The organism is Alloalcanivorax sp., from assembly GCF_964221125.1.
GTDB lineage: Bacteria > Pseudomonadota > Gammaproteobacteria > Pseudomonadales > Alcanivoracaceae > Alloalcanivorax > Alloalcanivorax venustensis.
Map to the genome: position 1 here is coordinate 1 of NZ_CAXPXK010000053.1, position 46,790 is coordinate 46,790.

The following is a 46,790-nucleotide window of genomic DNA, read 5'->3' on the forward strand; positions in this document are numbered from 1 at the left end:
CAGGCGTGCGAACCGCCCCCTTGTAGGAGCTTGCCTGCAAGCGAAAGGCCGGAAAAGCCGGCCGGCGGGATACCAGAGAGCTTGGAAAGCGGGCTGCTACCAAGGTCTCTGGGATCCTGCCGGGCGCTCCGCGCCCTTTCGCGGGCGTGGCCCGCTCCCACAAGAAGCCAAGCCGCCATGGGGGCAGCATGCCGATAAGGCCCGGGCAGCGTTTGATTCAGGGATTGCTTGGCTGGGCGCTGCTCAGCATAGCGCCGCTGGCGGCGCGCGTCTGGCTGCCGGAACTGGCGGCGCCGGCGTTGCTGGCCTGGGCCGGCCTGGGTCTGGCCGGCGCGCTGTGGGCGCTGGACGATCTGCGCCGGTTGCGCGCGCGGCCGACGCCGGCGGCGGAGCGGCGGCTGCCGGCGGCGCTGGCGGTGGGCATCGCGCACACCGTCACCCTGCTGCTCGACAGTCGTGGCGCCGTCGCCGGTGAGCCGTGGCTGGTGGCCGATCACCACCCGCCGGACGATCCGCTCACCGGCCTGCCGCGCACCCTGGTGCCCGCCGTCGATCACGACCGCACCGAAGTGACCTACCGCTACCGGCCCTCCCGGCGCGGCACCGTGCGGTTCGGCGATATCGAGCTGTGGCTGCCGTCGCCGCGCGGCCTCTGGCAGCAGCGTCGGCGCATCGCCGCCGAGCGGCGGGTGCCGGTCTATCCGGATTTTTCGCCGATCGCCCGCGCCGCCCTGGCGGTGGACAAAAGCCGTGGCCGCTTCGGGGCCCGGGTGCAGCCGCGCCGGGGCGAGGGCCTGGAATTCCACGAGCTGCGCGACTACCAGGCCGGCGACAGCCCGCGCCGCATCGACTGGAAGGCCAGCGCCCGCCGCCAGCGGCTGATCACCCGCCACTATCAGGACGAGCAGAACCAGAGCGTCTGGGTGCTGCTCGACGGCGGCCGTCGCATGGCGCTGCCGATCGGCGACCTGACCGCCTTCGACCATGGCCTTAACGCCGCCCTGCTGCTGGCCTGGTCGGCGCTGCGCCAGGGCGACCGGGCCGGCGCCATGCTGTTCTCGGCGGAAACGCCGCGCTGGCTGGATCCGGTGCACGGGCCCAACGGCATCCAGAGTCTGCTGAAAGGCTTCTACGACGTGCACCCCGCCGACCGCGCCAGCGACTTCAGCCAGGCGGCGCGGCACTTCCACGGCCGCTGGCGGCGGCGCGCCCTGGTGGTGATCATCAGCCGGGTGCAGGCGGAGGACAGCGACGACCTGCTCGCCGCCGTGCGTATGCTCAGCCGCCGCCACCTGGTGATGGTCGCCGACATGGAGCTGCCCGAGCAGGCCGCCCTGCGCCACGCCCGCGTGACCGGCGTGGACGACGCCCTGCGCGTCACCGCCGACGCCCACGAACAACACCTGCGCCGCGCCCTGCACGCGCGCCTTCGCCACGCCGGCGCGCAGCTGGTGGCGGCCACCCCGGACACCCTCGCCGAGCGCCTCGGCCAGGCCTACCAACAACTCAAGCAGGCCGGCCGCTTGTAGGAGCGGGCCTTTGTGGGAGCGGGCCCTGCCCGCGAAAGGCCGGCTATGCCGGCCGGCAGGATCCCAGAGAGGTTGTTTGTATAGCCTTTAGAGAGGCCTCTGGCATCCTGCCGGCAAGCAAAGCTTGCCTTTCGCTTGCAAGCAAGCTCCCACAAGGCTGGCTCCCACAAACTCGCGTCGTTTTCACCGCCGCTGTGTTAGCGTCTCGATATTGAGTTTCTTCCAAGGATCAGGAGAACCCGATGAGTGATGATCCCCAGCAAAGCCCCGCCCCAGAACAAAAACCCAAGGTGCTGATCAACCCGCCGGTGTTCTTCACTTCGGTGGCGATCATCGCCGCCATGGTGCTGTTCTCGGTGATCGTGCCGGACACGGCGGAAAACGTGTTCAACACCGTCAAAGCGCGGGTGATCAGCGACGCCGGCTGGTTCTACGTGCTCACCGTGGCGATCATCATCACCCTGGTGACCTTTCTGGCGGTGAGCCGCTTCGGGGACATCAAGTTGGGCAAGGATCACTCGGAGCCGGACTACAGCTACGGGTCCTGGTTCGCGATGCTGTTCTCCGCGGGCATGGGCATCGGCCTGATGTTCTTCGGCGTCGCCGAGCCGGTGACCCACTTCACCGCGCCGCCGATGGCGGACCCGGGCACCATCGCCGCCGCCAAGGAGGCGATGCGCGCCACCTTCTTCCACTGGGGGCTGCACGCCTGGAGCATCTACGCCATTGTCGGCCTGATTCTCGCCTACTTCAGTTTCCGGCACGGCCTGCCGCTGACGCTGCGCTCGGCGCTCTACCCGCTGATCGGCAAGAAAATCTACGGCCCGCTGGGCCACGCGGTGGACATCTTCGCGGTGGTGGGCACGGTGTTCGGCGTGGCCACCTCGTTGGGCTTCGGCGTCGAGCAGGTCAACGCCGGCCTGAACTATCTGTTCGGGCTGCCCAAGAACGAATGGGTGCAGGTGGGGCTGATCGTCGCCATCACCGGCCTGGCCACCATCTCCGTGGTCACCGGCCTGGACGCCGGCATCCGCCGCCTGTCCGAACTGAACCTGGGGCTCGCCTTTCTGCTGCTGGCGTTCGTGCTGTTTCTCGGGCCCACGGTGTTCCTGCTGAAAGCCTATGTGCAGAACCTGGGCGATTACCTTTCCGAGCTGGTCAGCATGACCTTCAACCTCTACACCTATCAGCCCAAGGTGGAAGACGGCCCGCAGGACTGGATGGGGGGCTGGACCCTGTTCTATTGGGGCTGGTGGATTTCCTGGTCGCCGTTCGTGGGCATGTTCATCGCCCGTGTTTCCCGCGGCCGCACCATCCGTGAATTCGCCCTGGGCGTGATGCTGGTGCCCGCCGGCTTCACCCTGTTCTGGATGACCGTGTTCGGCGATTCCGCGATCCGCATGATTCTGGACGGCTCCTACGCGCAGCTGGCGGAATACGTGAAGGACGACAACGCGGTGGCGTTGTTCCGCTTCCTGGAGCAGTTCCCCTGGTCGGGCTTTATTTCCGGCGTCGCCACCCTGATGGTGGTGGTGTTCTTCGTCACCTCCTCGGACTCCGGTTCCATGGTGGTGGACATGCTGGCCTCCGGCGGCCACGACGACACCCCGGTGTGGCAGCGGATTTTCTGGGCCGGCTCCGAGGGTCTGGTGGCGATCGCGCTGATGCTGGCCGGCGGCCTGCAGGCGCTGCAGTCCGCCACCATCGCCTCGGCGCTGCCGTTCTCGGCGGTGCTGCTGATCGCCTGCTTCGGGCTGGTCCGATCCTTGAGGGTGGAAGGCATCCGGCGCACCAGCTTCCAGTCCAATCTGGGCACCGCGCCGGCGGCCATCCACGTGGGCCACACCGCGCCCACCGGCGGCTGGAAGTCGCGCCTGCGGGGCATGGTCAGCTTCCCGGGCCGCGCCCGGGTCGAGGCGTTCCTGCGCGACGTCGCCACGCCGGCCCTTAACGCCGTGGCCGACGAACTGCGTGGCCACGGCCTGGAAGTGGAAGTGAAAGAAGCCGACGACCGCGCCACCCTGATCGTCGGTCACGCGGAGGAAACCGACTTTCTCTACGGTGTACGCATACGCGGCTACGCGCGCCCGTCGATCACCATGCGCCAGCTGGAGCACTCGAAACGTCACGCCGACAGCGACCAGTACTTCCGCGCCGACGTGTTCCTCAGCGAAGGCGGCCAGGACTACGACCTGATGGGCTTCACCCGCGAGCAGGTGATCAGCGACGTGCTCGACCAGTACGAGAAGCACATGCATTTCCTGCACATGCTTCGCTGATAGAGTTAGGTGCGGTAGAAGCGCGTCAGGGCGTCGAGCCAGAGGCGGGCGCGGGGCGGTGGGCCGTCGCGGTGCAGGCGCTCGGCGAGGGCCTGGACGTCGGCGGCGAAGCGGGCTTCGTCGCCCGGGTCGCCGTCCAGGTTGTCCAGGGAGACGCGGAACGGATGATTGCAGGCGGCGCAGAACAGCGCTTCCAGCGCCTGGGGCCGCACTTCCACGCGCAGGAATTCCGCCTGGGCGGCGGCGTCGCGGCCGTCCGGCGCGTACCAGTAGCCGTAGTCGTCCAGGCGCCGGCGGCGGGGGCCGGCCACGCACCAGTGCGCCACTTCATGGAGGGCGCTGCGGAAATAATCGCGGGTGTAGCGGATACGGGCCGGTTCACCCGCCACCGATGTGCCTGCCAAATACACCGGCTCCTCGAAGCCGCCTTCCAGCACGGTGTGGTGGCGCTCGAAAAAAGTGTCCCGAAACAGCGTTTCCAGGTCGGTGGCGCGGTGCACCACGCCACGGGATTGCGGTATGGTAGCCGCCCCGTGATCAGGCTGTAGTCCGCCATGTCCGCTCATCGTCTCGAATACCTTGCTCAGTTGCGTCTTGCCTTGCCGATTCTCGGCGGCCAGCTGGCGCAGACCGCCAACGGCTTCGTCGACACCATGATGGCGGGCCGGGTGGGCGCCGAGGATCTCGCCGCGGTGGCGGTGGGCGCCAGCATCTGGGTGCCGCTGTTCCTGTTCATGACCGGCGTGCTGATGAGTGCCACGCCGATTCTCTCCCGCCACCTCGGCGGCGAAGCTTACCATCGCGTCAACCCGGTGGCCCAGCAGGGGCTGTGGCTGGCGCTGGGGCTGGGCCTGTTCAGCGCGGTGATACTGCGCTCGATGGGGCCGCTGCTGGGCCTGATGGACGTGGACCCGGCGATTCGCCCGCTGGTGTCCGGTTATCTGGACGCGCTCAGTTGGGGCATGCCCGGCGCCGCCGTGCTGCTGGCATTGCGCAGCTACACCGAGGCGATGAACCACACCCGGCCGGTGCTGTGGATCAGCGTTATCGGCCTGGCCATCAACATCCCCGCCAACTATGTGCTGATCTACGGCAAGCTGGGTTTTCCCGCCATGGGCGGGGTCGGCTGCGGCTGGGCCACCAGCCTGGTGATGTGGAGCATGGCGTTGATGATGGGCGCCTATATCCGCCGCCATCCGGTCTACCGCCCGGCCCGGCTGACGCTGCGCGAGCGCCATCTGGAGCTGGCCAGCCTGGGCTACATGCTGCGGCTGGGGCTGCCGGTGGGGCTGTCGATCTTCTTCGAGGTGAGCATCTTCGCGGTGATCGCGCTGTTGATCAGCCGGCTGGGGCCGGAGATCGTCGCCGGCCACCAGATCGCGCTCAACTTCACCTCGCTGATCTTTATGATCCCGCTCAGTTTCGCCCTCGCCGCCACGGTGCGCGTGGGGCATGCGCGCGGCCGCCACGACAGCGCCGGGCTGAGCCGGGCGGTGCGCTGCTCGCTGGCGATGACCGGCGGCATCGGTCTGTTCGCCGGCCTGGCGCTGGTCGTCAGCCGGCCCTGGATTCCGCACATCTACACCGACAACCCGGAGGTGATCGCCCTGGCCGCCCACCTGCTGCTGTTCGCCGGTATTTATCAGGTGTCCGACGCCCTGCAGGTGTGCGCCAACGGTTGCCTGCGCGGCTTCGAGGACACCGCCTGGCCGATGCTGATGACGCTGGTGGCCTACTGGGGCGTGGGTCTGCCGGTGGGCTATGTACTCGGGCTTACCGATCTGTGGGTGCCGACCATGGGCCCGGCGGGCTTCTGGATCGGTCTGGTGTCGGGCCTCACCGCCGCCGCGGTACTGCTCGGCATTCGCCTGCGCTGGCGGCTGCGGCAACCGCTGGCGGCACAGGCGGGCGCGGACGTCGGGTTACGGCAATCCGCCTGACACCGGCGATTGCATTCACTCCCCAGATGCGGATAATAACGATTCTTATTTGCTTTATCCGTCCATGACGGGTGCCGACGCTTCGGTGCTGGGGATTGCATGTCCAAACATTCTTTGCAGCGGCTCGCCGCCTCGCCCGCGGTCGGCGTGGCCTCGCGCACGCTGGCGGCCGTGTTCGGCGGCTACGCCCTGGCCGCCTGCGCCACCACCGCCCTCGCCCTGTGGCTGCCGGCGGTGCCGGCCACGGCGGTGATCACCGCCAACCTTCTGTCCTTTCTGATCTACACCGTGGCGGTGCTGTGGGCGTTCGCCACGCGTAGCGCCGCCCGCGCCTGGGTGGGCATTATGATGCCGGCGCTGGTGCTGGCCGCGCTGGCCTGGCTGGGCGGCCCGGAGGCGCTGTTGTGAAGGCGGGTCTGCGGCAATCCATGGCCTGGCTGCACACCTGGAGCGGCCTGCTGCTGGGCTGGCTGCTGCTGGCGATGTTCGTGACCGGCACCAGCGCCTATTTCCGCGAGGAAATCTCCCTGTGGATGGCGCCGGAGCTGCACCACTCGCAACCGTCGCCGGACACCCCGGCGCTGGCCTGGGCGGCGCTCAACGCCAAGGCCCCGGACGCGAAAAGCTGGGACATTCAGCTGCCCGAGGCCCGTTCGCCGGTGGCGCAGCTGCGCTGGCAGCCGGACACACCCCAGGCCGAGGAAGGCGGCCGCCGGCGCGGCGAGCAGGCGGTGATGGACGCCGGCAGCGGCGAGCTGTTGTCGCCGCGCGCCAGCCGGGGCGGCGACTTTCTTTACCGCTTTCACTTTGAGCTGTACGGGGTGCCGCGTATCTGGGCACGCTGGCTGATCTGCGTGGCTACCATGTTCATGCTGGTGGCGATCGTCAGCGGGGTGATCACCCACAAGAAAATCTTCAAGGATTTCTTCACCTTCCGGCCCGGCAAGGGCCAGCGCTCCTGGCTGGACAGCCACAACGCCACGGCGGTGCTGGCGCTGCCGTTTCATTTCATGATCACCTATTCGGGCCTGCTGATTTTCATGGTGATGCTGATGCCCTGGGGCATGAACGCGGCCTACGAAGACGGCTGGCGCGGCTTCTTCCAGGACGTGTTTCCGCGCGAGGAGCCGGCCGCCGAGGGCGGCGCGGCGATGCCGATGGTGGACATCGCGCCGCTGGTGGCGCGCGCCCGGGACACCTTCGACCAGCCGGTGCGCCGCATCAGCGTGGACTGGCCCAACCGGGACAACGCGGTGATCCGCGTATCCACGACGAAAGATCCCCACATCACCGACCAGCGCCGGGGCGGCAATCCCACCCTGGTGTTCAACGGCGGCACCGGCGAGTTGCTGGAAACGCGACCGGGCGACGAGGCGGTGCCCGGCGCCTTCCGGGTCTACAACCTGCTGGTCAACCTGCACCTGGCGCGCTTCGCCGACCCCACGGTGCGCTGGCTGTTCTTCCTGTTCGGCGTCGGTGGCACCGCCAGGGTCGCCACCGGCATGCTGCTGTGGGTATCCAAGCGCACCCAGCAGCTTCGCGGCAAGGCGCCGGGCGCCGCGCTGCGGCTGGTGAACGGGCTCAACATCGCCTCGCTCACCGGCCTGCTGGGCGCGCTGGCCGCCTACTTCGCCGCCAACCGGCTGCTGCCGGTGGAACTGGCCGCCCGGGAGAGCTGGGAGATCCGCGTGTTCTTCCTCACCTGGCTGCTGGCCCTGGGCCACGCCCTGCTGCGCCCGGGCCGGCGCGGCTGGATCGAGCAACTGGCGGCAATCACCGTGCTGTGGGCGGCGTTGCCGCTATTGAATGTGGCCACCACCGACAGCCACCTGTTCAGCGCCACCGCTTGGCGAACCGGCGCGCTGGCCGGGTTCGATGTGGTGTGTTTGCTGATGGCGGCGACCGGCGGCTACGCGTTGTGGCGGGTGGTGCGGAAGCAACCCGTTCGCGGGCGCGGCCCGCTCCCACAACGACGTACCGTGGAGGATGGCGCATGACGGTCATTGCCGTGACGTTGCCGCTGAGCCTCGCCTACGCCGGCCTGACCGCCCTGGCGCTGGCGATGAAACGCCACCATGAAGCGGCCATCGGCGCCAAACCGCCGGCGACACGGCTGCGTGCCTTCCGCGTCGCCGGCTGGGTGTTGATGGCGCTGATGGTGGCCAGCTGCCTGCGGCTGTGGCCCACCGGCCTGGCGCTCTCCATGGCGCTGGGCCTGGTGACCCTGGCCGGCCTGCCGCTGGTGTTTTTGCTGCCCTACCGGCCGCGCTTGATGGTGCGGCTGGCGCCGGTTCTGCCGGTGCTGGCGTTGATCGCCACGGCGGTGTAGCGCTTTTCAGGTTGCTTCGCCGAGCACGAAGGAATCGATCAGGGTGCTGAGGCGGCCGGCGTGGCCGCGCATCTCGGCGGCGTTGCCGGAGGTCTGATGGACCATGGCGGCGTTTTGCTGGGTGACGGAATCCATCTCCGCCACGGCGGTGTTCACCTGGCCGATGCCGCTGCTCTGCTCGGCGGCGCCGCTGCTGATCTCCTCGATCACCTCGGTGACCCGGGCCACGCTGTCGACGATACCGCGCATGGTCTCGCCGGCCTGGCGAACCAGTTCCGACCCTTCCCGGGTGCGCGCCACCGAGGTGTCGATCAAGGCGCGGATCTCGCGCGCGGCTTCGCCGGCGCGGCCGGCCAGGTTGCGCACTTCCTCGGCCACCACCGCGAAGCCGCGCCCGTGCTCGCCGGCGCGGGCCGCCTCCACCGAGGCGTTGAGGGCGAGAATATTGGTCTGGAAGGCGATGCCGTCGATCAGAGTCACGATCTCGTTGACGCGGGTGGCGGAATCGCTGATCTCGCCCATGGTGGTTTCCACCTGGCCCATCACCGCCAGGCCGTCGCCGGCCACCTTGCCGGTGCCCGCCACCAGCTTGTTGGCCTGGCCGGCGGATTCGGCGCTGTGATTGACGGTGGCGGTGATCTCCTCCATGGAGGCGGACGTCTCCTGCAGGTTGGCGGCGGCCTGCTCGGTGCGCGTGGCCAACTCCTCGCTGCTCAGCGCGATCTCATCGGCGGCGCGGTTCACGTGGCGGGTGCTGCCGCGCACTTCCAGCAGGGTCTCCTGCATGCGCGCCACGAAACCGTTGAACTGATTGGCCAGTTCGCCGACTTCGTCGTCGGTGGTCACCGCCAGCCGGCGCGTCAGGTCGCCCTTGCCGCGGGCGATGTCTTCCATGGCCGTGGCGGTATCGCGGATCGGCCGCACGGTGCGGCGCACCATCCAGGCGGCGCCGGCGCCCACCAGCGCCATCAGCCCCAGGCCGGTGGCCACGGTGGTGATCATGGATCGCTTCAGCGACGCCATCGCCTCCGCTTCCGCCAGCGCCATGCTCTTGTCCACCTCGGTGGCGTACACCCCGGCGCCGATCATCCAGCCCCACTGCGGAATGGCGGTGGCGTAGGAGTACTTTGCTTCCACCGTCTCGGTGGCCGGGTTGGTCCAGCGGTACTGGTAATAACCGCCGCCGTCGCGGGCCGCGGCGATCAGATCGCGAATCACATACTGGCCGTCTTCGTCCTGCAGGTCCCAACTGTTGCCGCCGACGCTGTCGGTGCGCGAGGCCGCCACGTTGCCCTGGAAGTCATACACGAACAAATAGTTGCCGCCGCCGAAGGTGACGTTGCCGAGGATCTCCCGGGCACGGGCCTGGGCTTCGGCCTGCTGTTCCGGCGGCGCGTCGGCCAGGTGGCTCACCGACGCCTTGGCGGCGTCGACCAGATTCTTGATGCCCTGCTGGCGCGATTCGATCAGCGCGGACCGTTGCTCGGCCAGGCTTTCGCGGGTTTCCCGGCGGCTTTCCAGGGTGGCCAACACCTCCAGAATCAAGGTAATCAGGAGCACCGGGCCCAGGGCCAGAAGCAGCATCTTGTTCTGCAGGTTGGAGCGAATACTAAAACGGGAGGAACGGGACATGACGGTTTTCCGGCTTGTAAGTTTCGTATGCGCGTGGCGCCTGGCCGGTTCATCGGCTGATCCGATCGCCGCTTTAATTCCCGCAAAACAGCGCTTGCGCGCCCCGCCGCCACCGTCTAGTGTGAAAACATAGGCTGCGCGGAGGTGTTTATGGCAAACCGGCGTGACCCCATCGGCGACACGAAGCGTCCCAACAACGTGTTGCCATTCACCCCACGACGGCGAGCCGCTTCGCCGCCGATTCTCAGGCTCTCCCCTGAATACGACGGCATGGAACTGCTCTATGCCAACGACCAGCATCCCGACACCCTTTTCTCGGTCAAAATCCTGGCCTGGGCACGCCTGGAAAACGGCGAGACCCTGGCGATGGTGCCGTGGCTGAGAAAGCTGGCCAGTGCCCATGAGCTGGCGGACCCGCTCAACGGGCGCTGGGAAGGCTACCGGCTGCCGGAGAGCGACTACCTGTTCTGCGAAGCGCCACCGCACAAGGTCCAGGAGCTGGACGCCGCGGTGTCCTTCTTCGGCAAACCGACCTTCGACAATCCCGCCCGGGGCCCGGTGCAGGAGATCCCCGACACCATCGGCACCCACGCGGTGTTTTCCGAGGACGAGTTCGAAACCCTGAGCCTGATGGAAGTGGTGAGCTGGCGCCTGTACGGCGACGGCACCGCCCGGGCCATGGTCGCCGACGAGGCGGCGGTCACCCAGACCCCGGTGCTGCCCGGCGACCACTGCCTGGTGCCGGCGCAGAAGGAGCCGGATTTCCGCTACTTCTTCCAGCACGGCATCGCCAACCGGCTCAAGGAACACGACCCGGAGGCGCTGGCCGCCATCGCCATGCTCAACGCCCGGCAGTAACCCCGGCCGGTCAATCCGTGGAGAACGCGCGGATCACCTCGGGGAAGCGCAGGGCGATAAGCAGCAAGGCGTGGGCGGCGCCGTCCGGCGCGCCCAGGCCGCGCTCCCAATGTTCCAGGGTGGGCAGGTCCACGCCCAGCACGCGGGCGAGGTGAAAGCGGTCGCGGCCGGTGAGCCGCACCGCCGCGGTCACGTGGGTGCCGTCCAGCGGGGTGTTCAAGGGCATCGGCGCCAGCTCCGGGCCGCGCCCCCGTTCCAGCAGGCGGTCCACCCAGGCATCCGCCGCCGAGCCGGTGCCCGGCGCGTAGGGGGTGCGCTCCTCCGACATATCGATCTCGCTCTCCGTTCCGCTTCCTTGGGTCGGTACGGCTTCAGTGTGCCGGGGTAAAACGCGGAGGGAATAAGCCGGAAACGCTAATCCTTGTCGGTGATCGGCTCGTCGTCGGGTGCGAGATCGCAGCGCCCTTCCTGTGGATCGAAAAGTCTGTCCCCTTTTTTTACGCCGTGGCGCTCGAAGAAGCCGGCGTTCACCTCCAGCGCGGACACGAACGCCCTCCCCGGCCGGTAGATCTTGCAGCGGCGCGGGTCGTCATGGGGGCACGGCGTCATCGTCATGATCGACACGATACGGCCGTCCGGGTCGGCGAACGCCACGTCCAGGGGAATCAGCGTGCGGTACATATAAAACCCGACGCCCTTCGCCATCGGGCCGTCGAACAGAAACAGCATGCCGGCGTCCTCGGCCAGGCTGTCGCGCTGCATCAGGCCCCGGTTGCGCTGGGCTTGGGTTTCCGCCACTTCCACTTCAAGCGGCGCCGCCACACCCTCCACGCAGAGTTCCTTGGAAGAAAACGTCACCGGCGCGCCCTGCGCCGCCGCAACCGCAAGCCAGATCGAGGCGGCGAGGGCCAGATGAAGCAGCGTTTTGGTTATTGCCATGTTTCAGAGTCCTTTCCAATCCTTCGACGCTATCGCACCGGGCTAATGGGTGCGGCCGACTGTGCCGGTCTCCGCCCCGTTGGGGCGGCGCACCTCCTGGGCGGGCGTGACGCCGGGGTGCAGGGGTTCGTCCTGCTGGTATACAGGCTTCGTCGCGGGCGGCTGCATAATGAGGGCGTGGTCCAGGGCGTCGCCGCCGAAAGCGGGGCCGTAACCGGCCTGGTCGAACAGCGCGTCCGCGGCGGTCCGCCAACGGCGCCGGAAGGCCCGGGCGCCGGGGCCGAAGGCGACCTCCAGCAGGTTATCCAGGGATTGCTCCGCAACGGCCCGGTAGCGCACCGCGAAGGTGGCGTCCCAGGTCAGCACCATCTGATGGAAATCCCGGGAATCCTCGTAGGGGGCTTCCAGCACGTACAGGGTGTTATAGAGAAACTGATACTCCCAGCCGCCGTGCTCGCTGAACCCACCGTCCGGGGTAAATCCGGCGATACGATGCAGTTGTGCCACCGCGGTGGTCTTAAGCTCTTCCGGATTCGCCGCCCAGGGCAGCAGTGACGCGTCCTGCCCCAGCCGGGTATTGCGCAATATGGTGGTTTGGTACTGCAAAGCCTGCGTGGAAAAATCGGCATCCATTGCCTGCCCCCAAGATAATGTCAGTCTATGCGATCCAGATGGTCTGAGTCAGGGTATCCCTAACTACCCAAAGAGGCTACCAAGCACCAGATTCAATGCGAACCGTCGGTCGCACCCGCCATGGACTGCTGATAAAGCAGCCAGTCATGCCTGGCCGGTAAATTTGCTCTCAAAGGCTCATCTTCCTGATACAAAGAGCTCTTGCTCTCTGACGGTGTGGTCGGCACATCGCCAACCGTATAGCGGGCACGAAACGCTGCGCTGTAGCCCGCCTGATTCAGTTGGGCATCCAACGCAACTCGCCAAGATTCTCGCAACGCACGGGCTCCCTCATCCAGCGCGGCCGCTCGCAACCTATGCAGCGGTAACCTTATCGTGGACAGATAACGCACCACGAAGGCGGCGTCATACGTCAATACCAGCTGGCATAGTTCGGGGGCGTTCTCGTACGGTGCATCGAGTACATAGTATGTATTGTAGAGAAAAAGGTATTCCCACGCGCTTTCATAGCTCAACCCACCGTGTGGTGAAAAAGCAGCTATACGCTGCAGCTCCGCCACGGTTGTCGGTAACAGTTCCTCCGGCTCGTTATCCCACGGTTCCAGGGATGCGTCCTGGCAGAACCGGGCATTACGGATCACGGCGGTTTGATACTGCAACTCAAACGTCGAAAAATCGGCGTCCATTGCCTACCCCCAAAACGTGTCTGTTTAGTCTCTCGATTACTCTAGTCGAGAAGGACCCGGCTTGCACCGGGCCCCGTTTCACTCTTTAAGGAATGATGTCCACATCCAGGAACATCGGTAGGGTTTCGGCGAAGCCCTGTATCTGGCAACCGCCGAACGTCGTGGCGAAGGCAAAGTTCGAAGCGGAAGTGTTAATCACCGTGGGCCCGTTGGTGAACTGCATGGCCATCGGGCTGGGCGCGGCGGTACAGGGCGCGCCGGCCGGACCGATGATCATCACGTTGTTAAACGACGCCGGAACGGTACTGCCCGCCAGCGGTGCGGGCAACGGCGCGAAGCCGTTCCATGGCGGCAGGAACTGCACCGTCGGACAACCCGGCGTACCCGGCATGATGATGGCATTGGCCATCAACAAATTGACGCCACCGGCGGCGGGCTGGAAATCCATGTCCATGATGAGTTCACAGGTCTCGGTGCTGCCGCCCTGGGTAATGGTCAGATTGAGGGTGCCGGGGCTGGCGCCGAACTGATAAATCCCCGGTGCGGGCGCGGGATTAGCCGCCCAACCGGTCGCCGAGGCACACAGCAGCGCTGCCGCAAACAAGTAGTTCAGGGTGAAGGGTTTGGTTTGATGATTCATGAGAGTCTCCTTTCTTTTGTTATGCAGCGGTCCGTCCCGAACCGCTTCCGCCAGACCACGTACTTCCCCCTCGTGGCCCAGTGACATCAGGCTAAACATAGACGCCTCAGAAAAGAAAAGAAAAAATTGGCATATGAAGGCCAGAAGATGGCATATCAAAGCCCGGGCTTACGTAGCCGCGCCCCAAAAGGCAGGCGCATTCAAGGGAGACTCAGCGCTGGACCTTACTGAGGCACTGGGTCATCAGGTGGTCCAGGACCTTCTGCGGCTGGCCCATCAGGAAGCCGCGGCCGGGGGCAATCCAGTGCAGGTCTTCCTCCAGCAGCCGGGCCAGGCCGGCCACGTAGGCGTCGACGTCGGCGGCGGGCAGGTAGCCCTTGGCGATGGAGCGCTCCAGCACCGCAGTGCCGGAGAACAGCATGCCCTCCTCCTGGATCAGCAGGCATTGGCGGTCGTCCGCCTGGCCGGGGGTGTGCAGCAGCTTGAGGGTGAGCCCGCCCAGGCGGTGCGGCTCGCCGTGCGCCAGGCGCAGGTCCGCCGGGCCGGCCACGCCGAGGATGCGGGCGCCGGTGGCGCCCTGCAGAGTGCGGGCCGCCGCTTCCTGTTCGCGAGGCCGGGTGAGCACGATAGTGGACAGCACGCCGTCGCAGGCTTCCAACAGCGCGTGCAGGTCGTCCCGGCCCTCGATCACCGGGTCCACCACCAGGGCCTGCTCACCGGCGCGCACCAGGTAGCTGTTAAAGCCCGGGCCGCCGTCGTCCGAACCGGCGTTCAAGGTCAGGCGCGATACGTGGTTGCTGAGCGCCACCCACAGGCCCGCCTCCAGGCGCGCCTGGGCGTTGCCTTTGGCATCCGGGTCGAGCTTGCACACCTCATCGTAGGCCGGGCGGCCCGGCTCGATATATACCACCTCGTCGCCCTTGCGCGCCGGCCACGGCTGCGTCGGGAAGGCCTGCGGCCGGCGGTCGCGGGCGTAGGCCAGCACCTCGTCCGCGGAGGCGAACTCCGACAGCTTGCGCAGCACGCTCACCGTCGGCGTGGCGAACTCGCGACGGCCCTGGCGGCGGTCCTCCAACGCGTCCTGCGGACGGATCCAGACGTGGTCGATGGTTTCATCACCGTCGTGGGCGGGCACCTGGTCCGGCGGCGCCACGGCGGCGAAGAAGCGGGTATCGAACCGGCGCGGCGGCCCCGGCGGCGTCACCCAGTGATCCAGATAGGCGATGCCGTCCAGCGACAAAGCCAACCCGTGGGAACGACAAAGATCCCCCAAATCCGCCTCACCACTGCCCACCGCCCAGCGGCCGTCCATCACCGGATGGCCGCCGTCCAGCCACTGGCCGGCGCTGTCGCGGGCCAGCAGCATGCCGGACTCCTCGAAGCACTCACGCACGGCGGCCACCAGATAACCCAGCCCGCCGCCCTCCGGCAGGCCGAGCAAGGCGCTGGCGGAATCGTCATCGTGGCCATAAAGGTGGCCACTGCGGGCCAAGTCGCGATCACCGTCGTCGACGGCGCCGCCGGGGAACACATAAAAGCCGGGCATGAACACGGCCTTAAGGGTGCGCTGGAGCATCAAGACTTCAAGGCCCTGCTCGGTATCCCGAAGCAGCGCCAACGTTGAGGCGGGGCGAGGCTGCATGATCAGTTCTTATTGTCGAATCAATGAGTCAACAACCTTACCCCGACCGGCCGGCAAGAAAAAGCGAACGGATCAGTGATTCGAAAGGGTTGTGGTCGTTTCCGGCGGGTTAGCCGCAACCGTAATGCCGGGCACGTGGGCCTTTCGCGCCGGCTGGACGACGATTTCCACGTGCTGGTCCAGAGACACCAGCGCCTGCATCAGCCGCTCCAAAGAGATGTTCTGGAGCTTGTAGCGACGCACCTGAGACACCTTGGGTTGGGTCATGCCCGTGATCGCCGCGGCTTCCGTCTGGTTCAAAGCGCGCTGGTCAATGATCTCATTGAGCTTGAGCGCGAGCGCTGTCTTGGTCGACAGCTCCGCGGCGTCGTCAAAGCCCAAATCCAAAAGTACGTTATCGGTGCCTTTAGGAGTGGCATTACGCTTCATCACTTCCTCCCGCTTAGCCGTAGTGGGCAAGCACTGCTTTCAATCGCCTTTCGATCAGTTTGACGTCCGGGCGCGGCGTGGCGATACCGGACTTGGACTTTTTCTGGAACGCATGCAAGACATGAACTGCATCGCCCACTCTCACTGTATAGACAGCTCGGAAAGTATCACCTCGGCGATCCTCGACCAGTTCATAGACCCCGGGACCCAAGCCCTTCCAGGGTTTGGACGAGTCCGGTGTACCACCCAACTGGACGACGAATAGCCCTACGCCCATGTCCTTCTGTACGTCAATGGGGAATGCTTTGAAGTCCTTCTTCGAGGAACCCTCCCAATACAGTATTTTCCGTTTCCGTCGCATAATTATACCTGTTCAGGAATAAACGGCAATCGCGAAATGTGCCAGTCATCCACAGGGCCTGATTGGTGGATATCGCAAAGCCTGAGCAAGAGGAGCTGGGTTGTCTGTCCTACGATGCGGACAATCCTTGTCAGTGAGAGCGGAAAATACGGCGGCTTCTGGTCGGTGGCAGTTCAAGTAAGGCGCTAAACGGTGACAAAGCGTCCCCAAAACGGCTTTTCCTGTGTCATAAGCTGGGAAAAAGGGAAAATTTTCCTGATTTCCAGGATTAACTGCGGCTGCCGCAAAAAGCGCTCTGAGGAAAAGGCCGAGGCCCGCATCATGATGCAGCTGGATAAGACCGTTGAGGCGGTCCGAAGTTAACGGCTACGGCCTCGAGGCGCTGTACGTCAACGCTGAAAACATTGTCCGCCAGCACGAAAAGTCAGCTAGGGGCAATAAGGTGGCAGAACCGGGCAAAAAGACAGGAAAAGCGTGTCACAAACCGAAAAATCGCTATTTTGCGTGTTTGGCAACAAAGGTTGCGAGTAGCGCAAGTACAGCCGAGCGATCGGAGGTCAGGCAATTTTGTCGGGCACGGCCTGCAGGTGTACGCCGAGCGCATGCAGCACCTTCATCAGCGTCGAAAAGCGCGGATCGGCACCAGGGCGCAATGCCTTATAGAGGCTTTCGCGGCCCAATCCGGTTTGACGCGCCAGGTCGGTCATGCCGCGAGCCCGCGCGACATGACCAATGGCGGCAAGCAGTTCTTCGTGATCGCCGTCTGCCAGCACCTGTGTCAAGTATTCGGTGATGGCTACATCGTTGTCCAAAAACTCGGTGATATCGAAAGGACGTAAACCCAGTTCTTGTGAGGTTGATGATTTCATTGCTCTCTCCTGATCGCCGCCGCCATCTGTTTGGCGGTGGCAATGTCGCGCTTTTGGCTGCCTTTATCGCCGCCCACCAGCAACACATAAATGGCGTAGCCCGTCTGCACGTAGTACACCCGGTAGCCTGGGCCAACGGGAACGCGCAGCTCCTGCACTCCTTCTCCCACCGGTTTGTGGTCGCCAAAATTGCCTTGTTCAACGCGGCTGATACGTCTAAGGATCGCCATGCGGCCGCGCTCATCCTTGAGTCGGTGCAACCACTCTCGGAAGACTTGTGTGGTGATCACGGCATTCATGCAGCACCTGTATCCAATAAGATACAATAAGCGCGCCCGTCTTTGCCACCCATTTTTTGACCTCCTTGTATTAAGGAAGCAGGGTGCCACTGGCTTTACCGGTCTGGCTGTGGGGAATAGCGGAAAAACGTGTCAGTGATTCGAGAGCGTATTTGTAAGGACCTGAGTGGGCAGTTCAGACGAAGGGTGTCTAAGCGGTAAGAAGGGACAGGCGCACTTTGCGGCTCCATCGCGGCTAACACTGGCAAAGTAGGGCAAAAAGCCGGGAAAAGAGTGTCACGAGGGTGAAAAGCGCCATTTTGCGTGTTCAGCAACAAAAGTTGCGTTCGGCGCAAAAGCAGCGAGGAAATAGACGCTAATTGCGGACACCGCAAACGAGCCTGATTAGCACGTGCCAGCCACCAAAGGCGCCAATAAAACGCACCAAAGCTGGCCGAAGGCGTGAGGCTGCTATTCAGGTGCGGGCACGGGTATCCGCGACCGCCTCCAAAATGTCTTCGGTACGGGCTTGTGTTCGTATGCCAGGGATGTCGAACGGTGATTCCACTGACTCGATTTGCGCGCGCAAAATGAAGACAGAGCCGTCTTTTCGGCGAATGTGGACCTCCTCGGTTTTCGCCAGGTCCAGCAACTTCGCCAGGTTCTGTCTCGCTTCGGAGTAGGTAAACACTTTCATTTCATGGCTCCAGGACCCGCAGACCCAGTTGGGAGGCGATACGCTTCATTTGCTGGTCCAGCGTAACAAGGTTGCCACCTTGGTTTCTCGCGCACTCCAGAAAATACGCATCGTCTGCAACCCCAGCGCTTTCGCTTCTCTTGATCACCGAACACGCGCACCCCCTCCTTTCATACTCATCCTGCGGTCGTATTTGTCCATAGGCACCTCGTCGATGGGTATCTGCCAAGCGTGGCCCGGGCCATGTCGGCTGTCTGTCCTACGGCGCCGACGATTCTTGTAAGCCAGGACGAACAATTCTGGGCAAATGACAGCCAGGAAGGGGCGTCAAACAGTGGAAAATCGTGCCAAAGCCACCGAATTTAGAGTCAAAAACGGGCGTAAAGGCAGGATTTGCGTGTTATTCAAGGCTAATTATGCGACTGCCGCAAAAACCATAGACGTGTATTTCGGGAAAAGTTCGCTGAGGCGCCATAGGGGCCACTCCAAGTGGAGGGGACGCGTGGGGTGTCCGTCCACCGGCAGCGGGCCGGTAAATCAAATGCCAGAAGAGGCGCAAAACAGCAAAAAACCGTGCCAAACCTCCTGTTGCACGGCCAAAAACGTGCAAAAGGCTGAATTTGCGTGGTTCCGACGTCGAAACTGCGGGTCACGCAAAAAGGGGAGCCGTGCGACGCGCACCGGCTGCACCACGATTTCCGCAGCGTCGTCTATAGATACCAGAACCCGATCGGCCGCCGAGAAAGCAAACCAAGTCGCAATAAAAGCTCGGGCAACTAGAAGAGACAACGGCGGCCCGTTGGGCCACCGCCGCGATAGGATCAGTGATTGACTAAGTTATAGTCAGTGCCTTGCATTTTCAGAACGCCGTTGAGCGAGCACAAGCCCACTATCGAGTTGGAAAATTCAATAGTAGAGAAGCGATACTCTATCGTTCCCACCTCCACAGGGTTCCAGTTGTCATACAGCAGCGCCGCACTGCCGGTTCCACAGGGCGTGATGGACACGTTGTGGAAGGTCATAGGGACTTTATCGATCGCCCAGAACGTCGAAGGGAACGCGGTCGTGGCCGTCGTCGACGTCCAAGGGAAGTTTTGCAGCACAATAGTGCTGCACAAGGGAGCGCCGGTCACGTTCCCCGCTAGGACGTTAATTTCCACCGTACTGCCGTAGACCAACAATTCGGCCTCCAGATTGAGGTCACACGGCGTTCCCGCTGTCGTCACTACACCTTCAAAGGCGACCGGCGTAGCCGGCACGCTTGAACCGAGCGGTGTGATGTCGTCGTAGACCGTAAAAGCCGACGCAGACCAAGGCAGAGCCAGCAAGCAGCCCGCCGACACGGATAACAGATAGGTTTTCAGTCGTTCGATTTTCATGGTGTATCTCCTTATTTATTAGTCTTATTCCTTTCGCGGCGGTGACCGCCGTCTCTGAAACTACGCCGAGGCGGGAGGTTCGGCAACGCTGAGTTAAGGCGCCACACGCCTGCTCCGAGAGTGAAGCGGCCTGCCGTCCTGTACACACCTGTAGGCACTGAATCACGAACCACCATTCACGAAGCCACCCAAACAACGCCCGGCACCTACATAGCGGCGCCTTGCCAATAGAAGGAAACGTTAAGAAAGCGGCGAGAATGCAAAACTTTTCGATAATCACGGAACGAACTGCTTGACCCGTGACACCAATCGGCAAGAGGAAACACTACAAAATGGTTAAAATGCTACCTTTGGTAACAAACATAAAGGACTGGCGAAAAACTTACAGATTAAATAGCCAAAAGCTTACAAGAAAAACAAAACTGGGTTTTAAAGAATGGACGAAATCCCGGTCACGCTTTTTCGACCTTCGCAAATTTACTACCGCTCGTCGGCCATATGCTACCGTTCGTCGGGGACGCAGAACTTTTATTGTTTATGGTTGTACGCAAGATATAAGCCCCAAGTCACTGTTCCTGCTCTACTTTATCATTTGTTGAATTTCATGTTTTCATTTTTTGAAAGACCTGTTTTCAAAATTTGCTATTCTCCCGCCTTCCCTCCTCCTCTAACGTGAATCGTGTCGGTTCGGGGAGGGTAAAACAACAACTCACCCACCGACACGGCGGCGACCATGGAAGAAGTAAAGATCGCCGTCGCAAAACATCCAATTAAACGGAAGAATTAGGAGACTCTCATGTCTATTATGAAGAAAGCAGCCCTGAGCACCGCAGGCGCCCTATTGTTAAGCACCGCAGCTTATGCTCAGGTGTCACCGACAAACGTTCCAGGACAGTGGGACACCATCAACTATCAAGATGGCACCACAAGCTATACTAATGGCACCGATCCGGGCCGTTCCTATACCTTCACTGGTAGCAGCTCTCTCACTTCACCTCTGGCAAACGCCACCTGTGATTTGACACTTGAAGGCAACGTCGTAATCGATGGCAGCGGACAAGTGCAAATCACTGTTGTTGACGGTGATATCAGTGGCAGTGCGTTCTTCTGCGGCCCTCTGGACGTAGAAGGCTTCCCTTGGTATGCATACTCTGACACCTCCCTGAGCAATCAAGGTATTCCGGGTTCAGCATCGCCTGCTGACGCTGATGCTCTCGACCTTGTATCCGGTGTGGTCGACGAAGTACTTGTAACATTGTACGGTGTTACCACCGTCTGTGAAGGCTATATTCCTGTCGATTTCGGGAACGGCACCTCCGACGTGACCGATCCTTCGTTCTTTGACTTCGATGCCGGTATTGTTGGCACAGGTGGTTGTGCTGTTGATGGCACGCTGTATAGCCAGACTAATAACGATGTTAATGCTTGGTAAGACGCTAACGGCGGGCCTTTGTTGGCCCGCCTTTTAAAGGCTCTAGAAATGCCTTATATCCAATTACAGAAAAAAGCAGTCCTAGTATTTTTCTATCTACTATACGCCAGCTCAGTCGGCGCATCACAAGGCCAAGCAGTCACGGCATCCAGACCTGCATTTAGCGAATCAATTTTATTGAAAGGGGTTATCAAAGGGTCTGGCTCAACTCCAGACTGGGTCATATTATCCGATAAATCTGGAAATTTTGAAATACTAAATAGCAAAACGAGAAGAAACGGCCTTTTCCTCAAGTACGTTACGAACGATTCGGCAACAATAAACGTGAACACCAAAGACATACTTCTTACTTTTAGCAAATCGAGTACCAAATCAAGCGACCCAGATCATCGGGTCTATCGCAAGCAGCCTTCAGAGTCTTCGACAGCACGGGAAAAACTAGTCACCCAATTGGGTCTACAACCGATCACACCGGGACAGGCGGACGGATACTTAGTGACCGAAAATTCCAGGTATTTGATAGAAGAATACGACATGAAACCGGGAGATATAATAGAGTCCGCAAACGGCTATCCATTAGGCGATCCAGCCCAGGACAAGCTGATCTTTAAAGTCTTCAAAGATACAGGCACAGCAAGAATCTCCGTAAGGAGACAAGAGATAATCTACGAGGTAGTCTACAGCCCATCAAACGAATGATCAGATCGCCTGGACTTCTGAATAACCGGATCACCGCCTTTAAACCTATCGGGCTCAAGCTTTAACATCAAAGTAGAAAAATAAATGCCGCCTAATCATTAGCAGATTCTGCCTATGCCATCCTCGTCTGGATGCAAGCTTACTTAATATCTCTTTCTATAGAAATGCGCTAAGATACAAGCCAGGGCCGATCGAAAACCAGGCCTCAATCGCTCGCACGAGCACTCACCGTATTATAGTTTTATAATTTTAACTCAGTAGGAAGCAGGAAAACGCAACAACCGTTTTTTCACCGATATTGTAGCTCCTCTACTTTAGTGGACACCTTCTCCTAACGAGAGGAGGTGGGCAATGCCCCGACACAAGCATGAAAAAAAGACTTTGGGAGTACTCGTCGGATTTTAAGCTGAAGACTGTCTAACTCAATCATCAGAAGGAATCAAGGTCCAGCAGGTCGCTGCAGGGCTAGATATCCATACGTTTATGCTCTCACTGTGGCGTTAAGAGTACCGCGAAGGCCGAATCAGGCCAGATGGTCAAAAACGTGTGGATGTGATGAAAAACAAAAGAACGCCACCGACCGAGGAATTAAACAGCTCGACAGGCTGACGCGGGATAGCGCGCGCCTGAAGAAGGAGAACGACCTCCTAAAAAGTGGCAACGGTATCTGGCGGATCAACATCAGAAAGGTTTGAATTCATCCAAGCCCACGGACGAGAACTAGTTGTAAGATATCTTTGCCGCTGGTTGGGCGTCTCACGGAGTGGCTATTACGCTTGGTGTAAGCGTGAGGAGTCTCAAAATCGCGGGTGGGTCGTGAGTTGCTGAAGAAAGTGCGGCGAATACACCGGATCAACCGGCGCGCCTATGGTAGCCCGCGAGCGCATCAAGCCTTGTGCCGTGGGTGAATCAGCGTTGCCCGTAAGGCTAATGCGCGAGGCGTCGCTCATCGGGGATGCTGCAGGACATACCGTCGAATGCCGAATATTGGGCGCTTTATTAGCGTCGCAGAATATTCTGCTGAATCAGCCAGCACCTACCGGTCTGAACCAACAATGGGTCGCAGACCTCATTTATATCGGGGGGGGGGGCAATGAGTGGCGATACCTGGCGGTTGTACTCGATGTGTATTCGCGAAACGTGATCCGCTGGTCTTGGGTAGTCGGAAGACGACGAACCTGACTTTACGAGCGTACCTCACGCATTACGGGTGAAGATACCCTGGCCGGCGTTTATCTTCCACACGGATCGAGGTGCCCAATACGGAGCATGTCTAATCCAGAACGAGTTGGGCAGACACGGAATCCGCCTCGGTATGAATACCGGCCCAACCAGTGTACGGACAATGCGCATATGGAATCTTTCTTCCGTAGCATGAAGGCAGAAGTGATCCATGGCGTGTCGTTCAAACGCGAGAGGGACTGAGAACACTTCTGAGCGGCTATATCAACCAGTTCCATAATCAGAAACGGTTACCCTCTGGCATTGGGTATAGGCCGCCGGCGGAAGACGGGAGAATGCTAGCATGAAACAAAGCGTGCCCATTTTATCGGGAAAGATCATACGCCACCAACTCGGTCTTGCAGGGCACTAGGCTCAGCGCCGGCAGAATTAATCGGTTAGATCACATACTAACGTCACTAGGCCTTTCCCAAAAAAATCGAAAGGCAAACAACCAAGCTTAACCCAACGAGCATTCACGCTTTATAGTGTTTAGCTCTGACAAGAATATATAGGGATAGCGGCGATCACTTGGAGAATGCGACCAACAGCGTTACTCCTTTAAACACTAACACAGGTCAAAAAATGAAGGGCAATTACATGTACCTTGAAAAATCATCGCGAAAATGGGTAATCAGCTACATTCGCTCTCACGACCAGAAGATCCCTGCAATTTAAGTATTATAAATTCACGCATCATTGATAAAACTGCATGTTAGACCGGAAAATTCTACAACCAAAAAAATTAAACAGCAGTTCCAGCTGAGACCTCAGCGCCAAACCAAGAAAACTGGCACTCAGTCAAAGAAAGTAATGCATAAAAGACTGGCATGCTTCTAACGGATTGACACACAATGTAGCATCAATCTAATGAAGAAATTACAGCAACATTAAAAGCTATTTAAGCCGTGGTCAACGTATACAAAAGCGGGAATAATTAAAATCCGATATAGATCTAATTATTAAACTGAGCAAACACTTACTCTCGCATTTCTGCTGACCAGGGCATAACCTCTCAGCACAAAAAAAGCCAACCCCTGTAACCGAAGTTGGCTTAGACATTGATCTATAAATCTACAAAAAAATCATTTCGAGTAAATCACAATACTATTTTATTAAGTCAGAAACAAAATTAAGTCTGCTACCTCGTTCTGGAACGAAGAGGTCTGCGTAACCAAAATTGCCACCAGATGCGTTATGAAGATCCAAGTAAATATCAACAGGGTTGATATTGTATTGTTCTACCTGCATACGCCCATCATCCAAGAAAGAAACCGCCCCTTCGAGATTCATAGTGATCGGGTAACTCATTAGACTTTGAGTATTCTCCGGAGCGCCTACCGCATACTCAGTAATATAAGGTGCATCCACATAGAGATCTACTTCTGCACGCAAAACAAGGCCGTCGCCAGTATTCTTAATAAAAGCTGGTATAGGCTTGGTCCTTTCACCGTCTGAGTCCTGAGAATACCTCAGCCGTAGCATCTGAGGGCCGGTCAATCCTGGGAAAGGCAGCTCCGCGCCAGGACTAAACCGGAGAGGCGCTGTGATGTCTAGCGAACTCGCCATTATCTGCGCAGGCCAAAGATTAACCTTCAAGCCTTGCTCAGAGATCTCGTTGGTGACCTCAGCGAACATCGCACCGATAAGATAGGAAAACTTATGTTCGGGGCACGGCAAGGGCGCTGGGTTATCAAAAGACTGTATTGGGAACTGGTAACTACAACCAATATTGGCTCCATTAACGCCAGCGATTTCAGGCGTAGGCTGTGTATTGAAGCGAGACAAGAGCTTTACACTATTAGGTGCGCCGATAACGCCGTCTGGATCATACTGCTCTGTAGTGTAGGGGTCAGAGATATCCGTAGGCCCGGGCTCCTGAACCGCGAAACTATAGCGGCCCGCACCAAAAAATACGTTATTTGACGTGTCTCGTTCACTGAATAAATTAGCGTTAACATCAGAAACAGGGGCTGTTTCTAGTAACTGGAGAACATTTGAAGATGGCTCGGCGCCTTTAAAGTATTGAACCATGTTTGGGCCACCAGCGTTCATTTCGGGTCCCGTTCTAATAACTCTTTTTTCCCGAACAACATCAATCCCCGGAGCCCCACCTTCGCTTATAGGCGTAACCTCAACATAGCCGAGCGCCTGGGTCTGCAATGGCAATCCTGAAATATCACAAATAGCTGTCATGCCGCATTCATAGTTACTGTTGGCAGCAATCTTCTTCGCATCCCCGGAAAACTGATCGATCTCATAGCCTGATGATGCAAGAGTATACCTGTATACTTCGCCGGCTTTCCACTCAGTTTCGGGATAGAAGTAAGCGGTATCTGAATCCAGTTTAAGGACGCCCGGCACCTCACTATAAGTATCGTCCTCGTTTAGCTTTTCAACTATAAAAGTTACCCCGGGAACTATGCTACTGCTAGACATCGGCTCGGAGAACTTCACGACAATCGGCCTGCTTTTCGATACGTTCATTATAGGTATCAAATCGTCAGCCTCTTTATTGTCTATTGGCGTACCATCTGTGATGCCTGGGAAGCCACCAGCACATCTGCCTGATACATCATTCGCTATATCGGTAGTTCCTGGCTCTACTGCGCATGGAAAGCCGGGATATACGGCCAATAAGACAGGGGAATGGTTCACAACTTCATCCAAGAAGCTTGCAGGCCCCGGCTGTAAAACAGTTTTGTTTTGAACGACAGTTGGCAATTGAAATTCAAGACTCAATTCATCTGAAGTATTACCTTCAATATCCTCAACGCCACCGCTTACAGTAATATTGTACTGGTATATTTCATTTTCTTTATTCTTTTTTAGATAGTCAGAAGAAACTTTTTTGTAGCCCCCCCCTAAATCGCTTGTTCTGTCTAGGCGCACAACAATTGCCGACCCATCAACATGGTAGTTAATAGGTAAGGGCTGCTGATTCTCATACAAGAATACATTCCCGTTAATGCTTGATGGGGCAATCGGCTCGTCAAAGTTTAAAATAATAGTATCTTTTGTACCAGACAAGCGGCTGTCACTCTGGGTCCAGCTTTGCAACTGAGGTGGAGAGGTATCGACTATCATCTCCTGCGAGCTGTTTTGGTCCTTATAAGACTGCAACTGAAAACTCAGCATCCCATAGCCGTACTCCTGGCCCAGAATGTTCGGCTCAACCACGCTTACCGCATCCAAGTTCAACACACCAGCTTCCGGGTCCACTTCAGCTAGGCCCACCAACTCGATGTGCAGGAGGTCCTGGGTGAAGGCGCCGTTGGCGCGCGCTTCACTGGTGGCGATGCCCACGTCCATCAGCAGGTGCACGATACGCAGCGCATCCGGGTTGTTTTCAGCATAGGGGTTCGGCACCAGGTAGCCGCTGGCGTCGGACAGTACGGTCATAGTGACATCGCCGGAATCAAACCCGGCGTCTACTTCACCGCCGATAAGAATCGGATCGATTTTCTCACCGCTCAGGACGGTACCTTTGGGCAAACGGATAGGCGTGACGTCAGTGTAGGTGGTCACATCCGCCAGTTCAGCACGTACCACTTCGGCACTGGCCTGGGTGATGTTTTTGTCCTCGCCCAGCAGGGTGCCGTTGACGGGCACTTCGTTCACCGGCTTGCCGGTGAGGCGGGACGTATCACCCTGGGTGAGTTTCTGCACCAGGATCGCCGGATCGCGGCCCGGGGAAGAGTCTTTCGGCCTGAAAGTGTAGCTCTCGGCGCCAAAGGTCTCGCCGTAGGTGCTGGCCAGGTCCGCGGTGATGTCCAGCGTGTAGGTTTCGCCAGCCTTCAAGTATTCTGCCTCCGGGTCCACGGTCATGTAGGCGCCGTCGATCAGCAGGGTCGCGTCCACGGTGTCGCCGCCGCTGCTGGTGAGCGTCACGGAGTCGCCGTAGGTGGCGGTGGCACGGTCGATCGGCTGGGTGAACTGGAAGCGGAAGCTGGAGAAATCCATCACCGGTTCCATGGCCGAGCCGTCGGGCATGCGGCGGCTCACTTCGAAGGCCTCGTCCTTGACCACCAGGCTTTTCGGGCCTTCGTGCAGCGGCCGGGTGGTGAAGGTGAGGGTCTGGTCCTTGGCGGTGCCTTTGCGCAGACGCAGGTCCTCGATCACCACTGTGTAGGTTTGGTTAGGCTTCAGGTCCTCGTCAGGCTGCAGCAGCACGTTGTTGGGTTCTTTGGCCACCGATTCCGGGGTGACGGCCACCACGGTGCCGGTTTGCGCATCACCTTCGTAAACGGTGATCGAGTTCTGCGCTTCGCCGAGATTCACGGCGCTGGAGAAGCGCAGTACCACCGGCGCGGCGGTGGAGATTTCGCCCTGGCCGTTATCGGGATAGGCGTAGAGCAGCGCTTGATTGTCGCCCTCGCCCGGGTTGCTGCCGAAATCGTCGACAGGTGAATCGCCGCCGTCACCGCCGCAGGCGGTAAGCAGCATCGCGGTGCCGAGCACCGCGACGGAGGACAGCAGCGTTCCTTTCCGCTTGATCATTCTTGTCTTCATGGTGCCCCCTTAAAACTGCATGCTGATGGAGCCGGCGAATACATTGACGTCGCCTTTGGTTTCCACCACGTCGTTGTTCAGTGCGGTCGGCTGGCTGGATACGATCTGGAACTCACGCTCTTCCATCAGGTGGTACTGGTAGCCGAAGTCCAGACGCAGCGGATGCTTGAGGCCGTAGACGTGGTCGAAGGTGGCGCTCATGCCCAGGCCGATCACGGTGCGGTCGGAATCCAGGTAGTTCACTTCCGGGTTCACGTCGTTGGCCAGCGGCGATTCCTCGAACGCCACGCCACCGGTGAAGGTGAAGGTGTCGTTCAGGTAGTACTCGGCGCCGATGCGCGGGATGACGATGTCGTCGAACTCCAGGCCCAGGTTGTTCTTGACGGTGTCGTTGTTGAGCTCGTCTTCCAGGGCGGACCATTCCTGCATTTCCAGCGCCAGGCCCAGGCGCCAGGTGTCGCGCTTGAGCTGCATGCCCAGGGTGTAGATGTTGGGCTGGTAGGAATCCACCGTGGCGATATCGATGAACAGACCGGGATCCGGGATGGTGCCGGGGATGATGGTGTTGGCGTTCACTTCCACGGAAGAGTCGGAGTAACCCTTGAAGGCGAACGCGGTTTCCAGACCGTCATACCAGCACTGCGCGTCCGGGCAGAAGGTCTCTTCCCAGTCGAAGTTCATGCTGATGATGGGACGCAGCACCGGCTTGGCGGAGACATTGAGCTCTTCGTACTCGGTGTCGCCGGCCAGATTGGTCTGCGCCACCAGGGAGGCCTCGGATTTGAGAGTAACCTTGGTGCCGATGCCGATGTCCAGGCCGCGCCATACGTGGGTGCCCACGCCGATGCTCAGGAACAGCGGCTGGCGGCCGTAGTTGAAGTACTGGCCGTCGGCGTCGGTGCGGGAGCCGAAGGCGAGCAGCTCGTCACCGAACTTCTCGGAGCCGATCATCACGCCCAGGTACATGGGCTGGCCCAGCTCGGTGAGGTCGCTGAGATCGGCTTTCAGGCCCAGCAGCACCTGCTGGGTGGGGTCGTCCTGCACGGTGTAGGTGCCGAACTGCTGGCTGTCGGCCTTGAGATTATGCTCGGCGTGCATCAGGCCGGCGGTGAGCTCGCTCTTGGTGCTGTGCGCCAAGTAGGCCGGATTATAATACGCGGTGGAAACCTGGGTATTAAACATGGAAAGCGCTTGCGCGGACGCGATGTCCGTGGGCAGCAAGCCGTAGGTGGTGGCGGTGTTGCCCATATTCGCCAGGGAGATAGCAGGTGCCAGCAATAGGGCGCTGGCACACAGCCCGGTCTTCAAATAAGGAAGCGGTCGCATGCGGATTTTCCCTCCGATTGTTTGTTGTTCTCTATTGTTTGCGGATGTGCGCCGCAAACGATCGTTATTGGTTTTATGTCCCGAACTGTCCATGAACGGGTTAGGCACCCTCGGGGTGGTGCATCTGCTGAGGCTATAGGGGCCTGACAGACGTCGGACACAAGAAAACGTGAAAACAGGTGTTTCAAAAAACGAAAAAAAGCCGGAAAGCCTTTATTTACGGCACTGACCAGCCGGTCACATTTTATGGTGACAGACACTTTTTGCGTGTTTTTCGACCGCCGAAAACGCCATCTTTATGAAAAAGTAGACAAATAAATATACAAAATGACACTTCAGTATTTACTTTCTTTTGTGCGGTAGGTCCGCTCTTTGTGGCAGGCGCAAAACGCCGATTGGGCGCCATCAAAACGCCACCATGTTTACAGATGTTACCAGAGGAAACACTGGCCGCTTTACCGGTACTTTTTTCGCTCCGCGCCAAACTTTTTTGTAACAGAGCGCCGGCGAAGACCGCTCTTTTTCCTTCGAAATGCCCGCGCCGCGCGGCTTCGAGGTGAGAGAAAAGGCGCTCTGGGAAGCCGCCGCCAAAGCGTCGTAAAACGGTTGTCTTGTGTTATAGTTTTTAAAGAACTGTCCAAGGATCGGTAGGAAAACACCTCAACGGGACGGGTGCTGGGCCCCCGGGGCGGGCTAATGCCCGGAGGGGATCAAAACCCTGAAGAAAAACAAAAGGTGGAAGGAACCGCTGCACCGTCTTGCGTGGCTCGATAACGCCTATGCCGGCCGTCTCGGTTCCTTAAAATAAGGATTCGACGATGAAACGGATAGCTGATCTCAGTGTGTTTGTGTCGGTCGTTAAGGCGGGGAGTCTTTCCGAAGCGTCCAATGATTTGGGTCTTTCCGTGGCGTCCATCAGTAAGTATATATCGCGCATCGAGCAGGAGCTCGGAGTGCGCGTGCTGGTGCGTAACGCACGGGGGCTCAGGCTCACCAGCGAGGGCCAGGCGCTGTATGTGCGGGTGGATACCCTGCTCAGCCAGCTCAACAAAGCGATTGCCTATGTCAGTGCCTGCCGGGACGTTCCCCGGGGCATGCTCAAGGTAAGTTCCACCATCGGTCTGGGCCGCAATCGTATTGCGCCGCTGGTATCGGAATTCTCCAAGCTGTACCCCGACGTGACGGTGCAACTGTCGTTGGGCGACCGCTATGTGGACATGGTGCTCGACGACGTGGACGTGGCGATTTCCATCGGCGCGCCGGACGACGCCTCCCTGGTGGCCAAGCGGCTGATGAGCAACCCCTGCTGCGTGTGCGCGTCGCCGGCTTACCTGAAAGGCCGCAAAGCGCCCCGCCACCCCAAGGACCTGAAACGGCACGACTGCCTGATCCTGGACTGCCACGGCTCCTTCAAGGACCAATGGCAGCTTGAGGACGAATACGGCGGCCAGCACCACGTCAAAGTGTCCGGCAACCTGATCACCGATAACAGCGAAACACTGCGCGAGTGGGCGCTGAAAGGCTACGGCGTGGCGCTGAAAAGCCGCTGGGATATCGCCGAGCACCTGGACCGCGGCGAGCTGGTGCAGCTGATGCCGCGCTACCGGGCGCCGGACCTGGATTTCTATCTGGTGTACGCCGGACGGGACCTGCTGCCGGCGAAGACCCGGGCCTTCATTGCCTTCCTGGAAGAAAACGTGGAGCGCCTGAAGCAGCCGATTTCGGATTCCGCGCAGGCGTGATTCAGGCGTAGGCCTCAAGCGGGCGTTCCAGACGCCGCACCCAGGGCAGCACCTGCGCACCCAGGCGCAGCTGCAGATCCTGGGGGTGGATGGACACACGCAGGGTGCGTCCGCTGGCCAGGGCCGCCAGATAGTTGCCCCGGTTGAACAGATTGAGGCTCCAGGCGCGCAGCGTGGTATCGGCCTCAAAGCCCAGCAACGGCATGGGGTGAAAGCGCTGGTCGCGGGCGTCGTAGAGGCCGCCCAGGGTTTCGTAGTAGCGGAACGGCAGCGCCGCCAGCCGGCGCTTGTTCACCGCCCCCAGCGCCCAGGCGGGCGGCACATAGAGCGGCCCGGGGGTGAGGCCGTGCTCCACGAACCAGCGGTGACAATCCTGAATCAGCGCGATGATGCGCTCTTCGTCCAGCGACAGATGCTCGGCCGCGTCCCGGGAAATGAACGCGCTGTGCAGACGGTGGTGAAGGCTTTTCGGGGTGTCGCAGCGGTGCCGCCAGCCGTGGCCGGCAAGCGGGTAGCCGCGCTCGCTAAGGTCGCGCAGCCAGTCCAGATCGGCGGCCCGCCAGTCCTTGCCGGGCACCACCAGCAGCGTCACCGCCGCCGGCGGCAGCCAGGCGAGCTGCTCGAGGATGTCCGTGACCCGCTCACGGGTCTCCGGCATCACATCGTGAATCGAGATCAAGCCGCTTAACGCCATCTCAGAGCTCCGGGCGGGCGGTGCTCAAACGGCGCAACACGGCCAGGGTCGGCGACGGCCAGCGCTTGGGCAGCAGCGGCGCCTGGCGGGCGCAGTGGCCGAGCACCTGCAGCCAGGTGTCCATGGCGCGCTGGTTCATGGTGAGGGCGGCGTGGCGGGCCTGTTCGGCGCGCTCACGGCGCTGCGCCGGGCTCTGCGCTTGCAGACGCGCCAGGGTGTCACCGAGGCTCTCGCCCTCTTCCATGATCGCCAGCCCGCGGGCCAGCTCCGGCCATTGATTGATGCCGCAGGCCGGCGTGGTGATCACCAGCCGCTGGCGGGCCATGGCTTCCAGGGCCACGGTGCCGAACGCCTCCACCACCGACGGCAGCACCAGCACCTGGGCGGCGTCCAGCTGCTCCACCACCTGCGCCCGGCTGCACCAGCCCAGGAAGGTGAGATTGGGCAGTCGGCGGGCCTGCTCTTCCACTTTCTCCCGCAGCGGGCCGTCCCCGGCCACGGTGAATCGGCAGTCCGGTCGCTGGGCGGCCAGCGCCAGGCAGCGTTCGATGTTTTTCTCCGCCGCCAGCCGGCCCACGTAGAGCACCGAATCCAGTTTCTCCGCCAGCGGCAGCGGCGGCCGCTCGACGAACTCCGGGCCCAGCGGTGTGCCCACCAGTTGCGGGTGCCGGGCGCCGGCGGCGCGGGCGTCGGCGATCAGGCTTTCACAGATGGTGGCCACCGCGCTGCTGCCCTGGAACAGGGTGCGGTTGACCCAGTTGAGCAGGCCGCCGGCCAGGCGCGCCAGACGCGGCCCCCAGTACAGCCGCACCAGGCTGTCGTAGTCGGTCTGGAAGGTCACGCACACCGGGATGCCCAGTTTGCGCGCCACCCAGAACGCGCCGAGGGAGAAAATCCCCGGTCCGGGAATCACGATCACATGGGGTTTCATCTCCCACACCAGGGCGGTGAGCTCGCGCATTTTCGGCAGGAACAGGCGCTGGGTGGGATCGCCGGGGATCGGCATGGACAGCCCCTGGCAGGGATGGGGGTCCTCCAGGCTGGGGGACACCAGCTCCGCCCGGGCCACCACCCCGTCCAGGTGGGCGACCAGGTCCTGGAAGTAGGCGCCGACCCCATTGCGGCCTTTCATGGCGTCGACGACGAACAGTACGCGCAGGTCTTTTGTTTTCATGGTCGTCAGTATCCGCACCACGTGTGTCGTATTTATGACACCCCTACCCTAGCACGGTTCAGTCACCGGGTCGGGGGTAGCCGAAACGGTCGTAGACCCAGCCGAAGGTCGCCGCCAGACGGCCCGGGTCCACGCCCAGGTTCTCCAGGGAATAGCGGTGGCCGCTGCGGTAGGCGGCGGCGCGGCGGTCCTCGCCGTCCAGAAAGGCGCGGTACGCCGGCGACGGGGTCCAGCCGAAGGTCCGGTAAAATCCGCTTACAGTCTCGCCGGGCGCGGCCGCCAGGGTTTCCATCACCGACAGGGCGCCGCGCCCCTCCGGCAGGCCGTCGAGCTGTTCCAGCAAGTGCCGGTAGTAGTAATCGAGCATGGCGAGGAAGCCTTCACGCCAGTAGTCGGCGGTGTCGCGGCCGTCGAACAGCTTGCCGCCGATCACGATGGAGTTGATCTGCGAGGGCACCGCGGCGGTGGGGTTGCGCAGGCAGCCGATAAAACGGGCGTCGGGGAAGGCGTCCGCCAGGGTGGCCATGAACGGCGTGAACGACGGGTTCTTGGACAGGAAAGTGCGGTGCTCGCCGTGGAAGTACAGGTGACGCTGCACGAAGCGCCGGTAGGCGGCCATCAGCCGCCGTTTCTCCGCCGCCGGCAGATCCCGGTCCGCGTAGGTGAGGCGCCACAGCGCCGGGTCCGGCACCGCCAGGACCAGCAGGAAGCAGCCCAGCACCGGCAGCAGCGCCAGATAGTCCTCCTCCGGGTCGCGCAGGCCGGTCTGATGGACATCGTCCAGCCCGCCCAGCACCCACCGTTCCAGCCGGAAGAACAGCCGGCTCAGCGGCGCGCCGACCAGGGCGTCCAGCCGCCCCACCCCGCGCCAAAAAAAGCGCTGGGTGATGGACGGCGCGAAGATCAGCTCCCACAGGGCGGTGGTGGTGAAGCGCTCGCGGTCGCCGGCCAGCAGCCGGTGCAGAAAGGTGGTGCCGCTGCGCGGCACACCGACCACGAACAGCGGCTCGCGCACGCGCACCCGGCGGAAGTCGGGAAACAGCAGGTAATCGAGCATCAGCCCGGCGCCGTTGATCGCCTGCAGCAGCACGAACAGCGGCCAGAACAGCGCCATCACCAGCCAGCGGCGCGGCGACACCCCCTTCAGCGTGCCGCCGTAATCCGGACACCAGGAGCGCACGAACAACCGCCCGTAGGCTTTCAACAAAGCACCCATGACTTTCCACTTCCGTCGAAGACGCGCCGACACTAGCAGCAAAAAGATGACAGAACTATGTCGTGGGAGCGGGCCTAGCCCGCGAAAGGGAGCGAAGCTCCCGGCAGGATCCCAGAGTCCTTTCTAACGGCAGCACAAACAACGTCTCTGGAATCCTGCCGGCAAGCGAAGCTTGCCTTTCGCGGGCAGGGCCCGCTCCCACCAGACAAGTCCCCCAAGCCTTGCAACACAGCCGTCACACCAAGGACACAAAATCGCGCCTGCATCCTGTATCCTGCACGCTGAATCGCGGCCGACGGCCGCCAAGGCAACCTTATCAATTCGAGGCTTGATGAGTACCTTCCCCACCATTGTCGGCCACCGCGGCGCCCGCGGCGAGGCCCCGGAAAACACCGCGGCGGGCTTCCAGGTCGCCATGGAGGCGGGCGTCACCGAAATCGAGCTGGACGTGCGGCTGTCCCGGGACGGCCATCTGATCGTGGTGCACGACGCCAACGTCACCCGCACCACCGGCGAGCGGGGCAAGGCGCACCACTACACCCTTTCGCAACTGGAAGTGCTGGACGCGCGCCGCAACACCCCCGGCTGGCACAGCCCCCTGGGCATCCCCTCACTGCGGGAAGTGGTGGATCTGTGCGGGCCGTCCATGCGCTTTCAGTTCGAAGTGAAAGGCGCGGACCGGGCCATCCTGCACCGCCTCGCCCACCAGCTGGTGGACTTCATCAACCAGCGACAAATGAATGACCGGGTGGTGGTCACCTCCAGCCACACCGGCTTTCTGCGCATGCTCGGCACCATGACCGCCCACATCGAGCGCGGCTATGTGGCGGAGTACCGCTACCAGCAACCCACCCGGCGGGCGGTGGCGCTGGGCTGCACCTGGCTGATGCCGCGCCACACCCTGGTGACGCCGGCGCTGATGCGCCGGGCGCGGCGCCGCAACCTGAAGGTGTCCACCTGGACGGTGAACGATCTGACCCGGGCGGAGCGCATGGTGGAGCTGGGCGTGGACGGCATCATCACCGATTTCCCCACCAGTTTTATCGCCCATTTTGAGCGGCGCGCGGCGCGGAAGGGCTGAGACAGGTCTCTGGGATCCTGCCGGCCGGCGTCGCCGGCCTTTCGCGGGCAGAGCCCGCTCCCACAGGGCGCTCGCGCACAAAGCTCTTTACCTGCTTCAATCCTCAAAAAAGGCGCGGATTTCATCTTCACGGGCCTTGGCGTCCTGGTAGCCCAGTGACATCAATCGGCCGGTAAAGCCGGGCTCGAACAGCAGATAACTGACCGCGCTGGCGCCGGGCGAGCGGGTGGCGCCGGAGCCGCTCAGGAAGAAACGCAGCGTGCGCGGCAGCTCCTTGATGTGCTCGGCGGCGATCTCGTCGATGGGCTGGGAGGGGTAGATCTTGAGCACGTCCACCTGGCGCAGCTGGATGCCGTGCTGGCTGCGGGCCCGTTTGCCGAGCGCCTCCACGGTGCGGTTGATCCGCTCGAGCCGCTCCACGTCCCCTTCCAGGGTGTCCACGAACACACTGTTGAGCACATGGCCGAGCACCTGGGCCAGCGACGGGTAGCCGCTGAGCTGGCGCTGGTGGTCGGCGCTGACGTTACCGGACACGCCGATCACCAGCAGCTTGTCGGCGCCCAGATGCAGCGCCGGGCTCACCGGGGCGAGCTGGCGCACCGCGCCGTCGCCGTAGTAGCTGCCGTCCACTTTCTCGGCGGGAAACAGAAGCGGGATCGCCGCCGACGCCAGCAGATGCTGCACGCCGATGTCCGAGCGCCGGCCCAGCCGGCGGGCGCGGGTCCACTCGTCCACGCCCTCAGCCCCCTGGAAAAACGCCACTGATTCGCCGGTGGCGTAGCTGGAGGCGGTGATCGACAGCGCCCGAAGATGCCCCTGGCGGATGCTCTCCTCGATGCGCTGGAAGTTGATCACCAGCCGCAGCAGCCGCTTCAGCGGCGTGCTGTCGAGCAAGGCGCTGCGGGTCACCGCCCGGCCGCCGGCGGCGGAGCTGATCAGCCAGCGCAGCAGGCTGCGCAGAAAGGCGAAGATATCGGTGCGGTAGACCTGCTCGGCGGTCATGTTGGCCCACACCCGCTCCAGGCCGCGCACCGCCAGCCGGTAGTCGTGGGCGCCGGCGGCCAAGGCGGCGGCGTTGATGCCACCGGCGGAGGTGCCGCAGATAATCGGAAACGGGTTGCTGCTGTGGGCCGGCAGCATATCGGCGATGGCGCTCAGCACGCCGACCTGATAGGCGGCGCGAGCGCCGCCGCCGGACAAAATCAGCCCTCGGTTGGGGGCGGACGCTTGGGGCATGGTGTGATCTCCTTATCGCGCCAGTATGCCGTTTGACGGGCCCCGGCGTCATCCGTCGGGAAGCGCTGGCTTCACCGCCCCACTCCGCTTTATGCTGCCCCGGTCTGTTTCCGGATTACGCCATGACCGCCGCTTTTTCGTTTCGCCCCGCCCGCCCCGAAGACCTGGATGCCCTTGTTGACCTGGAGCAGCGTTGCTTCGACGGCGACCGGCTGTCACGCCGCAGCTTCCGCCATTGGATCCGCCAGGCCCATTCCGGGCTGATCGTGGCCCATGGCCTGAGCGACGAAGCAGGCGCCGAGGGCGCCCTGGCCGGCTACGCACTGGTGATTCTGCAGCGCGGCACGCGCATGGCGCGTCTCTATTCCATCGCCGCCGACCCGGCGTGTCGCGGCAAGGGGCTCGGCGAGCAGTTGATGAACGCCGCCGAGCGCTACGCCCACCGGGAAAAACGCCTCTATCTGCGCCTGGAAGTGCGCCGGGACAACCCGGCGGCGATCCGCCTTTACGAGCGTCTGGGCTACAAGTTGTTCGCGGAAACCCCGGACTACTATGAGGACCACCAGGACGCCCTGCGCTTCCAGAAGCGGCTGCACTACAAGCCGGAGAACCCGGCGCGGCTGGATATTCCCTGGGTGCGCCAGACCACCGAATTCACCTGCGGGCCCGCCTGCCTGCTGATGGCCCGCCACGCCCTGGACGGCCACGCCCCGGCGGACACCGACGAGCTGCTGATATGGCGGGAAGCCACCACCATCTTCATGACCGCCGGCCACGGCGGCTGCCACCCGCTGGGCCTGGCGCTGGCCGCCCGCCGCCGGGGGCTGAGCGCCACCGTCTACTGCAACCAGAGCGGGCCGTTGTTTCTGGATTCGGTGCGCGATGAGAACAAGAAGCGGGTGATCGAAACCGTACACCGGCATTTCGAGGACGAAGCGAAACATCAGGCGGTGCCGGTGCACTACCAGGAGCTCACCGCCGAGCGGCTGGACCAGGCGTTACAGGACGGCGAAGTGGCCATCGTGCTGATCAGTACCTGGCGGCTGGACGGGCGCAAGGCGCCCCACTGGGTGGTAGTGAGCGGCGCCGACCGGGAGTGCTTCTACATTCACGACCCGGACCCGGCGGACGATCAGGTGCCGCTGGACTGCCAGCACGTGCCGATCAGCCGGGATCGCTTCGAGCAGATGACGCGGTATGGGCAGTCGAGGTTGCGGACCGCGGTGATTGTGGGGCGGGGGTAATCCCAGAGAGCAAGATCAGGTCTTGAGGACGTCCTTGCCGAGTTCGCCGGCGCGCTTGGCGTTCACTTCGCGGCTGTTTTCGTCGCAGGCGTCCTGGTCGCCGCCGCAGATTTCACAGCCCTGCTTCATGCCCAGGGTGGCGAGACCGCCGCAGGAACCCTTCACCGGTTTATTGGCGAGAATCGAGCCGATCGCCATGCCGGTGAACAGCAGCGCGAAGACAACAATACTGGCTATCACGGTTGCGAGCATTTCAGTTTCCTCCTTCACGGCTCTCGAGGAGCGCCTCGAAAGCCGGGGTCATGACTTCTTCGACCCCGTCATCAGTTCGGACAATAAACAGCACCGCCAGTTCACGCTCTTCGGCGAACGCCAGGCCCTTCTCCGGGCCGAGTACGGTGAGCGCGGTGGCGAGCCCGTCCGCGGTGGCACAACTGGAGTGTAACACGGTCACCGAGCCCAGTTTATGCTCCACCGGCCGGCCGGTGCGCGGGTCCAGGGTGTGGGAATAGAGCTTGCCGTCTTTCTCGAAGAAATTGCGGTAGTCACCGCTGGAGGCGATGGCCAGGTCGCGCAGCGGCACCACCTTCTCCACTTCGCGCACACCGGGGATCGGCCGTTCCACCGCCACCCGCCAGGGCAGGCCCTGGGGCTTGGTGCCGGAAGCGCGCAGTTCGCCGCCGATCTCCACCAGATAATTGCTGATACCCGCTTTTTCAAGCAGATGCGCCAGCTTATCCACGGCGAAACCCTTGGCGATGGAGGACAGATCCAAATAGACACCGCCCGGCTGCGTCAGGGTGCGGTCGTCCAGCTTCAGCTTGTGCCAGCCGACCCGCCGGCGGGCCGCCTCGATGTCTTCCGCCGCCGGCGGCTCGAAGCGTTCCGGGTCCGGCCCGAAGCCCCACAGGTTGACCAGCGGCCCCACGGTCACGTCGTAGGCGCCGTCGGTGGCCTCGGCCAGACCCAGGGCCTCGTCCAGCACCATGGCGAAATCCGACGGCAGCACCAGGCTGCCGCCCGCCTCCAGGCCGTTGAACCGGCTGATCGCCGAATCCGGCAGGTAGGTGCTCATTTCCTGGTTGATGTCCTCCAGGGAGGACTCAATCGCGCTCTTGAGCGCCGGCACGCCGTTCTCCGGGGTGCCGGTGAACTTCACCGACCAGCTGGTGCCCATGGTGGGCCCGGAGAGCTGGGAAAGACGATCGGTGGTGTCGTCGCAGGCGGTCAGGAGTGCGAACGCCACCAGCAGCAAGGAAAAACGAAGGAGCGGGTTTCGCATCGGCCTGCCTACGACAAGGTTGAAGGTTGAAAGCGGCTTGCAGAAATTGTGGGAGCGGGCCTTGTGGGAGCGGGCCTTGCCCGCGAAAGGGAGCGAAACTCCCGGCAGGATCCCAGAGCCCTTTCTAACGGCAGCACAAACAACGTCTCTGGAATCCTGCCGGCAAGCGGAGCTTGCCTTTCGCGGGCTGGGCCCGCTCGCACAAAGAAGGCTCACCCGCCGAAATCATCCAGCATGATGTTTTCGGGTTCGACGCCCAGGTCCTCGAGCATCTTGATCACCGAGGCGTTCATCATCGGCGGGCCGCACATGTAGTACTCGCAGTCCTCCGGCGCCGGATGGTCCTTGAGGTACATGTCGTAGACCACGTTGTGGATGAAGCCGGTGGGGCCTTCCCAGTTGTCCTCGGGCAGCGGATCGGACAGCGCCAGGTGCCACTCGAAGTTATCGTTCTCTTCGGCCAGCTTGTCGTACTCTTCCGAGTAAAAGGTCTCGCGGATCGAGCGGGCGCCGTACCAGAAGCTGATCTTACGCTTGGAGTTGAGGCGCTTGAGCTGGTCGAAGATGTGGCTGCGCATGGGCGCCATGCCGGCGCCACCGCCGATGAACACCATCTCCGCGTCGGTGTCCTTGGCGAAGAACTCGCCGAAGGGCCCGAACACGGTGATCTTGTCGCCGGGCTTCAGGCTGAACACGTAGGAGCTCATCAGGCCGGGCTGAATGCCCTGGGAGCCCGGAGGCGGCGTGGCGATACGGATGTTGAACTTGAGGATGCCCTTCTCTTCCGGGTAATTGGCCATGGAGTAGGCGCGTACCACGGTCTCGTCGCTTTTCGCCGTGAGATCGAAGAAGTTGAAGCGCTCCCAGTCACCGCGGAATTCCTCTTCGATGTCGAAGTCGGAAAACTTGATGTCGTAGGGCGGCGATTCCAGCTGCACGTAACCGCCGGCGCGGAAATCCACGTTCTCGCCTTCCGGCAGCTTCAGGGTCAGTTCCTTGATGAAGGTGGCCACGTTGGGGTTGGACACCACCTCGCATTCCCACTTCTTCACGCCGAAGAATTCCTCCGGCACCTTGATCTTCATGTCCTGCTTGACCGCCACCTGGCAGCTCAGGCGCCAGCCGTCGCGGATCTGGCCTTTGGTGAAATGGCCTTCCTCGGTGGGCAGGATGTCACCGCCGCCTTCCAGCACCTGGCAACGGCACTGCGCGCAGGTGCCGCCGCCGCCACAGGCGGAGGACAGGAAGATACCCTGGTCGGCCAGGGTGCCGAGCAGCTTGCCGCCGGCCGGGGCGTCGATGGCCTTTTCGGCATCGTTGTTGATGTCGATGTGCACATTGCCGCTGACCACCAGCCGGGAGCGGGCCACCAGAATCACCGCCACCAGTGCCAGCACGATGGTGGTGAACATGACCACGCCGAGAATAATTTCAAAACTCATGATGCTGTTTCCCCTTTACAACTGCACGCCGGAGAAGGACATGAACCCGAGCGACATCAGCCCCACGGTAATGAAGGTGATGCCCAGCCCCTTGAGGCCGTCGGGCACATCGCTGTACTTCAGTTTCTCACGGATACCGGCCAGCAGCGTGATGGCCAGGGCCCAGCCGGTGCCGGCGCCGATGCCGTAAACCAGGGACTCGCCCAGGTTGTAGTCACGCTCCACCATGAACAGGGACGCGCCGAGAATCGCGCAGTTCACCGTGATCAGCGGCAGGAACACGCCCAGCGCGTTGTAGAGGCTGGGCACGTATTTATCCAGCGTCATCTCGAGAATCTGGATCAGCGCGGCGATCACCCCGATGTAGCTGAGCAGCCCCAGGAAGCGCAGGTCCAGATTGGCCAGCGCCTCGATGCCGGTCCAGGCCAGTGCGCCTTCGCCGAGCAGGTAGTTCAGGATCAGGTTGTTCACCGGCACGGTGATGGTGAGGGTCACCACCACGGCGACACCCAGACCAATGGCCGTGGAGATTTTCTTGGACACGGCGATAAAGGTGCACATGCCAAGGAAGAAAGCCAGCGCCATGTTCTCAACGAAAACGGCGCGTACGAACAGGCTCAGATAATGTTCAAACATGCTTCAAATCCTCCAGGCCGTCGCTTAGAACGCGTCGCTGACACGGGTGTGCGGCTTCATCTTGAAGTCGTCCTCTTCCACCTGCTCCGGCTTCCAGGCGCGCACCGCCCAGATGAAGAAGCCGATCAGGAAGAAGGCGCTGGGCGGCAACAACAGCAGGCCGTTGGTCTGGTACCAGCCGCCGTCGGCGACCGAGGGCAGCACCTGCACGCCGAACAGGCTGCCGGCGCCGAACAGCTCACGGATAAAGCCCAGCACCAGCAGCAGCACGGAATAGCCCAGGCCGTTACCGATGCCGTCCATGAACGACGGCAGCGGCTTGTTCTGCATGGCGAACGCTTCGGCGCGGCCCATCACGATACAGTTGGTGATGATCAGGCCGACGAACACCGACAGCTGCTTGGAGATGCTGTACGCGTAGGCTTTCAGGAACTGATCCACGACGATGACCAGCGAGGCGATGATGGTCATCTGCACGATGATCCGGATGCTCGACGGAATGCTGTTGCGGATCGTGCTGACGAAAAAGTTGGAGAACGCCACCACCAGGGTCAGAGCGATACACATGGTGACCGTGGTGCTGAGGTTACTGGTGACCGCCAGCGCGGAGCAGATACCCAGGATCTGCAGCGCGATGGGGTTATTGTCGAAAATGGGACCGAATAACAGGTCCTTGGTTTTCTCCGCCATTACGCTTCTCCTCCGCTTTGGTTCCGCATGCGCTCAAGATAAGGACCGAAGCCCTTCTCGCCGACCCAGAACCGCACCAGGTTGCTGACGCCCTTACTGGTCAGGGTGGCGCCGGCCAGGCCGTCGACTTTGTTTTCCGCGTTGGGCGTACCGCTGTCCACGGAGCCCTTGACCACTTCGATGGCGATGTCGCCGTCTTCGTCGTAGAGCTTCTTGCCTTCCCAGAGTGCTTTCCACTTCGGGTTGTCCACTTCACCGCCCAGGCCCGGGGTTTCCCCGTGCTGGTAGAAGCCCAGCCCGGCGATGGTCTTGCCGTCGGCTTCCAGGGCCATGAACCCGTACAGGGTGGACCACAGGCCGTAGCCGCGCACCGGCAGGATAATGCGGCTCAGCTCGCCGTTATCCTTGCGCGCCAGGAACACCTCGGCCACGTCCGCCTGGGACTTGATGCCGGCGATGTCTTCCTCGCCGCTGAGGCGCTCGCTGCGCTCGGGATCCTTGGCGGCCTTGAGCTGGTCGTAGGAGTCCGGTTTTTCCACGTACTCGCCGGTTTCCAGATCAATGAACTTGCGCTCGATGGTGTTGAACGCCTTTTCCACGTCCATGCCCGGCTGGTACAGATCCGCGGCCTGCAGAATGTTCACGCGCCGGTCCAGGGTCTGGTTCTTCTGCTGCACCGGGCGCAGGCTCACGGCGGCGGTGGAGACCACCACCGCGCACACCAGACACACCAGGAACGCGACCAGCAGAGTCTTGCCTACGCTTTCGTTCTTTCCAGCCATTACGCCACTCCCCCGGTCCGACGCAGGCGACGACGGATGTTCGCCTGGGTAACAAAGTAGTCAATCAAGGGCGCGCACAGGTTGCCGAACAGAATCGCCAGCATGATGCCCTCCGGGAACGCCGGGTTGATCACCCGGATCAGCACCGTCATAACACCGATCAGCGCGCCGAAGATCAGCTTGCCGGTGTTGGTCATCGCCGCGGACACCGGGTCGGTGGCCATGAACACCAGGCCGAACGCCAGGCCGCCTACGGTCAGGTGCCAGTACCAGGGCATCGCGAACATCGGGTTGCTGTCGCTTCCGACGCCGTTGAACACCGCGCTCATCGCCACCATGCCCAGCAGCACGCCCAGCATGATGCGCCAGGAGGCGATCTTGGTGAACAGCAGGAAGATCGCGCCCAGGCCGATGGCGATCACCGAGGTCTCGCCGATACAACCCTGGATACCGCCCAGGAAGGTGTCCATCCAGGCCAGGCTCTGGGTGGCGCCGTTGGCGCCGGCGGCCAGGGCGTTCTCGCCCAGGCCGGCGGCGAAGTTCAGGTCGCCGCTGGCGGCCAGGGACAACGGCGTCGCGCCGGAGAAGTTGTCCACCGCGGTCCACACCGCGTCACCGGACATCTGCGCCGGGTAGGCGAAATACAGGAAGGCACGGCCCACCAGCGCCGGGTTGAGGAAGTTCTTGCCGGTGCCGCCGAACACTTCCTTGCCGATCACCACGCCGAAGGACACGCCCAGCACCACCTGCCAGAGGGGAATCGCCGGCGGCAGAATCAGGGTGAACAGGATACCGGTGACGAAGAAGCCCTCGTTCACCTCATGGCCGCGCTTCCACGCGAACAGGGCTTCCCAGAAGAAGCCGGTGAGGTAGACGGTGGCCAGAATCGGCACGTAGTAGACCAGGCCGTGCAGCATATTGGCCCAGAAGCTCTGGTAGTCGAAGCCCGCCAGCATGGCCACCAGGTCGGCGCGCCAGCCGGGGATGGCGTCGTAACCGAACTCGGTGATCTGCAGGTTGGCCTGATAACCGGTGTTGTAGAGGCCGAACAGGATCGCCGGGAAGGTGGCGAACCAGACCGTCATCATGATCCGCTTCAGGTCGATGCCGTCGCGCACATGGGCGGCGGACCGGGTCACCGAATCCGGGCTGTACAGCATGGTGTCGAACATCTCGAAGAAGACGTAGTACTTCTCGAGCTTGCCGCCCTCGTGGAAATGAGGCGCGATTTTGTCGTCGATGTAGTTTCTCAGGCCCATCTCAGCTCTCCACCTCGATCGTGGTCAGGTTGTCGCGCAGAATCGGCCCGTACTCGTACTTGCCGGGGCACACGTAGGTGCACAGCGCCAGGTCCTCTTCCACTACTTCCAGCGCGCCCAGCGCGATGGCGGAATCGGTGTCGCCGACGATCAGCGAGCGCAACAGTTGAGTGGGCAGAATGTCCAGCGGCATCACCTGCTCGTAGGCACCGATCGGTACCATGGCGCGCTCACTGCCGTTGGTGGTGGTGGTCAGATTGAAGCGCTTGCCGGGCATCAGCTTGGACAGATAAATGTTCATCACCGAGAAGCGGTTGGGCCCCGGTGAGATATACCCCAGCAACTGCCGCTCGCGGCCTTCGCGCAGCACCGTCACCTGGTTGCTGAAACGGCTCAGGAACATCAGCGGGCCGCGGGCGTGATGGCCGTTGAACACGGAGCCGCCCACGATGCGATTGTCGCCGTCCTTGAGTTCACCGCGCGTGAAGTCTTCCATGCCGGCCCCCACGCGGGTGCGCATCAGACGCGGCGTTTTTACCTGGGGACCGGTCAGCGCCACTACCCGGTCGGTGCTGATCTTGCCTTCGGTGAACAGCTTGCCGATGGCGATCACTTCCTGGTAGCCCACCGTCCAGACGGTCTTGGCGAGGCTGACAGGGTCAAGATAATGCACATGGGTGCCGGCGTTGCCCGCCGGGTGCTTGCCGGTGAAGGTTTCTTCACGGATCTGGCCTTCGGCGAAGGCCGGCAGATCACCGCCCGGCGCGCGGCACACCCAGACCGGGCCGTCGGTGAGGCGGCCCAGCACGGCGAGACCGTGGCGGAAGCTGCTCTCGTTGGCCTTGATCACCACCGCCGGGTCCTGCGCCAGGGGGTTGGTGTCCATGGCGGTGACGAAAATCGAGTTGGGGGTGGTGCCGGGCGCCGGCACCTTGCCGAACGGGCGGGTGCGCAGCAGCGTCCACTCGCCGGAATCGATCAGCTGGCGCTGTACCGCCTCGCGGTCCAGGGAAGCCAGGGCGGCGGCGTCATGGGCGTCGAACTCGACCTCGTCTTCCTGGTCGGCCACCTCGATCACCACGGACTGCAGCACGCGCTTGTGGCCGCGGTTGATCGCCACCACCTTGCCGGCGGCGGGGGCGGTGTATTTCACGCCATCGGTCTTTTTATCCGTGAAGAGCAGCTGGCCCTTCTTGACCGTGTCGCCTTCGCGGACCTCCATGGTCGGCTTCATCCCCATGTAGTCGCCGCCGAGCACGGCGACAGAACGGACCTGATGACCCTCCTCAATCGCCTGGCGTGGCGCGCCAGCGATGGGCAGGTCAAGCCCCTTCTTGATTTTGATCATAGTGTCTCGCCCACGTTGCGTGTTCTGAAGTCAAGCGGTGCTTTCCCCGGATGGCCGCGATGGAGGCGGAGGTGGGAAGGCGGCGCCATTATAATGACCGAGTGGTTCGGATGCCAGGACTGACCGTGTGGGATTACCCGCCTGGGCCCGCGTGTCCCGGTCGAAAAAAAGCCCGCGAAAGCGGGCTTTTTCAGGTTCTACGGCTCAATCCTTGGGGTAAATCGGGTATTCAACCCCGGACAGTTGCTGCAGAAGCCGCACCACCTGGCAGCTGTAGCCGAACTCATTGTCGTACCAGACATAAAGCACGCAGTGGCGGCCGTTGACGATGGTCGCCTCGGCGTCCACCACCGACGCGTGCCGGGAGCCCACGAAGTCCGTGGACACCGCGTCCGGACTGCGGATGAAGTCCAGCTGACGCTGCAGCGGCGAGTGCAGGCTCACCCAGCGCAGGTAGTCGTTGAGCTCCTCAAGGGTGGTTTCCTGCTCCAGGGTCAGGTTGAGAATCGCCATGGAGACGTCCGGGGTCGGCACCCGGATGGAGTTGCCGCTGAGCTTGCCGCCCAGCTCCGGCAGCGCCTTGGCGGCGGCCGTAGCGGCCCCGGTCTCGGTCAGCACCATGTTCAGCGGCGCGGCCCGGCCCCGGCGCGGACCCTTGTGGAAGTTGTCCAGCAGGTTCTGGTCGTTGGTGTAGGAGTGCACCGTCTCCACGTGGCCGTACTCAATGCCGAACTTGTCGCTGAGCGCCTTGAGCGGCGGCACGATGGCGTTGGTGGTGCAGCTCGCCAGGGACAGAATGGTGTCGCTGTCCTCCACCATGCCGTGGTTGACGCCGGGCACGATGTTCTTGATGTCGCCCTTGCCGGGCGCGGTGAGGATCGCCTTGCTGATGCCCGGGCACTTCAGGTGCTGGCCGAGACCCTCGCGGTCGCGCCATTTGCCGGTGTTGTCCACCAGCAGCGCGTCCTGGATGCCGTACTGGGTGTAGTCGATCGCCGACGGATCATTGGCGTAAATGATCTTGATGTAGTTGCCGTTGGCGATGATCGCGTTGTCTTCCTCGTCCACGGCGATGGTGCCGGCGAACGGGCCATGCACGGAATCGCGGCGCAGCAGGCTGGCGCGCTTCTGCAGGTCGCCCTTGCCGGTCTCGCGGACCACCACGGCCTTCAGGCGCAGGCCGTCGCCGGAGCCGGTCTTCTCGATCAGCAGGCGGGCCAGCAGGCGGCCGATACGGCCGAAACCGTACAGCACCACGTCGGTCTGGCCCGGCAGGTCCACCTTATCGTTGACCGCCTCGCCCAGCTCCTCGCGGACGTAGTCCTCGACGGACAGGCCACGGCTGTCCTTCTTGTACTCCACCGCCAGCTTGCCGATGTCCAGGCGGCAGGGGCCCAGATCCAGCTTGGTCACTTCCTGCAGGATCGGGAAGGAATCGACCACGGAAAGACCGCTCTCGAACAGCTCGGAGTCCTCGATCTGCTTGACGAAGCGATGGGTCTTGAGGATCTGGATCACGGAATTGTTGACCAGGGACCGGCTGTACACGGTGGTGGTCACGTTCTTCTCGCGGTAGAGACGGCCGATCATGGGGATCATGGCCTCTGCGATTTCTTCGCGGTTTTTCCAGCGTCCGAAGTGGTCTTCCAGTTTGTTCACGGCTGCGCCCCTCATCGGTTTGGGTTGGCGGTCATGGGGGCGCGCATGATAGCGCCAAACCCGCGCATCTTCCAGGGTACTTACACCGGGTCTTCGCCCGGCCGCAGCCGCATCAGCCCTTCCTGGGCCACCGAGGCCACCAGAGTGCCGTCGCGGCGGTAGATGGCTCCGAAGGTCAGCCCCCGCGCGCCGGCGGCGCCGGGGCTCTCGCAGTGATAGAGCAGCCAGTCGTCCACGCGCAGGTCGTCATAGAACCACATGGCGTGGTCCAGGCTGGCGCACTGCACATTGCTCTGCCAGAAGGTCATGCCGTGGGGCTGCATGGCGGTGCCCATGAAACCGAAATCCGAACAATAAGTCAGCAACGCCTTGTGGGTCATGCGGTCCGCCTCGATCGGGTCCGGCACCCGGAACCAGAACTGCTTGAGCGGCTCGCGGGACTCCGGGGCGAACACGTCGCGCGGCGTCACCGGGCGGAATTCCACCGGCCGCTCGCGCAGAAAGGCGGCGCGGAACTGCTCGGGAATGCGGTCCGCCACCCGCAGGCGGGCGCTCTCGTCGCTCTCCAGATCCTCCGGCGCCGGCACGTCCGGCATCGGCGTCTGGTGGCGGCTGCCCTCCTCTTCCACCTGGAAAGACGTGGACAGACTAAAAATAGGACGGCCGTGCTGAATCGCGTTGACCCGGCGGGTGGTGAAGCTCTTGCCGTCGCGGATCCGGTCCACGTCGTAGACCACCGGCTGGCGGATATCGCCGGGCCGCAGGAAATAGGCGTGCAGGGAGTGCACCGGGCGGTCCTCCGGCACCGTCATCGAGGCCGCCAGCAACGCCTGCCCGGCCACCAGGCCGCCGAAGATACTGCTCTGCCCGTTGGCCTCGCTGAGCCCCCGGAACAGGTTGTCCTCCAGCGGCTCCAGGCGGAACCGCTGCATCAATTCACTGACTGATTCCCTCATGCTCTTCTTCCCCAGCGCATAAATAAAAACGGCAACAAT

The 46,790-nt window shown here is 62.0% G+C and carries 42 protein-coding genes; 12 read left to right on the forward strand and 30 right to left on the reverse strand.

Annotated features, from left to right (window positions below; translation table 11 throughout):
- Window positions 1-188: 188 nt before the first annotated feature.
- Window positions 189-1,529, forward strand: coding sequence for a DUF58 domain-containing protein (locus tag ACEQZD_RS06495; RefSeq protein WP_370184662.1), 1,341 nt, complete (start codon window positions 189-191; stop codon window positions 1,527-1,529).
- Between the two features lie 242 nt (window positions 1,530-1,771).
- Entirely contained in the window at window positions 1,772-3,808 is a 2,037-nt protein-coding gene (betT, locus tag ACEQZD_RS06500) for a choline BCCT transporter BetT (RefSeq protein ID WP_370184663.1), read from the forward strand.
- A 5-nt stretch (window positions 3,809-3,813) separates the two neighbouring features.
- Here betT and ACEQZD_RS06505 read toward each other — a convergent pair whose 3' ends face one another.
- Window positions 3,814-4,308: an elongation factor P hydroxylase gene (locus ACEQZD_RS06505; protein WP_370233128.1), complete on the reverse strand. Its 495-nt coding sequence runs from the start codon at window positions 4,306-4,308 to the stop codon at window positions 3,814-3,816.
- Between the two features lie 54 nt (window positions 4,309-4,362).
- Between ACEQZD_RS06505 and ACEQZD_RS06510 the strand changes: the two genes are divergently transcribed.
- The 4 genes from ACEQZD_RS06510 to ACEQZD_RS06525 all read left to right on the forward strand — a co-directional run bounded on the left by ACEQZD_RS06510 (window position 4,363) and on the right by ACEQZD_RS06525 (window position 8,077).
- Window positions 4,363-5,748, forward strand: a complete 1,386-nt coding sequence (locus ACEQZD_RS06510) for an MATE family efflux transporter (RefSeq protein WP_370184665.1) — start codon at window positions 4,363-4,365, stop codon at window positions 5,746-5,748.
- Window positions 5,749-5,847: 99 nt separating this feature from the next.
- A complete protein-coding gene (locus tag ACEQZD_RS06515; RefSeq protein WP_370184666.1) occupies window positions 5,848-6,156 on the forward strand; it encodes a DUF3649 domain-containing protein in 309 nt (102 codons plus the stop codon).
- Window positions 6,153-7,745, forward strand: a complete 1,593-nt coding sequence (locus ACEQZD_RS06520; protein ID WP_370184667.1) for a PepSY-associated TM helix domain-containing protein — start codon at window positions 6,153-6,155, stop codon at window positions 7,743-7,745. Before ACEQZD_RS06515 ends, ACEQZD_RS06520 begins: the two co-directional genes overlap by 4 nt.
- On the forward strand, window positions 7,742-8,077 hold the full coding sequence (locus ACEQZD_RS06525) for a DUF3325 domain-containing protein (protein ID WP_142949394.1): 336 nt from the start codon (window positions 7,742-7,744) through the stop codon (window positions 8,075-8,077). Before ACEQZD_RS06520 ends, ACEQZD_RS06525 begins: the two co-directional genes overlap by 4 nt.
- 6 nt (window positions 8,078-8,083) lie before the next feature.
- On the opposite strand, the gene ACEQZD_RS06530 is transcribed toward ACEQZD_RS06525, so the two are convergent.
- Window positions 8,084-9,709 (reverse strand): methyl-accepting chemotaxis protein, encoded by a 1,626-nt coding sequence (locus ACEQZD_RS06530; protein WP_370184668.1) that lies wholly within the window; start codon window positions 9,707-9,709, stop codon window positions 8,084-8,086.
- A 150-nt stretch (window positions 9,710-9,859) separates the two neighbouring features.
- Between ACEQZD_RS06530 and ACEQZD_RS06535 the strand changes: the two genes are divergently transcribed.
- Window positions 9,860-10,567 carry a hypothetical protein gene (locus ACEQZD_RS06535; RefSeq protein ID WP_370184669.1) on the forward strand — a complete coding sequence of 236 codons (708 nt, stop codon included), beginning with the start codon at window positions 9,860-9,862 and terminating at the stop codon, window positions 10,565-10,567.
- Between the two features lie 10 nt (window positions 10,568-10,577).
- Here the strand turns inward: ACEQZD_RS06535 and ACEQZD_RS06540 are convergent, their stop codons facing one another.
- The 12 genes from ACEQZD_RS06540 to ACEQZD_RS06595 form a co-directional block, all read right to left on the reverse strand.
- A complete protein-coding gene (locus ACEQZD_RS06540) occupies window positions 10,578-10,895 on the reverse strand; it encodes a hypothetical protein (RefSeq protein WP_142949397.1) in 318 nt (105 codons plus the stop codon).
- 86 nt (window positions 10,896-10,981) lie between these two features.
- Window positions 10,982-11,506: a DUF192 domain-containing protein gene (locus ACEQZD_RS06545; RefSeq protein ID WP_370184670.1), complete on the reverse strand. Its 525-nt coding sequence runs from the start codon at window positions 11,504-11,506 to the stop codon at window positions 10,982-10,984.
- A gap of 42 nt (window positions 11,507-11,548) precedes the next feature.
- Window positions 11,549-12,139: a hypothetical protein gene (locus ACEQZD_RS06550; protein ID WP_370184671.1), complete on the reverse strand. Its 591-nt coding sequence runs from the start codon at window positions 12,137-12,139 to the stop codon at window positions 11,549-11,551.
- Window positions 12,140-12,231: 92 nt separating this feature from the next.
- Window positions 12,232-12,825, reverse strand: coding sequence for a hypothetical protein (locus ACEQZD_RS06555; protein ID WP_370184672.1), 594 nt, complete (start codon window positions 12,823-12,825; stop codon window positions 12,232-12,234).
- 85 nt (window positions 12,826-12,910) lie between these two features.
- Window positions 12,911-13,465 carry a hypothetical protein gene (locus tag ACEQZD_RS06560; protein WP_370184673.1) on the reverse strand — a complete coding sequence of 185 codons (555 nt, stop codon included), beginning with the start codon at window positions 13,463-13,465 and terminating at the stop codon, window positions 12,911-12,913.
- Between the two features lie 211 nt (window positions 13,466-13,676).
- The gene (locus tag ACEQZD_RS06565; protein WP_370184674.1) at window positions 13,677-15,041 is read right to left on the reverse strand and encodes a hypothetical protein; all 1,365 of its coding nucleotides are present in this window, start codon (window positions 15,039-15,041) and stop codon (window positions 13,677-13,679) included.
- Between the two features lie 138 nt (window positions 15,042-15,179).
- Complete coding sequence (locus ACEQZD_RS06570; RefSeq protein WP_370184675.1) at window positions 15,180-15,536, reverse strand: helix-turn-helix domain-containing protein; 357 nt, start codon at window positions 15,534-15,536, stop codon at window positions 15,180-15,182.
- A 13-nt stretch (window positions 15,537-15,549) separates the two neighbouring features.
- Window positions 15,550-15,897 carry a type II toxin-antitoxin system RelE/ParE family toxin gene (locus ACEQZD_RS06575; protein ID WP_370184676.1) on the reverse strand — a complete coding sequence of 116 codons (348 nt, stop codon included), beginning with the start codon at window positions 15,895-15,897 and terminating at the stop codon, window positions 15,550-15,552.
- Between the two features lie 557 nt (window positions 15,898-16,454).
- A complete protein-coding gene (locus ACEQZD_RS06580) occupies window positions 16,455-16,766 on the reverse strand; it encodes an addiction module antidote protein (protein WP_370184677.1) in 312 nt (103 codons plus the stop codon).
- A complete protein-coding gene (locus ACEQZD_RS06585; protein ID WP_370184678.1) occupies window positions 16,763-17,065 on the reverse strand; it encodes a type II toxin-antitoxin system RelE/ParE family toxin in 303 nt (100 codons plus the stop codon). The genes ACEQZD_RS06580 and ACEQZD_RS06585 overlap by 4 nt, the downstream gene beginning before the upstream one ends.
- A 454-nt stretch (window positions 17,066-17,519) precedes the next feature.
- Window positions 17,520-17,741, reverse strand: a complete 222-nt coding sequence (locus ACEQZD_RS06590; protein WP_370184679.1) for a hypothetical protein — start codon at window positions 17,739-17,741, stop codon at window positions 17,520-17,522.
- A gap of 821 nt (window positions 17,742-18,562) precedes the next feature.
- Window positions 18,563-19,120, reverse strand: a complete 558-nt coding sequence (locus ACEQZD_RS06595; RefSeq protein ID WP_370184680.1) for a hypothetical protein — start codon at window positions 19,118-19,120, stop codon at window positions 18,563-18,565.
- A gap of 796 nt (window positions 19,121-19,916) precedes the next feature.
- Here ACEQZD_RS06595 and ACEQZD_RS06600 point away from each other — a divergent pair.
- The gene (locus ACEQZD_RS06600) at window positions 19,917-20,552 is read left to right on the forward strand and encodes a hypothetical protein (protein WP_370184681.1); all 636 of its coding nucleotides are present in this window, start codon (window positions 19,917-19,919) and stop codon (window positions 20,550-20,552) included.
- Window positions 20,553-20,600: 48 nt separating this feature from the next.
- Complete coding sequence (locus tag ACEQZD_RS06605; RefSeq protein ID WP_370184682.1) at window positions 20,601-21,251, forward strand: hypothetical protein; 651 nt, start codon at window positions 20,601-20,603, stop codon at window positions 21,249-21,251.
- A 2,328-nt stretch (window positions 21,252-23,579) separates the two neighbouring features.
- On the opposite strand, the gene ACEQZD_RS06610 is transcribed toward ACEQZD_RS06605, so the two are convergent.
- Together ACEQZD_RS06610 and ACEQZD_RS06615 are read right to left on the reverse strand one after the other, a co-directional pair.
- Window positions 23,580-26,972 carry an Ig-like domain-containing protein gene (locus ACEQZD_RS06610; protein ID WP_370184683.1) on the reverse strand — a complete coding sequence of 1,131 codons (3,393 nt, stop codon included), beginning with the start codon at window positions 26,970-26,972 and terminating at the stop codon, window positions 23,580-23,582.
- 21 nt (window positions 26,973-26,993) lie between these two features.
- Window positions 26,994-28,310, reverse strand: a complete 1,317-nt coding sequence (locus tag ACEQZD_RS06615; RefSeq protein ID WP_370184684.1) for an outer membrane protein transport protein — start codon at window positions 28,308-28,310, stop codon at window positions 26,994-26,996.
- Window positions 28,311-29,128: 818 nt separating this feature from the next.
- Between ACEQZD_RS06615 and ACEQZD_RS06620 the strand changes: the two genes are divergently transcribed.
- On the forward strand, window positions 29,129-30,052 hold the full coding sequence (locus ACEQZD_RS06620) for a LysR family transcriptional regulator (RefSeq protein WP_142949406.1): 924 nt from the start codon (window positions 29,129-29,131) through the stop codon (window positions 30,050-30,052).
- Between the two features lies 1 nt (window position 30,053).
- On the opposite strand, the gene ACEQZD_RS06625 is transcribed toward ACEQZD_RS06620, so the two are convergent.
- From ACEQZD_RS06625 to ACEQZD_RS06635, 3 genes are read right to left on the reverse strand one after another with little or no spacing between them, the layout of a single operon-like run.
- Window positions 30,054-30,746, reverse strand: a complete 693-nt coding sequence (locus ACEQZD_RS06625) for a polysaccharide deacetylase family protein (RefSeq protein WP_370184685.1) — start codon at window positions 30,744-30,746, stop codon at window positions 30,054-30,056.
- A 1-nt stretch (window position 30,747) separates the two neighbouring features.
- Window positions 30,748-31,920 (reverse strand): glycosyltransferase, encoded by a 1,173-nt coding sequence (locus tag ACEQZD_RS06630; protein ID WP_370184686.1) that lies wholly within the window; start codon window positions 31,918-31,920, stop codon window positions 30,748-30,750.
- 58 nt (window positions 31,921-31,978) lie between these two features.
- On the reverse strand, window positions 31,979-33,136 hold the full coding sequence (locus tag ACEQZD_RS06635) for a sulfotransferase (protein ID WP_370184687.1): 1,158 nt from the start codon (window positions 33,134-33,136) through the stop codon (window positions 31,979-31,981).
- A gap of 331 nt (window positions 33,137-33,467) precedes the next feature.
- Between ACEQZD_RS06635 and ACEQZD_RS06640 the strand changes: the two genes are divergently transcribed.
- Window positions 33,468-34,217 (forward strand): glycerophosphodiester phosphodiesterase, encoded by a 750-nt coding sequence (locus ACEQZD_RS06640; protein ID WP_370184688.1) that lies wholly within the window; start codon window positions 33,468-33,470, stop codon window positions 34,215-34,217.
- Window positions 34,218-34,313: 96 nt separating this feature from the next.
- Here ACEQZD_RS06640 and ACEQZD_RS06645 read toward each other — a convergent pair whose 3' ends face one another.
- Window positions 34,314-35,453, reverse strand: coding sequence for a patatin-like phospholipase family protein (locus ACEQZD_RS06645; protein ID WP_142949411.1), 1,140 nt, complete (start codon window positions 35,451-35,453; stop codon window positions 34,314-34,316).
- 122 nt (window positions 35,454-35,575) lie between these two features.
- On the opposite strand from ACEQZD_RS06645, the gene ACEQZD_RS06650 reads away from it, so the two are divergent.
- Window positions 35,576-36,697, forward strand: coding sequence for a GNAT family N-acetyltransferase/peptidase C39 family protein (locus ACEQZD_RS06650; protein WP_370184689.1), 1,122 nt, complete (start codon window positions 35,576-35,578; stop codon window positions 36,695-36,697).
- Between the two features lie 15 nt (window positions 36,698-36,712).
- On the opposite strand, the gene nqrM is transcribed toward ACEQZD_RS06650, so the two are convergent.
- The 10 genes from nqrM to ACEQZD_RS06700 form a co-directional block, all read right to left on the reverse strand.
- Entirely contained in the window at window positions 36,713-36,949 is a 237-nt protein-coding gene (gene nqrM / locus ACEQZD_RS06655; RefSeq protein WP_142949413.1) for a (Na+)-NQR maturation NqrM, read from the reverse strand.
- A gap of 1 nt (window position 36,950) precedes the next feature.
- Entirely contained in the window at window positions 36,951-37,979 is a 1,029-nt protein-coding gene (locus ACEQZD_RS06660; protein ID WP_335628540.1) for an FAD:protein FMN transferase, read from the reverse strand.
- Between the two features lie 212 nt (window positions 37,980-38,191).
- Window positions 38,192-39,421 (reverse strand): NADH:ubiquinone reductase (Na(+)-transporting) subunit F, encoded by a 1,230-nt coding sequence (gene nqrF / locus ACEQZD_RS06665; protein ID WP_142949415.1) that lies wholly within the window; start codon window positions 39,419-39,421, stop codon window positions 38,192-38,194.
- 15 nt (window positions 39,422-39,436) lie between these two features.
- The gene (gene nqrE, locus ACEQZD_RS06670) at window positions 39,437-40,057 is read right to left on the reverse strand and encodes an NADH:ubiquinone reductase (Na(+)-transporting) subunit E (RefSeq protein ID WP_142949416.1); all 621 of its coding nucleotides are present in this window, start codon (window positions 40,055-40,057) and stop codon (window positions 39,437-39,439) included.
- Between the two features lie 24 nt (window positions 40,058-40,081).
- Window positions 40,082-40,747, reverse strand: a complete 666-nt coding sequence (locus tag ACEQZD_RS06675; protein ID WP_142949417.1) for an NADH:ubiquinone reductase (Na(+)-transporting) subunit D — start codon at window positions 40,745-40,747, stop codon at window positions 40,082-40,084.
- Window positions 40,747-41,529, reverse strand: coding sequence for a Na(+)-translocating NADH-quinone reductase subunit C (locus tag ACEQZD_RS06680; protein WP_142949418.1), 783 nt, complete (start codon window positions 41,527-41,529; stop codon window positions 40,747-40,749). Before ACEQZD_RS06680 ends, ACEQZD_RS06675 begins: the two co-directional genes overlap by 1 nt.
- The gene (locus ACEQZD_RS06685; RefSeq protein ID WP_335628541.1) at window positions 41,529-42,788 is read right to left on the reverse strand and encodes an NADH:ubiquinone reductase (Na(+)-transporting) subunit B; all 1,260 of its coding nucleotides are present in this window, start codon (window positions 42,786-42,788) and stop codon (window positions 41,529-41,531) included. Before ACEQZD_RS06685 ends, ACEQZD_RS06680 begins: the two co-directional genes overlap by 1 nt.
- Before the next feature lies 1 nt (window position 42,789).
- On the reverse strand, window positions 42,790-44,136 hold the full coding sequence (locus ACEQZD_RS06690) for a Na(+)-translocating NADH-quinone reductase subunit A (RefSeq protein ID WP_194856519.1): 1,347 nt from the start codon (window positions 44,134-44,136) through the stop codon (window positions 42,790-42,792).
- 204 nt (window positions 44,137-44,340) lie between these two features.
- Window positions 44,341-45,795 (reverse strand): glyceraldehyde-3-phosphate dehydrogenase, encoded by a 1,455-nt coding sequence (locus tag ACEQZD_RS06695; protein ID WP_335628542.1) that lies wholly within the window; start codon window positions 45,793-45,795, stop codon window positions 44,341-44,343.
- Between the two features lie 80 nt (window positions 45,796-45,875).
- Entirely contained in the window at window positions 45,876-46,751 is an 876-nt protein-coding gene (locus ACEQZD_RS06700) for an acyl-CoA thioesterase II (RefSeq protein ID WP_185956943.1), read from the reverse strand.
- Between the last annotated feature and the right edge of the window lie 39 nt (window positions 46,752-46,790).

Excerpts from the sequence above, each read along its gene's own strand:
- ACEQZD_RS06560 (WP_370184673.1), bottom strand. The coding sequence starts at position 13,465 with ATGAATCATCAAACCAAACCCTTCACCCTGAACTACTTGTTTGCGGCA.
- ACEQZD_RS06510 (WP_370184665.1), top strand. The coding sequence starts at position 4,363 with ATGTCCGCTCATCGTCTCGAATACCTTGCTCAGTTGCGTCTTGCCTTG.
- ACEQZD_RS06585 (WP_370184678.1), bottom strand. The coding sequence starts at position 17,065 with ATGAATGCCGTGATCACCACACAAGTCTTCCGAGAGTGGTTGCACCGA.
- ACEQZD_RS06615 (WP_370184684.1), bottom strand. The coding sequence starts at position 28,310 with ATGCGACCGCTTCCTTATTTGAAGACCGGGCTGTGTGCCAGCGCCCTA.
- nqrE (WP_142949416.1), bottom strand. The coding sequence starts at position 40,057 with ATGTTTGAACATTATCTGAGCCTGTTCGTACGCGCCGTTTTCGTTGAG.
- ACEQZD_RS06605 (WP_370184682.1), top strand. The coding sequence starts at position 20,601 with ATGCCTTATATCCAATTACAGAAAAAAGCAGTCCTAGTATTTTTCTAT.
- ACEQZD_RS06640 (WP_370184688.1), top strand. The coding sequence starts at position 33,468 with ATGAGTACCTTCCCCACCATTGTCGGCCACCGCGGCGCCCGCGGCGAG.
- ACEQZD_RS06685 (WP_335628541.1), bottom strand. The coding sequence starts at position 42,788 with ATGGGCCTGAGAAACTACATCGACGACAAAATCGCGCCTCATTTCCAC.
- ACEQZD_RS06515 (WP_370184666.1), top strand. The coding sequence starts at position 5,848 with ATGTCCAAACATTCTTTGCAGCGGCTCGCCGCCTCGCCCGCGGTCGGC.
- betT (WP_370184663.1), top strand. The coding sequence starts at position 1,772 with ATGAGTGATGATCCCCAGCAAAGCCCCGCCCCAGAACAAAAACCCAAG.
- ACEQZD_RS06675 (WP_142949417.1), bottom strand. The coding sequence starts at position 40,747 with ATGGCGGAGAAAACCAAGGACCTGTTATTCGGTCCCATTTTCGACAAT.
- nqrM (WP_142949413.1), bottom strand. The coding sequence starts at position 36,949 with ATGCTCGCAACCGTGATAGCCAGTATTGTTGTCTTCGCGCTGCTGTTC.
- ACEQZD_RS06630 (WP_370184686.1), bottom strand. The coding sequence starts at position 31,920 with ATGAAAACAAAAGACCTGCGCGTACTGTTCGTCGTCGACGCCATGAAA.
- ACEQZD_RS06680 (WP_142949418.1), bottom strand. The coding sequence starts at position 41,529 with ATGGCTGGAAAGAACGAAAGCGTAGGCAAGACTCTGCTGGTCGCGTTC.
- ACEQZD_RS06570 (WP_370184675.1), bottom strand. The coding sequence starts at position 15,536 with ATGAAGCGTAATGCCACTCCTAAAGGCACCGATAACGTACTTTTGGAT.
- ACEQZD_RS06535 (WP_370184669.1), top strand. The coding sequence starts at position 9,860 with ATGGCAAACCGGCGTGACCCCATCGGCGACACGAAGCGTCCCAACAAC.
- ACEQZD_RS06575 (WP_370184676.1), bottom strand. The coding sequence starts at position 15,897 with ATGCGACGGAAACGGAAAATACTGTATTGGGAGGGTTCCTCGAAGAAG.
- ACEQZD_RS06530 (WP_370184668.1), bottom strand. The coding sequence starts at position 9,709 with ATGTCCCGTTCCTCCCGTTTTAGTATTCGCTCCAACCTGCAGAACAAG.
- ACEQZD_RS06625 (WP_370184685.1), bottom strand. The coding sequence starts at position 30,746 with ATGGCGTTAAGCGGCTTGATCTCGATTCACGATGTGATGCCGGAGACC.
- ACEQZD_RS06550 (WP_370184671.1), bottom strand. The coding sequence starts at position 12,139 with ATGGATGCCGATTTTTCCACGCAGGCTTTGCAGTACCAAACCACCATA.
- ACEQZD_RS06495 (WP_370184662.1), top strand. The coding sequence starts at position 189 with ATGCCGATAAGGCCCGGGCAGCGTTTGATTCAGGGATTGCTTGGCTGG.
- ACEQZD_RS06600 (WP_370184681.1), top strand. The coding sequence starts at position 19,917 with ATGTCTATTATGAAGAAAGCAGCCCTGAGCACCGCAGGCGCCCTATTG.
- ACEQZD_RS06645 (WP_142949411.1), bottom strand. The coding sequence starts at position 35,453 with ATGCCCCAAGCGTCCGCCCCCAACCGAGGGCTGATTTTGTCCGGCGGC.
- ACEQZD_RS06635 (WP_370184687.1), bottom strand. The coding sequence starts at position 33,136 with ATGGGTGCTTTGTTGAAAGCCTACGGGCGGTTGTTCGTGCGCTCCTGG.
- ACEQZD_RS06610 (WP_370184683.1), bottom strand. The coding sequence starts at position 26,972 with ATGATCAAGCGGAAAGGAACGCTGCTGTCCTCCGTCGCGGTGCTCGGC.
- ACEQZD_RS06580 (WP_370184677.1), bottom strand. The coding sequence starts at position 16,766 with ATGAAATCATCAACCTCACAAGAACTGGGTTTACGTCCTTTCGATATC.
- ACEQZD_RS06590 (WP_370184679.1), bottom strand. The coding sequence starts at position 17,741 with ATGAAAGTGTTTACCTACTCCGAAGCGAGACAGAACCTGGCGAAGTTG.
- ACEQZD_RS06650 (WP_370184689.1), top strand. The coding sequence starts at position 35,576 with ATGACCGCCGCTTTTTCGTTTCGCCCCGCCCGCCCCGAAGACCTGGAT.
- ACEQZD_RS06690 (WP_194856519.1), bottom strand. The coding sequence starts at position 44,136 with ATGATCAAAATCAAGAAGGGGCTTGACCTGCCCATCGCTGGCGCGCCA.
- ACEQZD_RS06595 (WP_370184680.1), bottom strand. The coding sequence starts at position 19,120 with ATGAAAATCGAACGACTGAAAACCTATCTGTTATCCGTGTCGGCGGGC.
- nqrF (WP_142949415.1), bottom strand. The coding sequence starts at position 39,421 with ATGAGTTTTGAAATTATTCTCGGCGTGGTCATGTTCACCACCATCGTG.
- ACEQZD_RS06545 (WP_370184670.1), bottom strand. The coding sequence starts at position 11,506 with ATGGCAATAACCAAAACGCTGCTTCATCTGGCCCTCGCCGCCTCGATC.
- ACEQZD_RS06565 (WP_370184674.1), bottom strand. The coding sequence starts at position 15,041 with ATGCTCCAGCGCACCCTTAAGGCCGTGTTCATGCCCGGCTTTTATGTG.
- ACEQZD_RS06525 (WP_142949394.1), top strand. The coding sequence starts at position 7,742 with ATGACGGTCATTGCCGTGACGTTGCCGCTGAGCCTCGCCTACGCCGGC.
- ACEQZD_RS06660 (WP_335628540.1), bottom strand. The coding sequence starts at position 37,979 with ATGCGAAACCCGCTCCTTCGTTTTTCCTTGCTGCTGGTGGCGTTCGCA.
- ACEQZD_RS06700 (WP_185956943.1), bottom strand. The coding sequence starts at position 46,751 with ATGAGGGAATCAGTCAGTGAATTGATGCAGCGGTTCCGCCTGGAGCCG.
- ACEQZD_RS06555 (WP_370184672.1), bottom strand. The coding sequence starts at position 12,825 with ATGGACGCCGATTTTTCGACGTTTGAGTTGCAGTATCAAACCGCCGTG.
- ACEQZD_RS06540 (WP_142949397.1), bottom strand. The coding sequence starts at position 10,895 with ATGTCGGAGGAGCGCACCCCCTACGCGCCGGGCACCGGCTCGGCGGCG.
- ACEQZD_RS06620 (WP_142949406.1), top strand. The coding sequence starts at position 29,129 with ATGAAACGGATAGCTGATCTCAGTGTGTTTGTGTCGGTCGTTAAGGCG.